Source organism: Streptomyces sp. NPDC003284 (assembly GCF_053589675.1).
This window is the reverse complement of the sequence record NZ_JBSFSI010000008.1, coordinates 108,993-165,401: the sequence shown is the minus strand read 5'-3', so window position 1 is coordinate 165,401 and position 56,409 is coordinate 108,993. Positions and strand designations below refer to the sequence as shown.

The 56,409-nt window shown below is 74.2% G+C and carries 49 protein-coding genes (2 of these 49 running past the window's edge); 16 read left to right on the top strand and 33 right to left on the bottom strand.

Features of this window, described 5'->3' with window-relative positions:
• The 6 genes from ACWDYF_RS19135 to ACWDYF_RS19110 form a co-directional block, all read right to left on the bottom strand.
• Positions 1–849: the 5' portion of a serine/threonine-protein kinase gene (locus ACWDYF_RS19135; protein WP_389469090.1), read on the bottom strand. Its footprint begins 897 nt before the window's first position; only the first 849 of its 1,746 coding nucleotides appear in the window; it begins with the start codon at positions 847–849; the stop codon falls past the left edge of the window.
• Positions 850–917: 68 nt separating this feature from the next.
• Positions 918–2,771: a serine/threonine-protein kinase gene (locus ACWDYF_RS19130; RefSeq protein ID WP_389469087.1), complete on the bottom strand. Its 1,854-nt coding sequence runs from the start codon at positions 2,769–2,771 to the stop codon at positions 918–920.
• A gap of 93 nt (positions 2,772–2,864) precedes the next feature.
• The gene (locus ACWDYF_RS19125; protein WP_389469163.1) at positions 2,865–4,724 is read right to left on the bottom strand and encodes a serine/threonine-protein kinase; all 1,860 of its coding nucleotides are present in this window, start codon (positions 4,722–4,724) and stop codon (positions 2,865–2,867) included.
• 144 nt (positions 4,725–4,868) lie between these two features.
• Positions 4,869–7,934: a protein kinase gene (locus ACWDYF_RS19120; protein WP_389469084.1), complete on the bottom strand. Its 3,066-nt coding sequence runs from the start codon at positions 7,932–7,934 to the stop codon at positions 4,869–4,871.
• Positions 7,935–8,057: 123 nt separating this feature from the next.
• Positions 8,058–10,304, bottom strand: coding sequence for a serine/threonine-protein kinase (locus ACWDYF_RS19115; RefSeq protein ID WP_389469081.1), 2,247 nt, complete (start codon positions 10,302–10,304; stop codon positions 8,058–8,060).
• 232 nt (positions 10,305–10,536) lie between these two features.
• The gene (locus ACWDYF_RS19110; protein ID WP_381736690.1) at positions 10,537–12,243 is read right to left on the bottom strand and encodes a glycerol-3-phosphate dehydrogenase/oxidase; all 1,707 of its coding nucleotides are present in this window, start codon (positions 12,241–12,243) and stop codon (positions 10,537–10,539) included.
• A gap of 302 nt (positions 12,244–12,545) precedes the next feature.
• Here ACWDYF_RS19110 and ACWDYF_RS19105 point away from each other — a divergent pair, with 302 nt between their 5' ends.
• Positions 12,546–13,754, top strand: a complete 1,209-nt coding sequence (locus ACWDYF_RS19105; protein ID WP_064534717.1) for a nucleotide sugar dehydrogenase — start codon at positions 12,546–12,548, stop codon at positions 13,752–13,754.
• 655 nt (positions 13,755–14,409) lie between these two features.
• Here the strand turns inward: ACWDYF_RS19105 and ACWDYF_RS19100 are convergent.
• The 4 genes from ACWDYF_RS19100 to ACWDYF_RS19085 all read right to left on the bottom strand — a co-directional run bounded on the left by ACWDYF_RS19100 (position 14,410) and on the right by ACWDYF_RS19085 (position 19,154).
• Positions 14,410–15,534, bottom strand: coding sequence for a GuaB3 family IMP dehydrogenase-related protein (locus ACWDYF_RS19100; RefSeq protein ID WP_018564871.1), 1,125 nt, complete (start codon positions 15,532–15,534; stop codon positions 14,410–14,412).
• 105 nt (positions 15,535–15,639) lie between these two features.
• Positions 15,640–17,142 (bottom strand): IMP dehydrogenase, encoded by a 1,503-nt coding sequence (gene guaB, locus ACWDYF_RS19095; RefSeq protein WP_026252031.1) that lies wholly within the window; start codon positions 17,140–17,142, stop codon positions 15,640–15,642.
• A 243-nt stretch (positions 17,143–17,385) separates the two neighbouring features.
• Positions 17,386–17,973, bottom strand: a complete 588-nt coding sequence (locus ACWDYF_RS19090) for a sigma-70 family RNA polymerase sigma factor (RefSeq protein ID WP_026252030.1) — start codon at positions 17,971–17,973, stop codon at positions 17,386–17,388.
• Between the two features lie 569 nt (positions 17,974–18,542).
• Positions 18,543–19,154: a response regulator transcription factor gene (locus ACWDYF_RS19085; RefSeq protein WP_003948568.1), complete on the bottom strand. Its 612-nt coding sequence runs from the start codon at positions 19,152–19,154 to the stop codon at positions 18,543–18,545.
• Positions 19,155–19,536: 382 nt separating this feature from the next.
• On the opposite strand from ACWDYF_RS19085, the gene ACWDYF_RS19080 reads away from it, so the two are divergent.
• On the top strand, positions 19,537–19,866 hold the full coding sequence (locus ACWDYF_RS19080; protein WP_018564868.1) for a WhiB family transcriptional regulator: 330 nt from the start codon (positions 19,537–19,539) through the stop codon (positions 19,864–19,866).
• 98 nt (positions 19,867–19,964) lie between these two features.
• On the opposite strand, the gene ACWDYF_RS19075 is transcribed toward ACWDYF_RS19080, so the two are convergent.
• Complete coding sequence (locus ACWDYF_RS19075; RefSeq protein ID WP_389469073.1) at positions 19,965–20,861, bottom strand: LysR family transcriptional regulator; 897 nt, start codon at positions 20,859–20,861, stop codon at positions 19,965–19,967.
• An 80-nt stretch (positions 20,862–20,941) separates the two neighbouring features.
• Between ACWDYF_RS19075 and ACWDYF_RS19070 the strand changes: the two genes are divergently transcribed.
• The 3 genes from ACWDYF_RS19070 (at position 20,942) to ACWDYF_RS19060 (ending at position 23,345) form a co-directional block, all read left to right on the top strand.
• On the top strand, positions 20,942–21,634 hold the full coding sequence (locus ACWDYF_RS19070) for an MOSC domain-containing protein (RefSeq protein WP_389469070.1): 693 nt from the start codon (positions 20,942–20,944) through the stop codon (positions 21,632–21,634).
• A gap of 95 nt (positions 21,635–21,729) precedes the next feature.
• Positions 21,730–22,503: an SDR family NAD(P)-dependent oxidoreductase gene (locus tag ACWDYF_RS19065; RefSeq protein WP_381736692.1), complete on the top strand. Its 774-nt coding sequence runs from the start codon at positions 21,730–21,732 to the stop codon at positions 22,501–22,503.
• A gap of 134 nt (positions 22,504–22,637) precedes the next feature.
• Complete coding sequence (locus ACWDYF_RS19060) at positions 22,638–23,345, top strand: ester cyclase (RefSeq protein ID WP_018564864.1); 708 nt, start codon at positions 22,638–22,640, stop codon at positions 23,343–23,345.
• Positions 23,346–23,393: 48 nt separating this feature from the next.
• Here ACWDYF_RS19060 and ACWDYF_RS19055 read toward each other — a convergent pair whose 3' ends face one another.
• The 3 genes from ACWDYF_RS19055 to ACWDYF_RS19045 form a co-directional block, all read right to left on the bottom strand.
• Positions 23,394–23,615: a hypothetical protein gene (locus tag ACWDYF_RS19055; RefSeq protein ID WP_381736693.1), complete on the bottom strand. Its 222-nt coding sequence runs from the start codon at positions 23,613–23,615 to the stop codon at positions 23,394–23,396.
• 212 nt (positions 23,616–23,827) lie between these two features.
• Entirely contained in the window at positions 23,828–24,034 is a 207-nt protein-coding gene (locus ACWDYF_RS19050; protein ID WP_389469067.1) for a DUF397 domain-containing protein, read from the bottom strand.
• Positions 24,031–24,876 (bottom strand): helix-turn-helix domain-containing protein, encoded by an 846-nt coding sequence (locus ACWDYF_RS19045; protein WP_389469064.1) that lies wholly within the window; start codon positions 24,874–24,876, stop codon positions 24,031–24,033. The genes ACWDYF_RS19050 and ACWDYF_RS19045 overlap by 4 nt, the downstream gene beginning before the upstream one ends.
• 156 nt (positions 24,877–25,032) lie before the next feature.
• On the opposite strand from ACWDYF_RS19045, the gene ACWDYF_RS19040 reads away from it, so the two are divergent.
• Positions 25,033–25,485 (top strand): ATP-binding protein, encoded by a 453-nt coding sequence (locus tag ACWDYF_RS19040; RefSeq protein WP_381736696.1) that lies wholly within the window; start codon positions 25,033–25,035, stop codon positions 25,483–25,485.
• Between the two features lie 118 nt (positions 25,486–25,603).
• Here the strand turns inward: ACWDYF_RS19040 and groL are convergent, their stop codons facing one another.
• From groL to ACWDYF_RS19020, 4 genes are all read right to left on the bottom strand, one after another.
• Positions 25,604–27,229: a chaperonin GroEL gene (gene groL, locus ACWDYF_RS19035; protein WP_018564858.1), complete on the bottom strand. Its 1,626-nt coding sequence runs from the start codon at positions 27,227–27,229 to the stop codon at positions 25,604–25,606.
• Positions 27,230–27,346: 117 nt separating this feature from the next.
• Entirely contained in the window at positions 27,347–27,655 is a 309-nt protein-coding gene (gene groES, locus ACWDYF_RS19030; RefSeq protein WP_009190181.1) for a co-chaperone GroES, read from the bottom strand.
• Positions 27,656–27,917: 262 nt separating this feature from the next.
• Complete coding sequence (locus ACWDYF_RS19025) at positions 27,918–28,751, bottom strand: polysaccharide deacetylase family protein (RefSeq protein ID WP_389469059.1); 834 nt, start codon at positions 28,749–28,751, stop codon at positions 27,918–27,920.
• Positions 28,748–29,689 (bottom strand): polysaccharide deacetylase family protein, encoded by a 942-nt coding sequence (locus ACWDYF_RS19020; protein WP_389469057.1) that lies wholly within the window; start codon positions 29,687–29,689, stop codon positions 28,748–28,750. Before ACWDYF_RS19020 ends, ACWDYF_RS19025 begins: the two co-directional genes overlap by 4 nt.
• Positions 29,690–29,800: 111 nt before the next feature.
• On the opposite strand from ACWDYF_RS19020, the gene ACWDYF_RS19015 reads away from it, so the two are divergent.
• Both ACWDYF_RS19015 and ACWDYF_RS19010 read left to right on the top strand, forming a co-directional pair.
• Positions 29,801–30,976 carry a class I SAM-dependent methyltransferase gene (locus tag ACWDYF_RS19015; RefSeq protein ID WP_451584288.1) on the top strand — a complete coding sequence of 392 codons (1,176 nt, stop codon included), beginning with the start codon at positions 29,801–29,803 and terminating at the stop codon, positions 30,974–30,976.
• 146 nt (positions 30,977–31,122) lie between these two features.
• Positions 31,123–31,551 (top strand): large conductance mechanosensitive channel protein MscL, encoded by a 429-nt coding sequence (locus ACWDYF_RS19010; RefSeq protein ID WP_037887770.1) that lies wholly within the window; start codon positions 31,123–31,125, stop codon positions 31,549–31,551.
• On the opposite strand, the gene ACWDYF_RS19005 is transcribed toward ACWDYF_RS19010, so the two are convergent.
• Complete coding sequence (locus ACWDYF_RS19005) at positions 31,533–33,008, bottom strand: MFS transporter (RefSeq protein ID WP_389469050.1); 1,476 nt, start codon at positions 33,006–33,008, stop codon at positions 31,533–31,535. The genes ACWDYF_RS19010 and ACWDYF_RS19005 overlap by 19 nt on opposite strands.
• 74 nt (positions 33,009–33,082) lie before the next feature.
• On the opposite strand from ACWDYF_RS19005, the gene ACWDYF_RS19000 reads away from it, so the two are divergent.
• On the top strand, positions 33,083–33,772 hold the full coding sequence (locus tag ACWDYF_RS19000; protein WP_389469047.1) for a TetR/AcrR family transcriptional regulator: 690 nt from the start codon (positions 33,083–33,085) through the stop codon (positions 33,770–33,772).
• Positions 33,773–34,251: 479 nt separating this feature from the next.
• On the opposite strand, the gene ACWDYF_RS18995 is transcribed toward ACWDYF_RS19000, so the two are convergent.
• Positions 34,252–35,256: an LCP family protein gene (locus ACWDYF_RS18995; protein ID WP_451584287.1), complete on the bottom strand. Its 1,005-nt coding sequence runs from the start codon at positions 35,254–35,256 to the stop codon at positions 34,252–34,254.
• Positions 35,257–35,522: 266 nt separating this feature from the next.
• The gene (locus ACWDYF_RS18990) at positions 35,523–36,548 is read right to left on the bottom strand and encodes a LacI family DNA-binding transcriptional regulator (protein WP_389469043.1); all 1,026 of its coding nucleotides are present in this window, start codon (positions 36,546–36,548) and stop codon (positions 35,523–35,525) included.
• Between the two features lie 106 nt (positions 36,549–36,654).
• Here ACWDYF_RS18990 and ACWDYF_RS18985 point away from each other — a divergent pair, with 106 nt between their 5' ends.
• From ACWDYF_RS18985 to ACWDYF_RS18970, 4 genes are read left to right on the top strand one after another with little or no spacing between them, the layout of a single operon-like run.
• On the top strand, positions 36,655–37,962 hold the full coding sequence (locus ACWDYF_RS18985) for an ABC transporter substrate-binding protein (RefSeq protein ID WP_389469041.1): 1,308 nt from the start codon (positions 36,655–36,657) through the stop codon (positions 37,960–37,962).
• Positions 37,959–38,852: a carbohydrate ABC transporter permease gene (locus ACWDYF_RS18980; protein ID WP_389469037.1), complete on the top strand. Its 894-nt coding sequence runs from the start codon at positions 37,959–37,961 to the stop codon at positions 38,850–38,852. Before ACWDYF_RS18985 ends, ACWDYF_RS18980 begins: the two co-directional genes overlap by 4 nt.
• A 1-nt stretch (position 38,853) precedes the next feature.
• Positions 38,854–39,753 carry a carbohydrate ABC transporter permease gene (locus ACWDYF_RS18975; protein ID WP_389469034.1) on the top strand — a complete coding sequence of 300 codons (900 nt, stop codon included), beginning with the start codon at positions 38,854–38,856 and terminating at the stop codon, positions 39,751–39,753.
• A gap of 35 nt (positions 39,754–39,788) precedes the next feature.
• Positions 39,789–42,149, top strand: a complete 2,361-nt coding sequence (locus ACWDYF_RS18970) for a beta-xylosidase/alpha-l-arabinosidase (protein ID WP_389469031.1) — start codon at positions 39,789–39,791, stop codon at positions 42,147–42,149.
• A gap of 270 nt (positions 42,150–42,419) precedes the next feature.
• On the opposite strand, the gene ACWDYF_RS18965 is transcribed toward ACWDYF_RS18970, so the two are convergent.
• From ACWDYF_RS18965 to tsaB, 4 genes are read right to left on the bottom strand one after another with little or no spacing between them, the layout of a single operon-like run.
• Positions 42,420–42,686 carry a hypothetical protein gene (locus ACWDYF_RS18965; protein ID WP_389469028.1) on the bottom strand — a complete coding sequence of 89 codons (267 nt, stop codon included), beginning with the start codon at positions 42,684–42,686 and terminating at the stop codon, positions 42,420–42,422.
• Positions 42,683–43,831: a tRNA (adenosine(37)-N6)-threonylcarbamoyltransferase complex transferase subunit TsaD gene (tsaD, locus tag ACWDYF_RS18960; RefSeq protein WP_389469026.1), complete on the bottom strand. Its 1,149-nt coding sequence runs from the start codon at positions 43,829–43,831 to the stop codon at positions 42,683–42,685. Before tsaD ends, ACWDYF_RS18965 begins: the two co-directional genes overlap by 4 nt.
• Positions 43,824–44,297, bottom strand: a complete 474-nt coding sequence (gene rimI / locus ACWDYF_RS18955) for a ribosomal protein S18-alanine N-acetyltransferase (RefSeq protein ID WP_106967204.1) — start codon at positions 44,295–44,297, stop codon at positions 43,824–43,826. Before rimI ends, tsaD begins: the two co-directional genes overlap by 8 nt.
• Positions 44,298–44,341: 44 nt before the next feature.
• A complete protein-coding gene (gene tsaB / locus ACWDYF_RS18950; RefSeq protein ID WP_389469023.1) occupies positions 44,342–44,995 on the bottom strand; it encodes a tRNA (adenosine(37)-N6)-threonylcarbamoyltransferase complex dimerization subunit type 1 TsaB in 654 nt (217 codons plus the stop codon).
• Between the two features lie 379 nt (positions 44,996–45,374).
• On the opposite strand from tsaB, the gene ACWDYF_RS18945 reads away from it, so the two are divergent.
• On the top strand, positions 45,375–45,938 hold the full coding sequence (locus ACWDYF_RS18945) for a hypothetical protein (protein ID WP_381736708.1): 564 nt from the start codon (positions 45,375–45,377) through the stop codon (positions 45,936–45,938).
• A 2-nt stretch (positions 45,939–45,940) separates the two neighbouring features.
• Here the strand turns inward: ACWDYF_RS18945 and ACWDYF_RS18940 are convergent, their stop codons facing one another.
• From ACWDYF_RS18940 to ACWDYF_RS18920, 5 genes are all read right to left on the bottom strand, one after another.
• Positions 45,941–46,123 (bottom strand): hypothetical protein, encoded by a 183-nt coding sequence (locus tag ACWDYF_RS18940; protein ID WP_381736709.1) that lies wholly within the window; start codon positions 46,121–46,123, stop codon positions 45,941–45,943.
• Between the two features lie 155 nt (positions 46,124–46,278).
• The gene (gene tsaE, locus ACWDYF_RS18935) at positions 46,279–46,812 is read right to left on the bottom strand and encodes a tRNA (adenosine(37)-N6)-threonylcarbamoyltransferase complex ATPase subunit type 1 TsaE (protein WP_381736710.1); all 534 of its coding nucleotides are present in this window, start codon (positions 46,810–46,812) and stop codon (positions 46,279–46,281) included.
• Positions 46,784–48,025: an alpha/beta fold hydrolase gene (locus ACWDYF_RS18930; protein ID WP_381736711.1), complete on the bottom strand. Its 1,242-nt coding sequence runs from the start codon at positions 48,023–48,025 to the stop codon at positions 46,784–46,786. The genes tsaE and ACWDYF_RS18930 overlap by 29 nt, the downstream gene beginning before the upstream one ends.
• Before the next feature lie 112 nt (positions 48,026–48,137).
• Positions 48,138–49,334 carry an alanine racemase gene (alr, locus tag ACWDYF_RS18925; RefSeq protein ID WP_389469017.1) on the bottom strand — a complete coding sequence of 399 codons (1,197 nt, stop codon included), beginning with the start codon at positions 49,332–49,334 and terminating at the stop codon, positions 48,138–48,140.
• 78 nt (positions 49,335–49,412) lie between these two features.
• Complete coding sequence (locus ACWDYF_RS18920) at positions 49,413–50,867, bottom strand: NAD(P)H-hydrate dehydratase (RefSeq protein ID WP_389469013.1); 1,455 nt, start codon at positions 50,865–50,867, stop codon at positions 49,413–49,415.
• Between the two features lie 102 nt (positions 50,868–50,969).
• Between ACWDYF_RS18920 and ACWDYF_RS18915 the strand changes: the two genes are divergently transcribed.
• Positions 50,970–52,757: a PP2C family protein-serine/threonine phosphatase gene (locus ACWDYF_RS18915; RefSeq protein WP_389469010.1), complete on the top strand. Its 1,788-nt coding sequence runs from the start codon at positions 50,970–50,972 to the stop codon at positions 52,755–52,757.
• 19 nt (positions 52,758–52,776) lie between these two features.
• Here ACWDYF_RS18915 and ACWDYF_RS18910 read toward each other — a convergent pair whose 3' ends face one another.
• From ACWDYF_RS18910 to glmS, 3 genes are all read right to left on the bottom strand, one after another.
• Positions 52,777–53,148: a holo-ACP synthase gene (locus tag ACWDYF_RS18910; RefSeq protein ID WP_381736715.1), complete on the bottom strand. Its 372-nt coding sequence runs from the start codon at positions 53,146–53,148 to the stop codon at positions 52,777–52,779.
• A gap of 35 nt (positions 53,149–53,183) precedes the next feature.
• A complete protein-coding gene (locus ACWDYF_RS18905; RefSeq protein ID WP_389469007.1) occupies positions 53,184–53,399 on the bottom strand; it encodes a DUF4287 domain-containing protein in 216 nt (71 codons plus the stop codon).
• A gap of 109 nt (positions 53,400–53,508) precedes the next feature.
• Positions 53,509–55,356, bottom strand: coding sequence for a glutamine--fructose-6-phosphate transaminase (isomerizing) (gene glmS / locus ACWDYF_RS18900; protein WP_389469004.1), 1,848 nt, complete (start codon positions 55,354–55,356; stop codon positions 53,509–53,511).
• A gap of 170 nt (positions 55,357–55,526) precedes the next feature.
• On the opposite strand from glmS, the gene coaA reads away from it, so the two are divergent.
• Positions 55,527–56,409: the 5' portion of a type I pantothenate kinase gene (gene coaA, locus ACWDYF_RS18895; RefSeq protein WP_381736718.1), read on the top strand. It continues 86 nt past the right edge of the window; only the first 883 of its 969 coding nucleotides appear in the window; it begins with the start codon at positions 55,527–55,529; its stop codon lies off the right edge, out of view.

Below are 56,409 nucleotides of genomic sequence, written 5' to 3'. Positions count from 1 at the left end.
CCACAGGTCGCTGGCCGGGCCGGGCCGCTGCCCCAGCACGCGCTCCGGCGCGATGTACTCGGGCGAGCCGACGAAGCCGCCGGTGTCGGTCAGACTGGTCTCGCCCTCGATCTGGGCGATGCCGAAGTCGGTGAGCACGGTCCGCCCGTGCCCGCCGAGCAGGATGTTGTCCGGCTTGACGTCCCGGTGCAGGATGCCCGCGGCGTGCGCGGCCTCCAGGGCGCCGAGGACCTCCAGGCCGACCCGGGCCGCCTCGCGCGCGTCCAGGGTGCCCTCCTGGAGGGCGGCGCCGAGCGAGCGGCCCCGGACCAGCTCCATCACGATCCACGGCTGCCCGTCGACGACGGCCACGTCGTGCACGTTGACGACGGCCGGGTGGTCGAGCCGGGCGGCGGCGCGCGCCTCGCGGCGCATCCGCTCGAAGGCGTTGGCCCGTTCCCGCTCGGGCAGGTGATCGGGGACCCGGGGCTCCTTGACGGCGACCTCGCGGTCCACGGTCTCGTCCTTGGCCCGCCACACCGTGCCCATGCCGCCGTGCCCCAGCTTGGCCAGCAGCCGGTAGCGGCCGGCGATCAGACGGCCGGTACCGGGGTCGGGGGCGTGGGCCGGAGCCTGGGCGGGGGCGGTGTGCGGCGGGGCGGGAGCGTGGGCGGCGGCCGGTGGGACCGCGGGGGGCACTTGGGCGGCCGGGGCAGCCGGGGCAGCCGGGGCGGCCGGGGCGGCGTAAGGATTCTGCGGGTGCGGCACCTGCGGCTGCGGATCCGGTGGCCGCAGGACGAAGCTGCTCGTGGATTCATGGGGCTCGTACGGTGCGTACGGCTCGTGCCGGGCTCCCCCGTTGTCGCTCATGGTCCATCCATATCGCGAGGGGCGGCCGGGACTCCAGCGCGGGCGCGGGGCGGTCACAGACCCGTGACCTAGGGTCTGCCCCGTCCGGTGACGAAGGTGTCCACGGCGACGTCGAAGTACTCCCTGGCCTCGCGCACCTTGCCGACCGGCGCCGACAGCCACACGTCGTACATCCGCCCGTCCTGCTCCCAGCACAGGTCGTAGGTGTGCCGGGCGCCCTCCGCCGCGCTGAAGCCGCTCCAGGTGAACTCCCAGAGGGCGGCGGGGTGTCCGTCGTGCGTGGTGGCCGTGACCTGGCCGTCGTGGTAGCCGGGGTTGGCGGACGGGCCGCCGGCGTCGGCGCGGCGCATCACCGCGAGCGGGCCGCCCTGTTCCGGCGCCGCCGCCTTGATGCCGAGGCGGAAGGTCTCGCCCGGCGACAGATAGAAGATCCGCGCGCCCTGCGGCGAGCGCGCGAAGCCGTCCGGTACGGCGACGGTGAAACCGGCCGGGTCCTGCGCCAGGTGGTAGCCCGAGGGCGCGGAGGGGGCGTCGGCGCCCGTGGCGGGCCGGGTCCGCGAGGGGGTGGCGTGCGCACCGGACGAGGGCGTCGGGGAGGTGGTGGCAGTGGCGGAGGCGCTTCCGGTCGCCGGGCCCGCCGAGGCACCCGGCCCGTGTCCCGGCGCCGAACTGGCGGGCGTACCGCCGCCGTCGCGGTCGCCGTCCATCAGCAGCGTCACCGCGGACACCCCCGCCCCGGCCACCGCGGCGACCAGCAGCGCGGCGATCAGCACACCCCGGGTGGAGAGCCGCGCGGGCGGACCGGACGGCGCCCCGCCCACCGGCCCCGCCTGCGGGGGCGGTGTCAGGGCCGGGGTCGGAACCGGCAGCGGCGACGGGAACGCGGGCGGCCCCGCCGGGGACGGCGGCCCGGAGAACCCTGAGGATGCCGAGGACGCCGAGGACGCCGAAGGCCCCTGCGAGCGAGTCCCCCTGGAGCCCCGCAGCGACAGCGAGGGCAAGGAGGGCAGCGACGGACGAGGGGACCGGGACCGCCGGGACGCTTCGCCCTGGTGCGGCGCGGAGGCGTCCGGGGCCTGCCCCGGCGTACGCCCGGAGTCCAGGAAGGCGCGCAGCATCCGCTCGGCCTCGTCCGCCGTCAGCCGCCGCTCGGGATCGCGCTCCAGCAGCCCGCGTACGACAGGCAGGATCGGCTCCGCCTCGGCGGGCGGCCGGATCTCGTCCAGCACGACCGCGTGCATGATCCCGCCCAGCGAGTCGCGCCGGAACGGCGAGGCACCGCTCAGCGCCGTGCACAGCAGCGCGCCCAGCGACCACAGGTCGGACTGCGGACCGGTCCCCGCGCCGGACATCCGCTCGGGCGCGGTGTACTCCGGGGAGCCGACGAAGGCCCCGGTCTCGGTGAGTGTGGGGGCGCCCGCCACCTGGGCGATGCCGAAGTCGGTGAGGACGACCCGGTCGGTGCCGGACTCCACCAGGACGTTCGCGGGTTTGAGGTCGCGGTGCAGGACACCGGCCGCGTGCGCGGTGCCCAGCGCGCCCAGCAGCGCGATGCCGATGCGGGCGGCCTCGGCCGCGTCCACCGGGCCGCCCGCGGCGATCCGGTCGGCGAGCGAACCGCCCTCGATCAGCTCCATGACGATGAACGGCCGCCCGTCCTGCTCCGCGACGTCGTGGACGACGATGACGTGCGGGTGCCGCAGTTGGGCGACCGCGCGCGCCTCGCGCAGCGTACGGTCGCGCAGTTGCCGGGCCTCCTCGGCGGACAGGGTCTCGTCGAACGGGAGTTCCTTGACGGCGACCCGCCGTCCCAGCAGCTGATCGGTCGCCCGCCAGACGACACCCATACCGCCGCGCCCGATCCGCGCCTCCAGGCGGTAACGTCCCGCTACCACACGGAAGTCGTCCCCCTCGGTCCCCATACGCCCCATCATGCCGCATCGGACGCCCGGCTTCCGGGACGCCGACCGGCCAAGAAGGGGATCTGATCTGGCCTTCGTGCCCGGCCTCGGCGGTCAGTCGGTGCCGGGCCGCCAGCTCTGGAGCACCGACTTGAACTGACTGCGGGTGACCGGCCAGCTCGCCTCGGGCGAGGACATGTAGATCGCGTACTCGACGCCCGAACGGGAGAAGTACGTCTCCTCGATGGCGTGCCGCGGGCCCGGGAACGAGGTGTCCTTGGGCAGCGCCGTCCAGGAGTACTCCCACAGCGCGCCCGGACGGTCGCGGAAGGTGTCCTTCTCCAGCATCACCCGCCGGTAGTCCACCAGCCGCCGCAACTGCTCCTCCAGGTCCTTCTGGTGGTCGTACGCGCTGGGGAACTCCGGCGACTCGGTGACGGCGACGCGGATGAAGTGCTTGCCGCCGTCCGGGGTGTAGTCGACCTGGCGCAGGGCCTCGTTGGACACCACCCGCTTCCAGTCGTCGCCGGGCAGGGCGATGCTGAAGCCGTACGGGTCCGTGACCCGCTTCCAGCCTGCCGGGATGCTGTCGGTCGAGGGCTTGGTCCTGTGGGGCGTCGGCGAGGGGGCCGTCGCGGACAACGATGGCAGCGCCGGGCCGGAGCCCTCCGCCTCCGTCCGGCTGCCGGGCCCCCACTCCTGGAGCGCCACGGCGGTGCCGCCGCCGATGACCGCGGCGAGGACCACCACGAGGGCGGCGTTGCGCAGCCGGCGGCCCCTGGACCGCGCCCGCACGTCGCCGCCGCTGCCGCCCGCCGCCGGGGACGCGACGGGGGTCTGCGCGGTCGCCGGGTGGTGGGAGACCGGGGCGGCGCCGGGGACGACGGTGGAGCTCCCGGTCGCGCCGGGCCGGTGACCGGGGTACGTGCCTCCGGCGGGGGTGCCGGTGCTGTCGAACGGCACGCCCGTGCTCCCGTGCGCTCCCGTGCCGCCGTACGCGCCCGTGCCGTGCGATCCGGTGCCCGCGTACGACCCCGCGGTCCCGTGCGGGCCCGGGTCGCCCTGGTGGCCCTGGTGGCCCGTCCCGCCGGTGCCCGCGGTGTGCGGGGACGGCTGGCCGGTGTACTGGGTGGGGATGTACGCCTGCGCGTGGGTGGAGCGCCGCCCCTCGGCGGCCTCCGCGAGCATCCGCTCGGCCGTGGCCGCGTCCGGCCGGGCCGCCGGGTCCTTGCGCAGCAGCGCGGTGATGACGGGCGCGAGCACACCGGCGTGCCGGGTCTCGCGGGGCTCCTCGTCGACGACGGCCTGCATGGTGGTCAGCGGCGAGGTGCGGCGGAACGGCGACAGGCCCTCGACCGCCGTGTACAGCGTGGCGCCCAGCGCCCACAGGTCGGAGGACGGGCCGGGGTCATGGCCGCGCACCCGCTCGGGGGCGAGGTAGTCGACCGAGCCGACGACCTCTCCGGTACGGGTGATGGTGGTGTCGCCCTCGATCTGGGCGATGCCGAAGTCGGTGAGCAGGACCCGGCCGTCCTGGGAGAGCAGGACGTTGCCGGGTTTGACGTCGCGGTGCAGGACACCGGCCGCGTGCGCGGCGCACAGGGCGCGCAGCACCCACAGGCCGACGCGGGCGGCCTCGGCCGGTTCCACCCGGCCGCGCTCCTTGACCGCGTCCGCCAGCGACTGGCCCTCGACCAGCTCCATCACGATCCACGGGCGGCCGTCGTGTTCGAGCACGTCGTGCACGGTGACCACGGCGGAGTGGTTGATCCGCGCCGCCGCGCGCGCCTCGGCCCGGGTACGCGCGAGCAGGACCGCCTGGTCGCTCTCCGCGACGTACAGCGCGGCGGTCAACTCCTTGATCGCCACGGCCCGGTGCAGCACCTCGTCGTGCGCGCGCCAGACCCGGCCCATGCCGCCGCTGCCGATGGCGTCGGCGAGCCGGTAGCGGCCCGCGAGCAGCTGGCCCTGCATCTGATTCACGTTTCCCCGCAATGTTCTTGACAGGCCCAGACTAGGGACCGCCCCTCCGGCAGGGAACCGGTGGGGGTGCCCAGAAACCGCACTGTGACAGTTGTCGCTTCCCACCAGGTGCGGGAACGCGGGGGTGCCGGTGGCTCAGCCGGTGTACCGGTAGGTCGCCGTGGCCTGTTCGTACAGCTTGTCCACCTGGTCCCGCTGGGACTCCGGGCCCCGCACCTGCACCACGTGGTAGCGGCCGTCCAGGAGCAGGGCGAGGTTGCGCACGAAGAGCTGCCGCCCGCCCGCGCTCCAGGTGAACTGCCCCTCGGCCATGGTCCTCCCGCCGACCTGGGTGGTCCGCAGCCCGGAGGAGGTGGCCCAGCTGGAGTCGCGGTAGTCCCGCAACTCGTACTCGTCCTCGCGCTGGTAGACCATCGGGTCGCCGCCGTACCGCTTCGCGGTGTCCCGTCCGGGCACCACGATCAGCTCGAAGTCGCCCCGCGAGTAGACCACCTGGCCCCGGTCGTTGCCCGGGGTGCGGTTCCAGCCGCTCGCGACGGCTATCCGGAACCCGGCGGCGTCCTTGCGCACCGTGAAGCCGCCGGGCACGCCCGCGCCGGTGGTCTGCGTCTCGGTCGAGCCGGAGGACTGCGAGGGGCTGCCGCCGCCGTCCGCCGTGCTCCGGCCGCCGCCGGGGGTGCCGCTCGCGCCGGAGCCGTCCGGGGGCGCGGGGGCCTCGCTCGCCCCGCCCGTCCGGCCGGCGTCCGGCCGCCCGCCGCCGGTGTCCCGGCCGGACTTCGGCAGGAACAGCATGGCGAACGCGACCGCCCCGGCCAGCAGGAGCAGCACCAGCAACAGCAGGATCCGTCCCAGGCTGCGCGGCGAACGGCCCTCCCGGCCACCCCGCTTGTGCCGCCCGTGGTGGGCGGGCAGCCCGGCGCGGCGCCTGCGCACCAGTTCGCCGCGGCGCCGCACGATCGGCAGCCGCCTCGGGTCGGCGGGCGGCGCGGCCACGACATGCGCCCCGGCCTCCGGCTCGGGCGCGGACCGCACCAGCGAACGCAGCCAGCCGCCCAGCTCCTCGAAGTCCAGCCGCTCGGTGGGGTCCTGACGCAGCAGCGACTCGACGACCGGGCGCAGCGCGCCGCACTCCTCGGCGAAGGCGGGCGGCTCCGCGCACACCAGTTGCACCAGTTCGGCGGTCGACTCCTCCGGGTAGGGGGCGTGCCCCTGCACGGCACGGAAGAGCAGCGCGCCCAGCGCCCACAGGTCGGTGGCGGGCCCGATCGGCGCGGCCAGCTGCCAGTTCGCGTGCACGGGCCCGGCCTGTTCGGGCGCCCAGCGCTCGGTCACCGGCCCCACCACGGTCATCCGCGCCTGCCGCGCCCGCTCGGCGGCCAGCGCACTCCCCGGCCCGGTCCCGGCGGGGGCCGGTCGGGCGGGGGACGACCGGTCGGGGGCGGGGCGGTCGCCGGGGTAGGGGGCGCGGGCGGCCGGGACTCCGGCGACGGGCCGGGCACCGAAGTAGGCACCGCCGGAGGGGCCCGGCCCGCCGTACGGGTCGCGGTGACGGTCACGGTCGCCGGTCACCGGAGCGTCCGCTGTCCGGCCGCCCGGGTACGGAGCGCCGGTGCGTCCGTCCTCGACGGCGGGGCCGTCCTCGGGCGGTACGCCGGACGGGCCGCGGCCGGACGGGCCCGGTGCGCCCCGGCCGAGGGCGTACGGCTCCGGACCGCCCGGACCGAGGGCGTACGGGGCCGAGCCGGGCGCGCCGGGGGCGGGCGGCGCGCCGGAGGTGCTCCACCAGGGGTCCGGGGCGCCCGGCGGCGGGAGGGCCGGGCGCCCCTGCGCGCCGCCGTCTCCCGCGTCCCCCAGGTCCCTTGCGTCCCCTGCGTCTTCCGGACCCGCGAAACCCTCGGCGTCCCCGGTGCTCCCTGTGCTCCCGGGGCGCGGGACGCCCCCCGCGGGCGGCGTGTCGTCGGCACCGGCGGCCCCCGGGCGCGGCGTGGCGCGTACTCCGTAGGGGTCGGCGATCTGGCCGGGCGGCGCGGCGCGGTTCTCGCCCTCGGCGGGCGGCCGGGCGCCGGGCAGGGCGGCGCGCGCACCCTGCTGCGCCTCCTGCACCCGGGCCGCCGCCCGCGCGCCCGCGCGGTACGCGGCGATCGCCCCGGCGCGCGCCGCCCGGATGTCGTCCCCGCTCGGCGGCGTGGACCGCACCAGCTCGCCCGCGGCTCCGCCGCTGTCCGGGCCGCCACCGGACAGCGGCAGCGCACCGGCCGCCCGCGCCTCGATCGCGGCCCGCCGGGCGGCTTCGGGGTCGGCGCCGAAGCCGGTACCGGGAGCGGTGTCGGAGGCGGCACCGGGAGCAGCACCGGGAGCGGCCGCGCCCACAGGGCCGCCGTAGCCGCGCTCGTCCCGCGCGTCACGGATCCCGCCGGGCCCCGCGGGGTCGTCGGCCCCGCCCCGCGTGCCGGACTCCCCGCCGCCCGTGCCGAATCCCGCGTACCCGCCGAACCCGCCGTCCTCCTGGGCCCCGTCGCCCTCGCCGTCCGGCGCGGGCACCGGGTCGTAGCCGCACAGCGCCTCCTCGGCGGCGCCGACCGCGAGGCCGGTCAGCATCACCCGGCCGTCGTCGCAGACCAGGACGGTGCGCGCGGTGATGTTGCGGTGCACCCAGCCGTGGCCGTGCAGGACCCGCAGCGCCATGAGGAGATCGGAGGCGACCTCGGCCGCGCGGTAGGGCGTCAGCGGCCGGTCGGCCAGCAGCGCCGACAGCGGCCGGGCGGCGACCAGTTCACTGGCGATCCACAGCGAACCGCCCTCCGCGAACACGTCGAAGACCTGGTCCAGCCGCGGATGGTCGGGGATCCGCGCGGCGGCCTGCGCGGCCTCGATCGCCCGTCGCACCGCCGGATCGGCCGGCCGCCGCGTGGCCCCGGACTCCGCGCGGGAAGCACGCGCCGGGGGCACCGTACGTCCCGGACGCCCGCCGGGCGCCCCGGGTCCCCGGAACACGCCGTCGCGCGCCGTGAACCCCTCGGGCAGCCCGTCCGCGTCGAGCACCTCGGCCTCGACGACCTCGGGCAACGGCACCTGACGGAGCAGCACTTCCTGACCGCTGTAGGTGTCGAAGGCCCGGGTCTCGGTGAGTTCGTACGCGTCGGACGGAGGCAGCGGCAGGCGGTAGCGGTCGGCGAGCACCCGGCCCGCGTAGTCGTCCACGTTGCCTCCCCCGGCCGCACGTCCAGTCAGATGCGTTCGCCACGCGTCCCGTTCCCGGTGATCACGGTCCGCAATCACTCACGATACGTGCCGGAGGCAACCCGCAAGAGGGGAAGCCGGATCTCACTTGGGTGCGAACGTCTTCGTCAGGGTCTGCCAGGTGTCCCGGCGCAGGTCACCGTCCCAGTCGTCGGCCTCGGCCGTGTACATGAGCGCGTACCCGTGCTTGTCGTCGACCACGAACCCGCGGTCCACCGCCCGGTACCCGGTGCCGCCCTCGGTGTAGGTGAACTCCCAGTCGGCGGCGTTCCACCCCCGGTAGCCCACCTTCTCGATGCGGACCTTGTGGTAGCCGGAGCGCACCATGTAGGCCTCCTGGCTCTTCCAGTCGGCCACGGGGTCGTCCTTGGGCGTCGACGTCCAGGCGACCAGCAGCTTCTGCCCGTCCGGGCCGGTGAAGCGGGCGCCGGAGGAACCGGTGGTCTTGTACTTCCAGCCCTCGGGCAGCCCGATGGAGAAGCCCTGTCCCTGGTACGTCGAGACGGCGCCGTCGTCACCGGAACCCTGCCCGGAGCCCGATCCGGAACCCTTGCCGCCGGAGCCGCCCGCCGCGCCCTTGCCACTGCCACCGCTGCTCGCGGCGGGCGAACCGCCCTGCCCCGTCGCGGAGTCGGTCTGCTTGCCGTTCGTGCCGCTTCCGCCGTGGCCGGCCGTGGCGCTCCCGGCCGCCCCCGCGGTGGCCGCCGTGGCGCCGCCGCGGTCGTCCTCGGATCCCTTGCCGTCGCCGCTGAAGGCGATGGTCAGCACGGTCCCGATCACCGCGAGCACGACGACCACCGCGATGATCACCAGCGTGCGCTTCGGCACCACGTCGGTGAGCGGCGCCCTCGGGACCTGACGCGGCGGCAGGTCCAGGTCCGGCGGCGGCACCACGGGCCACCCCGTCCCGGCACGCCCGGCCTGCGCGGCACCCGGGGCGGCGGCCCCGGACCCGGAGGAGGCACCGGCGGCGCCCGCGCCGCCCGTCCCGCCGGAAGCACCCGCCGCACCCGCCGCACCCGGTCGGCTCGCGCCGGGCCGCGCGCCCCCGGCGGCACCGGTCCCCGTGGACGAGGACCGGGCGGACGGGGTCCCGGCGGCGCCGGGAGCGGCCGGACCGGTGCCCGCGGCGGGCGCGCCCACCGTAGCCGCCGTACCCGCCGTGCCTGTCGGCGGCTTGGTGCGGGACGCGGCCGCCGTGGTCGCCGACCCGGCCGCCACCGCCGCCTTGCGCACCGAACGCAGGGCGCCGCGCAGCCGGTCGGCCGCCTCCTCGCCCCGCTTGCCGCCCGCGCCGGAACCGGAACCGGCCGCGGGGCCGGAAGCGGAGCCGGTGCCGGACGCGGCGCCGCCCTTCTTCCCGCCGTTCTTCCTGCCGCCGTCCCTGCCCCCGCGCCGGTCCGGCTGCGCGGGCAGCGGCACCAGCTTGGTGGCCTCCAGCGGCTCCGGCTCCACCGTCCCGCGCTCGGGCGCGTGGACGACAGCGTTGAGCATCGCGCGGGCGGCCACGTCGTCGAGACGCTCGGCCGGGTCCTTGTTGAGGAGGCCGAAGATGACGTCCCGCAGCGGCCCGGCGTGCTTGGGCTCCTCCAGCGGTTCGGTCATCACCGCGGTCAGCGTGGCGATCGCCGAACCCTTGTCGTAGGGCGGCGAACCCTCCACCGCCGCGTACAGCAGGCCGCCGAGCGACCACAGGTCGGCCGCCGGGCCGGGCTTGTGGCCACGGGCCCGCTCCGGGGAGATGTACGAGGGCGCGCCGACGAGCATGCCGGTGGAGGTGATGGACGGGTCGCCCTCGACCTGGGCGATGCCGAAGTCGGTGAGCACGACCCGGCCGTCCTCGGCGATGAGCACGTTGGACGGCTTCACGTCGCGGTGCAGGATGCCCTGGCGGTGCGCGGAGCGCAGCACGTCCAGGACGGCGAGGCCGACCTCGGCGGCCCGCCTCGGCTCCAGCAGGCCGTCCTCGCGGATGACCTCGGCCAGGGACTTGCCCTCGACCAGTTCCATCACGATCCAGGGCCGGTCGTCCTCGTCGACCACGTCGAAGACCGTCACGGCGCTGGTGTTGCGGATCCGCGCGATGGCCTTGGCCTCGCGCAGCGTCCGCGTGATCAGGCGCCGCTTCTCGTCCTCGTCGATGGTCGTCGGGAACCGCAGTTCCTTGACGGCCACCGTCCGGCCCAGGGTCTCGTCCTCGGCGCGCCAGACCGTGCCCATGCCGCCCCGGCCGAGCACGTCTCCCAGCCGGTACCGCCCGGCGAGAAGACGCTCGCTGTTGTCCTGACGAGTGTCCTGACGGGATGCCCCCGCCCGCTCCGCCTCCGACATGCGTCCCCTCATGCAACCGGCCCTGACAGAGGCTCCATTGTCCCTCACGCGACAAGTGCTCGGCGCCCAGGGGCCCCGAGGGGACACCCCGGGCGCGGCGGACCGGCCGCCGAACAGCCCGTGGGGCACGGCGTGATGACGGCCGGTGACGAAACCCGGGCCGGGTGCCCCCTTCTCGCCCGCTTCTCGCCCGCTTCCTCCCCGCTCCTCCCGGACCCGGGCCCGCCCGCCGCTACAGCGGCGCGATGTCCGGAGCGCCCAGCCGGGCCGCGTCGGCGGTCAGGTCGTCGGGCTGGCGCTGCGACTCGCGCTCGGCCTCGACCCGCTTCTCGTAGTGCTCGACCTCGCGGACGATCTGGTCCTCGTCCCAGCCGAGGACCGGCGCCATCAGCTCGGCGGCCTCGCGGGCGCTGCGGGTGCCCCGGTCGAAGGTCTCGATGGATATGCGGGTGCGCCGGGTGAGCACGTCGTCCAGATGGCGGGCGCCCTCGTGGGAGGCGGCGTAGACGACCTCGGCCCGCAGATAGTCGTCGGCGGCCTTGAGCGGCGCGCCGAGCGAGGGGTCCTCGGCGATCAGGTCGAGGACCTCCTGCGCGGCCGCCCCGAACCGGTTCAGCAGGTGCTCGACGCGCACCACGTGGATGCCGGTGTCGGCGGCGATGCGCGCCCGCGCGTTCCACAGCGCCTGGTAGCCCTCGGCACCGAGCAGCGGGGTCTCCTCGGTGACGCAGTCGGCGACCCGCATGTCCAGGCCGTGCACCGCCTCGTCGACGGCGTCCTTGGCCATCACCCGGTAGGTGGTGTACTTGCCGCCCGCGACCACGACGAGGCCGGGCACCGGATGGGCCACGGTGTGCTCGCGCGACAGCTTGCTGGTGGCGTCGGACTCCCCGGCCAGCAGCGGCCGCAGTCCCGCGTAGACGCCTTCCACGTCGTCCCGGCCCAGCGGGACGGCGAGCACGGAGTTGACGTGCTCCAGCAGATAGTCGATGTCGGCGCTGGAGGCGGCCGGGTGCGCCTTGTCCAGGTCCCAGTCGGTGTCCGTGGTGCCGATGATCCAGTGCCGCCCCCAGGGGATGACGAACAGGACGGACTTCTCGGTGCGCAGGATCAGCCCGCTGGTGGAGTTGATGCGGTCCTTGGGCACGACGAGGTGGATGCCCTTGGAGGCGCGGACGTGGAACTGGCCGCGCTCCCCCACCATCGCCTGGGTGTCGTCCGTCCACACCCCGGTGGCGTTGACGATCTGCTTGGCGCGGACCTCGTACTCGCCGCCGCCCTCCACGTCCTGCACCCGCGCGCCGACCACCCGCTCGCCCTCGCGCAGGAACCCGGTCACGCGCGCCCGGTTGGCCGCCAGCGCGCCGTAGGACACGGCGGTGCGCACCAGGGTCGCCACGAAGCGGGCGTCGTCCATCTGGGCGTCGTAGTACTGGAGGGCGCCGACCAGGGCGTCCTTCTTCAGGCAGGGCGCCACCCGCAGGGCGTGACGGCGGCTCAGGTGGCGGTGCACGGGAAGTCCCCGGCCGTGCCCGCGGGCCATCGACATGCCGTCGTAGAGGGCGACGCCCGAGCCCGCGTACAGCCGCTCCCAGCCCTTGTGCTGGAGCGGGTACAGGAACGGCACGGGCTTGACCAGGTGCGGGGCCAGCCGCTCCAGCAGCAGTCCGCGCTCCTTCAGCGCCTCGCGCACCAGGGCGAAGTCGAGCATCTCCAGATAGCGCAGTCCGCCGTGTATGAGCTTGCTGGACCGGCTGGAGGTGCCCGACGCCCAGTCGCGCGCCTCGACGATGCCGGTGGACAGGCCGCGCGTGACCGCGTCCAGGGCCGTGCCCGCTCCCACCACGCCGCCACCCACGACCAGAATGTCCAGCTCACGCTCGGCCATTGCCGCCAGTGACTCGGCGCGCTGCGCCGGCCCCAGTGTCGCTGTCCTCACTGCTGCCTCCCGCTCTCGGTCGAGCCGGCCGCACCCGTCGGGCGAAGCCCCGTCCCACACGTCCCCTGTACCCCGCGCGTCCCCTCCGTGTTCCCCCTGCCCAAATTCTGACCGGGATGCCCGGCTTCAGCCACCAGTCGCCCCCGGCCTGTGGACAACTCCCACCGGTTCACCGAGAAACACGCTGGTCAATCCCGCAAAACGGTCATATTTACTCCTAGTCTGACATTGCTCTCGCTCGTCCTGTCCACAGGACTTGCGCGCCTGCCCCACCTCGGTTATTGGGAAGGACGGCCCACGCCATGCCCGCAGATCTCGCCGTCATCGGACTCGGTCCTCTCGGCCTGCCCCTGGCCCAGGCCGCCGTCGCCGCCGGTGTCCCCACGCTCGGGTACCGCATCGGGGAGGAACCCGGCTCGCTCAGCGCCGCCGAACTGCGCCGGATGCTCTCGGGGGGCTTCCGGCCGGCCACCAACCCGGCCGAGCTGGGCCGCGTCCGCACCGCCGTGATCTGCGCCCCCACCCCGCGCGGCGCCGACGGCGGGTTCGACCTGGGCCAGGTGGAGAGCGCCGCCCGCGCGCTGGCCGGGCAGCTGCGCCCGCACACCACGGTGATCCTGGAGTCACCCGTGCACCCCGGCACCACCGACGCGTTCCTGCGCCCCCTCCTGGAGGAGGGCTCCGGGCTCGCCGCCGGCCGCGACTTCCACCTCGCCTACTCCCCCAGCCGCGTCGACCCAGGCAACCGCGACCTCACCCCGGCCAACACCCCCAAGGTGATCGGCGGCCTCACCCCGGCCTGCACCGAGTCCGCCGCCGCCTTCTACGGCCGCCTCACCGACAAGGTGGTCCGCGCGCGCGGGCTGCGGGAGGCGGAGACCGTCCATCTCCTGGAGACCAACTACCGGCACGTCAACATCGCCCTGGTCAACGAGATGGCCGTGCTCTGCCACGACCTCGGGGTCGATCTGTGGGACGTGGTGCGCTGCGCCGAGACCAAGCCGTTCGGCTTCCAGGCGTTCCGCCCCGGGCCCGGCGTCGGCGGCCCCGGCCTCCCCCAGGACATGTCCGGCCCGGCCGGCCGCGGTCTGCGCATGGTCGAACTCGCCCGGCAGGTCAACAGCCGTATGCCCCGCTACGTCGTCCAGCGCGCCGCCGCCCTCCTGAACGAGCACGGCAAGTCGGCGCGCGGCGCCCGCGTCCTCCTCCTCGGCGTCACCTACAAGCCGGACCTCGCCGACCTCCAGGGCACCCCCGCCGAGGAGATCGCCGTCCGGCTGACCGGCCTCGGCGCCTGCGTCAGCTACCACGACCCGTATGTGCCCTCCTGGAGCGTCCAGGACCGTCCCGTGCCCCGCGCCGACGCCCTGTACGAGGCGGTCGCCGACGCCGACCTGACGATCCTGCTCCAGCACCACCGGACGTACGACCTCCAGGGGCTGTCGGTGAAGGCCCAGCTGCTCCTGGACACCCGCGGGGCGGCACCGCTGGGGGCGGCGCACCGGTTGTGAAAGGGGGCGCGCGGGGGCCCGGCGGCCGGAAGCGGTGGAAGCGGACGGATCCCGCCGCTACCGTATGAGACGGAATCCGCCGCAGCGGGTACTGCGGCAGGCTCCAGGATGGATCACGGAGTGTCCGCCCCTAGGCTGTTTGGGGGCGGCCGCGCCACAGGGTAAAAAGGTGGAGCCCGCCGCAGCGGTCACTGCGGCAGGCTCCAGGATGGATCACGGAGTGTCCGCCCCTAGTCGTCGTGGGGGCGGCCGCTCACCATCCGTAGATTCGCAAGATCCACCTCCTCCGGCACTGCACCAGCCGAAGCCGGATGTGGTCCCAGCGGGTGGGCTTGCGATGACGGCCCACGGGCACGCCCCCTTCCACGATGCCGCCATTGACCCGGTGGACGGCGCGTCGGAAATCGGGCCGGGCCCCGAGGGGCGGGGTCCGGACCATGTCCTTGGAAGGGGGCGACCCGGACAACCGGGCCGTCGATCACGGACATTACCGGCCCGACACGCCCGTCCCCGGCGGTTCCGGCCCGAAAGCAACCGTGCGCCCCCCGCGTACCGAAAGCGCCCCCACCGGTACCTCCGCGGCGCACACGAAGGGGCCCGGTCGCTCGTCCGCACGAGTGACCGGGCCCCTTCCGTGGTACGGGGTCCTGGCGGGTTACCGCTTGTGCTGGGAGTCCGCCACCGTGACCTCGACGCGCTGGAACTCCTTCAGCTCGCTGTAGCCGGTCGTGGCCATGGCGCGGCGCAGGGCGCCGAAGAAGTTCATCGAACCGTCGGGGGTGTGCGAGGGGCCGGTGAGGACCTCCTCGATGGTGCCGACGGTGCCGAGGTCGACCTTCTGGCCGCGCGGCAGCTCCTCGTTGACGGCCTCCATGCCCCAGTGGTGACCGCGGCCGGGCGCGTCGGTGGCGCGCGCCAGCGGGGAGCCCATCATCACCGAGTCGGCGCCGCAGGCGATGGCCTTGGGCAGGTCGCCGGACCAGCCGACACCGCCGTCCGCGATCACGTGCACGTACCGGCCGCCGGACTCGTCCATGTAGTCGCGGCGGGCGGCGGCCACGTCGGCGACCGCGGTGGCCATCGGGACCTGGATGCCGAGCACGTTGCGCGTGGTGTGCGCGGCGCCGCCGCCGAAGCCGACCAGGACGCCGGCCGCGCCGGTGCGCATCAGGTGCAGGGCCGCGGTGTACGTGGCGCAGCCGCCGACGATCACCGGGACGTCCAGCTCGTAGATGAACTGCTTCAGGTTCAGCGGCTCGTGCGAGGACGAGACGTGCTCGGCGGAGACGGTGGTGCCGCGGATCACGAAGATGTCCACGCCCGCGTCCACGACGGCCTTGGAGAACTGGGCGGTGCGCTGCGGGGAGAGCGCCGCCGCGGTCACCACACCGGAGTCGCGCACCTCCTTGATGCGCGCCCCGATCAGCTCCTCCTTGATGGGAGCGGCGTAGATCTCCTGGAGGCGGCGGGTGGCGGCCTCGGCGGGCAGCCCGGTGATCTCGTCCAGCAGCGGCTGCGGGTCCTCGTGCCGGGTCCACAGACCTTCGAGGTTGAGCACGCCCAGGCCGCCCAGCTCACCGATGCGGATCGCGGTGGCCGGGGAGACGACGGAGTCCATGGGGGCGGCCAGGAACGGCAGCTCGAAGCGGTAGGCGTCGATCTGCCAGGCGATCGAGACCTCCTTCGGGTCCCGCGTACGGCGGCTGGGGACGACGGCGATGTCGTCGAAGGCGTACGCCCGGCGGCCGCGCTTGCCGCGCCCGATCTCGATCTCAGTCACGTCTGTGGCCTTTCCCTGATGCGTTGCAGCGTCTTCCAGTATCGCCGACGCCCATGACAAGGGCGGCCCCGGATGCCTCCGGGACCGCCCGTCGGGGCCCTGCCGCTACTTGCTGCTGTAGTTCGGCGCCTCGACCGTCATCTGGATGTCGTGCGGGTGGGACTCCTTCAGACCCGCCGAGGTGATCCGGACGAAGCGGCCCTTGGTCTCCATCTCGCCGATGCCCGCCGCGCCCACGTAGCCCATGGTCTGGCGCAGACCGCCGACGAGCTGGTGCAGCACGTTGGCCAGCGGGCCGCGGTAGGGCACCTGGCCCTCGATGCCCTCGGGCACGAGCTTGTCGTCGGAGGCCACCTCGGCCTGGAAGTAGCGGTCCTTGGAGTACGACCGCGCCTGGCCGCGGGACTGCATGGCGCCGAGCGAGCCCATGCCGCGGTACGACTTGAACTGCTTGCCGTTGATGAACAGCAGCTCGCCGGGCGACTCCTCGCAGCCCGCGAGCAGGCTGCCCAGCATGACCGTGTCGGCGCCGGCGGCGAGCGCCTTGCCGATGTCGCCGGAGTACTGCAGGCCGCCGTCGCCGATCAGCGGGATGCCCGCCGGGCGGGCGGCGAGGGACGCCTCGTAGATCGCGGTGACCTGCGGGACACCGATACCGGCGACCACGCGCGTGGTGCAGATGGAGCCGGGGCCCACGCCGACCTTGATGCCGTCGACACCGGCGTCGATCAGCGCCTGGGCGCCGTCGCGGGTGGCGACGTTGCCGCCGATCACGTCGATGGACACGCTCGACTTGATCTTCGACATCCAGCTCAGCGCGTTGCTGTTGTGGCCGTGCGAGGTGTCGACGACCAGGAAGTCGGCGCCCGCCGCGGCGAGCGCCTGGGCGCGCTCCAGGGCCTCGGGGCTGGCGCCCACCGCCGCGCCGACGAGCAGCCGGCCCTCGGCGTCCTTGGCCGCGTTCGGGTACTGCTCCGCCTTGACGAAGTCCTTGACGGTGATCAGGCCCTTGAGGATGCCCTCGTCGTCGACCAGCGGCAGCTTCTCGATCTTGTGCTTGCGCAGCAGCTGCATGGCGTCGACGCCGGAGATGCCGACCTTGCCGGTGACCAGCGGCATCGGCGTCATGACGTCCCGCACCTGGCGGCCGCGGTCGGTCTCGAAGGCCATGTCGCGGTTGGTGACGATGCCGAGCAGCCGGCCCGCCGGGTCGGTGACGGGCACACCGCTGATGCGGAACTTGGCGCACAGGGCATCCGCGTCGGCGAGCGTCGCCTCCGGGTGCACCGTGATCGGGTCGGTGACCATCCCGGACTCGGACCGCTTGACCAGGTCGACCTGGTTGACCTGGTCCTCGATCGAGAGGTTGCGGTGCAGCACGCCGACGCCGCCCAGCCGGGCCATCGCGATCGCCATGCGGGACTCGGTCACCTTGTCCATCGCCGCCGAGAGCAGCGGGATGTTGACCCGGACGTTGCGGGAGATGCGGGACGAGGTGTCGACCGCGTTCGGGAGCACCTCCGAGGCGCCCGGCAGCAGCAGCACGTCGTCGTAGGTCAGCCCGAGTGTCGCGAATTTACCGGGCACTCCGTCGACGTTTGCAGTCATGACACCTTCCCCAAATGGCCTTGCTCGGTGCGGATGTCCATGCTAACGGGAAGCGGAGGCGTCTCATTCCACGAAGAAAGATCGTTCCGGGCTTCGTGGTTTCCTACGGGAGCGGGCCGGGGCCCGGACCGGCGCCCGGCCGGGCGCGCAGGGGTACGGCAGGAGTCCATGGGCACCCATGGGCGCCCGCGAAAGCCCGGTCACAGCACGGCCGAAGACGGCCGAAGCACGGGCACAGCACGTTCACTGCTCGGCGAGGGCCCGCAGCCTGCTCAGCGCCCGGTGCTGGGCCACCCGGACCGCACCCGGTGACATTCCCAACATCTGTCCGGTCTCCTCGGCGGTCAGGCCGACCGCGATGCGCAGGAGCAGCAGTTCGCGCTGGTTCTCGGGGAGGTTGGCCAGCAGCTTCTTGGCCCACTCGGCGTCGCTGCTGAGCAGGGCGCGCTCCTCCGGGCCGAGCGAGTCGTCCGGGCGCTCGGGCATCTCGTCGGAGGGCACGGCCGTCGAGCCGGGGTGCCGCATCGCCGCGCGCTGGAGGTCGGCGACCTTGTGGGAGGCGATGGCGAAGACGAACGCCTCGAAGGGGCGGCCGGTGTCCCGGTAGCGCGGCAGGGCGAGCAGGACGGCGACGCAGACCTCCTGGGCGAGGTCCTCGACGAAGTGGCGCGCGTCGCCCGGGAGGCGGGACAGCCGCGTACGGCAGTAGCGCAGCGCGAGCGGGTGGACCCGGGCCAGCAGGTCGTGCGTGGCCTGCTCGTCGCCGTCGACGGCGCGGTGCACCAGCGCACCGATCGCCCCTGGGGCAACTGCCGCCTCGTCGTCGCGCATCGGTCCATGGTGCCTTGACGTCGTCTGCTCCGTGGCACCGCCTTCGTGGTTGTGCACCGAAGCGTTATGAGCAGGTGCGCCGGAACCCATCCCCTGCGCCCTCCCATTCCGCTCGACCGACTCGTCCCCGAGGAACTCCACACCTCAAGGATGCGGCATCCGCGGCGAAACGAGCACCGACCGCCCGGCGGGCCGTATCGCCACTGGTACCCGGCGCGCGGTGCGCGACACCGTCCGTGCTCCGTTCCCGCCCGTCCGGACGCGTCGGCTCGGGACGCCCGCGCCCGCGACGGCGTACGGCCGCGGCCGGGACGCGCGGGCGGCGGCGGACCGCCGGTGCCGGACGGATCCGCGGGGCCGCTGCCCGCCCCGCACGCCGGTGACCGGCCCGGACGCCCGCCCCGGCCGGAGGGCCCGGCGGGACGGTCCGGCCCCGGTCCGGCCCCCGGCCCGCAGGACGACGGCCCCGGCGACAGCCCGCCCCCGACGGCCCGCCCCCGACGGCCCACCCGTGCGTACGGCGCGCGGCTGACGACGGCGGACGAGCCTTGACGACAGACCGGCAGGCCCTAGCGGACCAGTCCCCACCGGAAGCCGAGAGCCACCGCGTGCGCGCGGTCGGAGGCGCCGAGCTTCTTGAACAGCCGCCGGGCGTGCGTCTTGACGGTGTCCTCGGAGAGGAACAGCTCACGGCCGATCTCCGCGTTGGAACGGCCGTGGCTCATGCCCTCCAGCACCTGGATCTCCCGCGCGGTGAGCGTGGGCGCGGCGCCCATCTCGGCCGAGCGCAGCCGGCGCGGGGCGAGCCGCCAGGTGGGGTCGGCGAGGGCCTGGGTCACCGTGGCCCGCAGTTCCGCGCGGGAGGCGTCCTTGTGCAGATAGCCGCGGGCACCGGCGGCCACGGCGAGCGCCACGCCGTCCAGGTCCTCCGCCACCGTGAGCATGATGATGCGCGCGCCGGGGTCGGCGGACAGCAGCCGCCGCACGGTCTCGACGCCGCCCAGTCCGGGCATGCGCACGTCCATCAGAATGAGGTCCGAGCGGTCGGCACCCCAGCGGCGGAGGACTTCCTCGCCGTTGGCCGCCGTCGTCACGCGCTCGACGCCGGGCACGGTCGCGACCGCGCGGCGGAGCGCCTCTCGGGCAAGCGGGGAGTCGTCGCAGACGAGGACGGATGTCATGGCCGCCCTCCGCAGCTGATGCGCGTCACCTTGAGCCTCCAGGCTGGTACGAAATCGTCACCTGTGCGGTCGACCGTCTCGGACGCCTGTCCGAGCACTTGTGTTTTCAACCGCCTCCGCACTCTCAACGACGGTCACTCGAAAGAGTTACGGGGCCGTACGCCGTTTTCGGCACTCTACGTGAGGGAGCGGACACAGTGCAGACACAGACGTCATACCCTCAACTTTTCATCACAACGGATGCCCCATTCGGCCCCTTTTCTTCCCGTTTCTAGGTGTCTGGCGCTAGATTCGCAATGAGTCATATTTTCATCTCCTTAGACCGGGGATGTACGGTCGTTGGCACCGTATCCGCCACCGAACGGCTACAAGGGGTCACGCAATGGCAGATTTCTCCCGCCTTCCCGGACCGAATGCGGACCTGTGGGACTGGCAGCTGCTGGCTGCCTGCCGCGGAGTGGACAGCTCGCTCTTCTTCCATCCCGAGGGCGAGCGCGGGGCGGCTCGGAGCGCTCGAGAGAACTCGGCCAAGGAGGTCTGCATGAGGTGCCCGGTCCGCGCGGAGTGCGCGGCACACGCCCTGGCGGTGCGCGAACCGTACGGAGTGTGGGGCGGCCTGACCGAGGATGAGCGCGAAGAGCTGATGGGACGCGCACGCAACCGCCTGGTGACGGCCTCGTCATCGAGCGGCGATGTCGCTTCGAACACCTGAAGGAACGTTTCTTCTTACATCTTCTTCCTGCACCCGTGGACGACGGCACGGGCACGCGCGCACACGCGTGCCCGCCCGCCGGGGTGTCGGCCGCGGTGTCATCCGGCCCCGGCGCGCACCAGTTCGTCCAGCGTGGCCGCCACCGCCGGGACCTGGGCCAGGTCGGGCAGGGTGAGGGCGACGATCTCCCGGCGCACCGCCGGTTCCAGCGCCACCGTGCGCGCCCTCCGGGGCCGTACGGAGTCGATGGCGAGCTGGGGCAGGACGGCCACGCCCAGGCCCGCGCCGACCAGTCCGGCCACGGCCGGGTAGTCGTCCGTGGCGAAGTCGATGCGCGGGGCGAAGCCGGCCTCCGCGCACACCTCGACGAGCTGGCCGCGACAGCGCGGGCAGCCCGCGATCCACGGCTCCCCGGCGAGTTCGGCGATGCCCACGGATCCCGCGCCGGCCAGCGGGTGCCGCTCGGGCACCAGGCCCACGAGCCGGTCGGTCAGCAGCGGCCGTACGACCAGGTCGTCCCATTCCTCCGCGCCCGCGGCACCCTCGTAGCGGAAGGCGAGCGCCACGTCGCAGTCGCCCGCGCGCAGCAGCTCGACCGAGCGGGGCGGTTCGGCCTCCTCCAGGGAGACCCGGGTGCCGGGGTGGGCGGCGCGCAGCGCGGCGAGGGCGGTCGGGACCAGGGTGGAGCTGCCGCTGGGGAAGGAGACCAGGCGGACCCGGCCCGCGCGCAGCCCGGCGATGGCGGCGACCTCCTCCTCGGCCGCGGTGAGCCCGGCGAGGATGCCCCCGGCGTGCCGCACCAGCGCCTCGCCGGCCTCGGTGAGCCGCATCTCGCGGCCGGTGCGCACCAGCAGCGGGGTGCCGACCGAGCCCTCCAGGGCCTTCATCTGCTGGCTGACGGCGGGCTGGGTGCAGCCCAGTTCGCGGGCCGCGGCGGAGAAGGATCCGCTGGCGGCGACGGCGCGCAGGACGCGCAGATGGCGGGCCTCGATCACCCTTCGAGCATAAGGCAACCTTGGGCATACCGTCGAAAAACGCGTCGACACTTTGACCGTGGGTCGCTTACCGTCGGGGCATGAAGCTTCTCTCCGTCAATCTGGGCCGCGCCGTGTCCGTGCCGTACACGGATCAGCCGGCCGGGGTCACCGGCATCGACAAGCGTCCGGTGGAGCACGCGGTGCGGGTGGCCGCGCCCGGCCCCAAGGGCGTCGGCGGGAGCGGACTGGCCGGGGACACGGTGTGCGACACGCGGCACCACGGCGGCGACGACCAGGCCGTGTACGCGATGGCGCGCGAGGACCTGGACGACTGGGAGCGCGAGCTGGGCCGGGCGCTGCCGGACGGGTCGTTCGGCGAGAACCTGACGACCGCGGGCCTGGACGTGTCGGGCGCGCTGATCGGGGAGCGCTGGCGCATCGGCGCGCCGGACGGCCCCTCGGTGCTGCTGGAGGTCACCTCCGGGCGCATCCCGTGCCGGACCTTCCAGGGCCATCTGGGCGAGAAGGGCTGGGTGCGCAGGTTCACGCGGAAGGGCGCGCCGGGCGCCTATCTGCGGGTGCTCGAACCCGGTGAGATCCGGTGCGGCGACCCCGTGCGGATCGTGCACCGCCCGGACCACGACGTGACCGTGGCGCTCCAGTTCCGGGCGAGCACCACCGAGCGCGCCCTGCTGCCGCGGCTCCTGGCGGCCGGTGCGGCGCTGCACCCGGAGTCCCTCGCCTCGGCGCGCCGGTACGCGGAGAAGTACACCGCGGACACGGCGGGCTGACGGCCCCGTCCGGCGCGGGCACACCGCTCGCCCACCGATCGGCGGGCCCTGTGCAGAGATCGGGGACGCGCGCCCCGGACCACTAACCTTTCGCCATGACAACGGCTCTGATTACGGGATCGACCGCGGGCATCGGCGCCGCGTTCGCGCGGCGGCTGGCGGCGGACGGGCACAACCTCGTCCTGGTGGCGCGGGACACCGCGCGGCTGACGGAGCAGGCGACCGAGCTGCACGACCGGCACGGCATCGAGGCCGAGGTGCTGCCCGCCGACCTGGCGTCCGACGAGGGCATCGAGACGGTCGCGGCCCGGCTGGGCGACCGGAAGAACCCGGTCGACCTGCTGGTCAACAACGCCGGCTTCGGCAACAAGGGCCGCTATCTCGACGTGCCGATGGCCGACGAGCTGAGGATGCTCAAGGTGCACATCGAGGCGGTGCTGCGGCTGACGTCGGCGGCGACCGCGGCGATGCGCGAGCGCGGCCGGGGCGGCGTGGTGAACGTGGCCTCGGTGGCGGCGTTCGTGCCGCGCGGCACCTACGGGGCGTCCAAGGCGTGGGTCGTGCAGTTCACCCAGGGCGCGGCGCGGGACCTGGCCGGCAGCGGCGTACGGCTGATGGTGCTGTGCCCCGGCTTCGTGCGCACCGAGTTCCACGAGCGGGCCGGCATGGGCACCGACAACATCCCCGGCTGGATGTGGCTGGACGCGGACAAGCTGGTCGCGGCGGCCCTGGCGGATCTGGCCCGCGGCCGGACCGTCTCGATCCCCGACCCCCGCTACAAGGCGCTGATGGGCCTGGTCAAGATCACCCCGCGCGGTCTGCTGGGCGGGATGACCTCGAAGACGGGCCGCAAGTACGGCCCGCAGTGAGGACGCCCCGTACGCGGACCGTCCGGGCGGCCCGACCGGTCCGCGCGCGGACGTGACGGCGCCGCCCCGGCGGGAACCCGGTGGGTAGAAGCCCCGGGCGCGACCGGGCCGGGCGGCCGGAAGGCGGCGGCGTCATGACCTTCGTACAGCTCATCGAGTGCAGGACGAGCCGGTGGGACGAGCTGGACCGGCTGCTGGACACCTGGGCCGAGCGGACCGGCGGACAGCGGTCCGCCACGCACGCGCTGGTCGGCAGGGACCGCTCGGACGGCGCCCACGTGGTGGAACTGGTGGAGTTCCCCTCGTACGAGGAGGCGATGCGCACCTCGAACCTGCCGGAGACGGACGAGGTCTTCCGCCGCATGGTCGCGCTCTGCGACGAGCTGCCCGTCTTCACCGACCTGGAGGTCGTACGGGACGAGCAGTTCTCCGAGTCGGCGGTGCGCCGGTTCTTCGGCACGCTGACGGCCGCCGGTGAGCTGTCCCCGCTCAACGACCTGGTCGACGAGGACTGCCACAGCCACGATCCGGTCAATCCGCAGGACACCATCGGTCTGGACGCGATCCGGCGCGAGTGCCGGATGTGGCGTGACGCCTTCGACGCCGTCTTCACCGTCGAGGACGTCCTCACCCAGGGCGAGCGCGCCTGCGCCCGCTGGCGGTGGGACGCCGTCCACCGCGGGGAGTTCCTGGGCATCGCGCCCACGGGCCGCCGGGTCGCCATGACCGGCACGACCGTCTTCCGCCGCGGCCCGCACGGCACCTTCGCCGAACTCTGGTGGCAGCGCGACCATCTGGGCCTGATGCAGCAGTTGGGCGCGCTGGACGAGCTGGAGCACTGACGCCCGGACGGGGCGGCCGGCCCCCGGTGCCCGGCCGCCCCGGGAGCGTCAGTGGACGTAGAGGTTGTACCAGCCCTGCCCGCCGGGGCTGCACACGAACAGCGGCCCCCACAGGAGCACGCCCGCCTTGCCGGCCTCGTCGCAGGCGGCGGCGCTCGGATAGGCGCCCTGGAAGTGCCAGGCGCTGGCCTGGGCGGAGGCGGTGGCGGTGAGGGGAAGGGCGACCGCTGCGGCGAGGGTCGCGGCAGCCAGGGCGATGCGTCTTTTCACGAACAACTCCTCATCTGCGAAGGCATGGTGACATGCAGTCGGTTTTCAGCAGAGATGGCGTGATGCGTTCGCAGCCTAGCCATGTCCGCGCACATAGGTCCAGACCAATGCGCACGGGAATTCGATCGCCGCGACGGCCGCACGACGTCGGATGCCCGGCCCCCTCGAAGGGGACCGGGCATCCGACGCGAATCCTTGCGCCTGCGCCTACGTCAACCGCGCGCCGTCATCCCCACGAACGCGGCCCACTGGCCGGAACCCACGGACAGAAACGCTTCCTCGGGCCACTTGGAGTCACGGACCAGCACGACGGCACCGGCGTCCGCGACCTCGACACAGTCACCGCCGTTCCCCGCGCTGTAGCTGCTCTTGAACCATCGCAGTCTCGCGACGGCAGGCGTGGGGCTGCCCTTCTTCATAGCTCTCCCAACAGCTTCTCGATGAAGGCCAGCGACTCGCGTGGAGTCAGCGCCTGTGCTCGGAGAACTCCGTACGTAGCTTCGAGCGGGTTGACCTTCTTCGCCTCTGTGTACAGGGCGCTCGCGTCCTGTACTTCCATGTAGGCCATCCTGCGCTGATTCTTCGAGTGGATCAATGTGAAGGGCCCCGCGAGACCGGCATGCTCGTCCCGGCCCATCGGCATGATCTGCATCTCGACGTTCCGCTGGTGACCGTAGAGCAACAGCTGTTCGAGCTGCCCACGCAGGATTCCCGGGCCGCCCAGAGGCCGCCGCAGCACATGCTCGTCGATGACGAAGCTCAGAAGAGGGGCGGGCCGTCGGCCGAACAGTTGCTGCCGCTCCATGCGCGCTGCCACGCCCTGCTCGATGTCCCCCTCGTCCAGCAACGGCCGCCACATCCGGAAGACCGCCCGCGCGTACTCCTCCGTCTGCAACAGGCCCTTGACCACGTGGTTGATATAGGCGTGCAGTTCCACAGCCTCGGCCTCGAGCTGCACGTACCGGCGGAAGAACGACGGATACCTGGCCTTCGCCACCTCTCCCTTCATGGCGACCAGCACCCCTCCCGCGTCCAACGCCCGGTCCAGCGCGTCGATCAGGTCCGGCTTGGGGATGCGGCGCCCCTGCTCGACGGCGGCGATCTGGGCCTCGCCGTAGCCCACCAGATCCCCCAGCCGCGCCTGGGTGAGCGCGCGGGTCTCGCGCAGCAGCTTGATCTGGCGGCCGAAGCAGCGCAGGAAGTTCCCGCCGGGTTCCTCGGCTTCCTCCGTGCCCGTGCCCGAGTCCGCGCCGGTGTCCATCCGCTCGCCCCCTTCGGCTGCTGTGCGTAGCCGAAGGGTAGGACTTGCCCACGTCAACGGGGTGGGGAACAGGAGAAGTTGACTCCAGGGAGTGAAGGTCTTCCGTCACGAGCTTTCCTCACCCAGCATGCCCGTTCCCGCACTCCGGAGCACCCCGTGCCGGAATCCGCACCGACGGTCCGCGCCCTCCGTTTCACCGCCACACCCCGTGGTGCCCGGCTGGCCCGGCGGCTCGCCTCTCAGCAGATGGACGCCTGGGGCTGGCCGTACGGCACACCGGTGCACGACACCGTCGAGCTGATCGTCGCCGAGCTGGCCGCCAACGCCGTCACTCACGGCCGGGTGCAGGGCCGGGACGCCGAGCTGCGTCTGTCCCGGCGGGACGGCGAGGACCGGGTCAGGATCGAGGTGGACGACACCCGGGGCGAGCGGCTGCCCGTCGTACGGGAGGCGTGCACGGACGGGGACCCGGCGGCTGAGGCGGACGGCGGGCGGGGACTGGTCCTGGTCGCGGCCCTCGCCAAGGAGTGGGGTGTGGCCCCCCGCCCTGGCGCGCCGGGCAAGAGCGTGTGGGCCGTCGTGGCCGCCGCAGCCGTCGGGGGGCGGTGACCGGCGGTTCGGGCGGCACGCCTCCCCCGCATCCGGACGGGGAGAATCCGGCAAGCCACAGAGACGACGGCGCCCAGCCCCCCGCAGGGGACTGGGCGCCGTCGGTCCAGCGGAGCGATCAGTGGGAGTGGCCGTGGCCGTGGCCCGCTGCGGCCGGCTCTTCCTCTTCCTTCTTCTCGACGACCAGGGTCTCGGTCGTCAGCAGGAGGGAGGCGATGGAGGCGGCGTTCTCCAGGGCGGAGCGGGTGACCTTGACCGGGTCGATGACGCCGGCCTTGACCAGGTCGCCGTACTCGCCGGTGGCGGCGTTGTAACCGCTGCCCTTCTCCAGCTCGGCGACCTTGGAGACGATGACGTAGCCCTCCAGGCCGGCGTTCTCCGCGATCCAGCGCAGCGGCTCGACGGCGGCGCGGCGGACGACCGAGACACCGGTGGCCTCGTCGCCGGTCTTGTCGAGGTTGCCCTCCAGGACCTTCACGGCGTGCACCAGGGCGGAGCCACCACCGGAGACGATGCCCTCCTCGACCGCGGCGCGGGTCGCGGAGATGGCGTCCTCCAGACGGTGCTTCTTCTCCTTCAGCTCCACCTCGGTGGCGGCGCCGACCTTGATCACGCACACGCCGCCGGCCAGCTTCGCGAGGCGCTCCTGGAGCTTCTCGCGGTCCCAGTCGGAGTCGGTGGACTCGATCTCGGCCTTGATCTGCGCGATGCGGCCCTCGACCTCGTCCTTCTTGCCGGCACCGTCGACGATGGTGGTGTCGTCCTTGGTGACGGTGATGCGGCGGGCGGAGCCGAGCACGTCGAGACCGACCTGGTCGAGCTTGAGGCCGACCTCCTCGGAGATGACGGTGGCGCCGGTGAGGACAGCCATGTCCTGGAGCATCGCCTTGCGGCGGTCGCCGAAGCCGGGAGCCTTCACCGCGACGGCGTTGAAGGTGCCGCGGATCTTGTTGACCACCAGGGTCGACAGGGCCTCGCCCTCGACGTCCTCGGCGATGATCAGCAGCGGCTTGGAGGCGTTCGTCTGGATGATCTTCTCCAGCAGCGGGAGCAGGTCCGCGATGGAGGAGATCTTGCCCTGGTTGATCAGGATGTACGGGTCGTCGAGGACGGCCTCCATACGCTCCTGGTCGGTGACGAAGTACGGGGACAGGTAGCCCTTGTCGAAGGCCATGCCCTCGGTGAAGTCCAGCTCCAGACCGAAGGTGTTGGACTCCTCGACGGTGATGACACCGTCCTTGCCGACCTTGTCCATCGCCTCGGCGATCAGCTCGCCGACCTGCTGGTCCTGGGCGGACAGCGCGGCCACGGCGGCGATGTCGGACTTCTCGTCGATCGGGCGGGCCGAGGCGAGCAGGTCGTCCGAGACGGCCTTGACCGCGGCGTCGATGCCCTTCTTCAGCAGCGCCGGGGAGGCACCGGCCGCGACGTTCTTCAGGCCCTCGCGCACGAGCGCCTGGGCGAGCACGGTGGCGGTGGTGGTGCCGTCACCCGCGATGTCGTTGGTCTTGGTCGCCACCTCCTTCACCAGCTGGGCACCGAGGTTCTCGTACGGGTCCTCGATCTCGACCTCGCGGGCGATGGTGACGCCGTCGTTGGTGATGGTCGGGGCGCCGAACTTCTTGTCGATGACGACGTTGCGGCCCTTGGGGCCGATCGTCACCTTCACCGTGTCGGCAAGCTTGTTGACGCCGCGCTCGAGGGCGCGACGGGCGTCCTCGTCGAACTTCAGGATCTTCGCCATGGCAGCGGGAGCCCTCTCGGAAATCTTGGGTGAAGAACACACTGCGCCCCGGGCGCCCGGCTTCTCATCGATCGCGGGGGCCAGGGGCGCAGTTCACAGCAGGAGTGCTGAGGTGACTTACTTCTCGATGATCGCGAGGACGTCGCGAGCCGAGAGAACGAGGTACTCCTCGTTGTTGTACTTCACCTCGGTGCCGCCGTACTTGCTGTAGAGCACGACGTCGCCGACCTTGACGTCGAGCGGAAGACGGTTGCCGTCCTCGAAGCGGCCCGGGCCCACGGCGAGGACGACGCCCTCCTGGGGCTTCTCCTTCGCGGTGTCCGGGATGACCAGGCCAGAGGCCGTGGTCTGCTCGGCGTCGAGCGGCTGGACCACGATGCGGTCCTCGAGCGGCTTGATGGCAACCTTGGAGCTGGCGGTCGTCACGATCCGACCTCCCCCTTCGGAGATCTCACGGGGTTAACTGTCTGAGGTGGCGACCAGGTCGATCCGTCGTCGCGGGTGCCGGACCTGCCCGTCGCGTTGTTGGCACTCTCCGGTGGGGAGTGCCAGAGCCGAGACTATGACCGCGATTAGCACTCGGTCAAGCGGAGTGCCAATTGCCTCGTGGCGCGTCGGTCCGGGACACCCCCCGGAAGGGGCCTCCGTCCCCAGGTGGCCGCAGGTGGCCGCGGGCCGTCACAGGGGATCACAGGTAGTCCTGGAGCCTCGCCACCGTCAGCCGGTCCCGCTGGATCTCGCGCAGCAGACGGGTGGTGCGCTCGCGCAGGGTCGGCCCGTCGAGGTCGTCGTCGTCCGAGGTGACCAGCAGGATGTCGCCGGGGCGCAGGGCGTGCCGCCCGTGGGTGAAGCGGAGGCCGGTCTCCGTCAGCGAGGCGCGCCACAGGACGATCGCGGACACCCCGCAGTCGGCGGCGGCGCGCCGGGTGGTGGCGTCGTAGGAGCCGTAGGGCGGCCGGAACAGCCGGGAGCGGACGCCGAAGCGGGCGTGCAGCTTGTCCCGCTGGCCGCAGATCTCGGCGCGCTGGCCGGTGCGGGGCAGACCGCGCAGGGCGGGGTGCTCCAGGGTGTGGTTCTCCAGTGCCGCACCGGCCGACCGCAGGCGCGCGAAGTGGCCGTAGCCGGGTCCGGCGATGCTGTCGGTGAGGAACATGCTGACGGGCAGGCGCAGTTCGCGGACCATGTCGACGAAGCGCGCGTCGCGCTCGGCGCCGTCGTCGTAGGTGAGGAAGACGACCCGGTCGGGAGTGTCGACGTGGTCGACCACCGGCGGCGGCCCGGCGGGGCGGGCGGTGGCGGGCGTCGGCCGGGCGGGCGGGCGCGGCGGCGCGGGCAGCGGGGCCGTGAGGCCCCAGCGGCGGTACGGCTGCCGGTCGGAGGCCGCGTCCGGCGAGGCGACCCGCTGCGCGGCCTTGCGGCCCAGGCGCTGGATCGGGTCGACGGACGAGGCGCAGCCGGTCAGCAGCAGCACGGCCGCGAGCAGGCCCGCGGCCGTGCGCCGCGGCCGGGGCCGCGGTCTCACAGGTAGTCCTCCAGCCGGGCCACCGCGTACCCCTCGGCCGTCGCGTAGTTCAGGAAGCGGCGCATGTCGTCGGCCATGGTGCCGTCCCACTCGTCGCGGCCGCGGAAGTGGGTGAGCACGATGTCGCCGGGGCGCAGCCGCTTGTCGTCCTCGCGGAACTCCCAGTGGTCGACGTAGACCTCCTCGTTCCAGATCGGCGCGTAGCGGATGCCGCAGGACTTGGCGGCGCGCAGGGTGTCCTGGTTGTAGTTGCCGTAGGGCGGGCGGAGCATCCGGGGGCGCTTGCCGAACTGCTTCTGCATGATGTCCTGCATGTCGCAGATCTCGTGCTTCTGCTCGTCGTAGGACAGGCCCGGCAGGTACGGGTGGTGCAGGGTGTGGTTGTTGAGGGTGTTGCCCTGCGCCTGCGCCTTGCGGAAGTAGCCGTAGTCGTCCTGGACGAGGTAGTTGCTGAGGAAGGCCGTGTAGGGGACCTTCAGCTCGCTCATCATGCGCAGGAAGGCGGGGTCCTTCTCGGCGCCGTCGTCGATGGTGAGGAAGAGGATCTTGTCCTTGGTGGGGACGGTGGTGAAGACCGGGGGCAGGTCCCAGTCCTCCTGGTGGTCCACCTCGAAGCCGGCGCGGGCGTGGATCTTCGGCTTGACGGCCGGGGGCGGCGGGGGCAGCAGCGGGGCCTGGCTCAGGCCCCAGCGCTTGGCGGCGGCGGTGCGGGCCGCGGCGGAGGTCGCGAGCCGGGAGGCGTAGGAGTCGAGGGCGCGGGCGGGGGGCGCCTGGAGGCGCTGCTGGCCGGGGGCGGGCCGTACCGCCGTGCTGTCCTGCCCGGCGCAGCCGGAGACGAGGGCGGCGGCGGCGAGGGCGCCGAGTCCGGCGTGCAGGGCCGCCTTGCGCCGCAGGGCACCCCGGAGACGCTTTTTGTCATTTTGTACTACTACGGTCATGGCGCCGGATCCTCGCAGCCCGCCGCCCCTGAGCCGCGGCGACACCGCGGCCGGCCGCGCACCGTCCACCGACTGGCCGACAATGAACCGGTGACCGACCCACTCGCCCCGCTGAACTCCTTCGCCGCGCTGCTCACCGACGAGGGCCGCGCCCTCCTGGAGGAGGTGCGCGGCACCGCGCCCGCCGACGAACTCGCCGTCGCCACCCGGCTGCGCCGCGACCACCCCGCCGCCCTGGTGTCGGCCGCGCTCGGACAGGCCCGGCTGCGGCAGCGGGCGGCCGCGAAGTTCGGCGCCGACGACGCGGACCGGATGTTCTTCACCCCGAACGGGGTCGAGCAGTCCACCCGGGCGAGCGTGGCCGCCCACCGCGCGGCGCGGCTCGCGGAGCTGGGCGTGACCTCGCTCGCGGATCTGTGCTGCGGCATCGGCGGCGACGCGATCGCCCTGGCCCGCGCCGGGATCCGGGTCCTCGCCGTGGACCGGGACCCGGTGACGGCGGCGGTGGCCCGCGCGAACGCCGAGGCGCTGGGGCTCGCCGGGCTGATCGAGGTCCGCGAGGCGGATGTGACGGAGGTCGACACGTCCGCGTACGACGCCGTGTTCGTCGATCCCGCGCGGCGCGGCGGCCGGGGCCGGATCTTCGACCCGGAGAGCTACTCGCCCTCGCTCTCCTGGGCCGTCCGGGCGGCGCTGAAGGCCCCGCACGCCGCGCTGAAGGTCGCGCCCGGCATCCCGCACGAGGCGGTGCCGCCGCAGGCCGAGGCCGAGTGGATCTCCGACGGCGGGGACGTCAAGGAGGCGGTGCTGTGGTTCGGCACCGAGCCGGGCCTGGTCCGCGCGACCCTGCTGCCCGGACCGCACACGCTGCGCGGCCGGGGCCTGCCCGACCCGCCGGTGCGGCCGGTGGGCCGCTACCTGTACGAGCCGGACGGCGCCGTCATCCGCTCCCACCTGGTCGCCGAGGCCGCCGCCGGACTCGACGGCGGCCTGATCGACGAGACCATCGCCTACGTCACCTCCGACGCGCTGCGGCCCACCCCGTACGCCACCGCGTACGAGATCACCGACCGGCTGCCCTTCAACGTCAAGAAGCTGAAGGCGCTGCTGCGCGAGCGCGAGGTGGGCGCGCTGACCGTGAAGAAGCGCGGCTCGGCCGTCGAACCGGAGGAGCTGCGCCGCAAGGCGCTGCCCAGGCCGTGCGGCCGGAACACGGCGACCGTCTTCCTCACCCGGGTGGCGGGCGCCCCCACGATGCTTCTCGGCCATCCGGCGGACCGCCCCTGACGCACCGGCACCCGGCGGGCGCCCCGCTCCCCCGATCGGCGGCGCCCGGGGTGCGGGCGCCGCCCGCGCGCCCGGAGACTGGTCGCGGCGGGCGGCACGGCGGGTGCCGCCGGTGCGCGCGGTCCGCCGGGAAGCGAGGACCAACCATGCTGCGGGGTTTCAAGAACTTCCTGATGCGCGGCGATGTCGTGGTCGTGGCCATCGGCCTGATCGTGGCGCTGGCCTTCAGCACGCTGATCAAGGCGTTCACCGACTTCGTGATCAACCCGATCATCGCCCGCGCGCAGGGCAACTCCTCGCCCGGCCTCGGCTGGCAGCTCGGCCGTACCGGCAACAAGGCGACCTATCTGGACCTCGGCGCGTTCATCTCGGCGCTGATCTACTTCATCATCTTCATGGCGGTCGTGTACTTCCTGATCGTCGTCCCGTACAAGCACGTCCAGGCCCGCCGGGGCGTCAAGGTCTTCGGCGACCCGGGGCCCGCCAAGACGTGCCCGGCGTGCCTGTCGGAGGATCTGCCCGGGGCCGCCACCAAGTGCCGCTACTGCGGTACGGATCAGCCCGCGGCCGCCTGAGCGGGCGCCGTGTCGGCGGCGGGCGCCGCGCCGTCCCCGGCCCGGCCGCCGCGCCCGTACAGCACCGCCGCCGCCAGCGCCCCCGCCGCGAGCAGCCCGGCCGCCGTCCAGTACGCCGCCGAGAAGCCGTGCACCAGGGCGGCGCCGTCCGGCGCCGCCCCCGAGGCGTGCGCGGCGACCGTGCCGAGGACGGCGAGCCCCACCGCGCCGCCGACCTGCCGTGAGCTGTTGAGCAGCCCGGAGGCCATGCCCGCCTCCCCGGCGGCGACGGACCCGGTGGCCGCGGTGCCCAGCGGCACGAAGCACAGCCCGATGCCCACGCTGGCCACGGCCGACGGGCCGAGCACCGAGCCCGTGAAGCCGCCGTCCACCGCGGCCGCCGCCGCGAACCAGGCGAGCCCGGCCGCGCCCAGCAGGCCGCCCGCCGTCAGCAGCACCCGGGGCCCGTAGCGGCCGATGGTGCGGGCCGCCAGCGCCGAACCCACGACCACGCCCGCGCAGAACGGCAGGAAGGCGGAGCCGGTGGCGGTCGGGCCGTAGCCGAGGACCTGCTGGAGGTAGAGCGAGGTGAAGTAGAAGGCGGCGAACTGGCCCGCCGACATCAGCAGCCCGAAGACGTTCGCCGCCAGTACCGGCCCGGTGCCGAGCAGCCCGAGGCGCAGCAGCGGGGCGGCCGTGCGCGCCTCGGTCACCACGAACGCGGCGAGCAGCACCGCCGCCGCGCCCAGCACGGCGGCCGTGCGCCAGGACGCCCAGCCGTACGTCTCGGTCCTGACCAGGCCGAGGACGAGCAGCACGGTCCCGGCCGTGACCAGCAGGGCGCCGGTGAGGTCGAGGCGGGGGCGCGGGGCCTGCCGTGCGGCGGCGGGCGTGTCGGCGGGTACGGCGCGGCCGGTGACCGCCAGGACGGCCACCACGAAGGGCACGTTGACCAGCATCACCGCGCGCCAGCCGAACCAGTCGGTGAGCAGTCCGCCGGCCAGCACGCCCACCGCGCCGCCGACCGCGCCCGCGGCGCCCCACAGGCCGAGGGCGCGGGAGCGGGCGGGGCCCGGCGGGCAGCTCACGGTGAGCAGGGCGAGGCCGACCGGGGCCAGCGCGGCGGCGCCCACGCCCTGCGCCGCGCGGGCGGCGATCAGCGCGCCGGGCGACTGGGCGAGCCCGCCGGCCAGGCTCGCCGCGCCGAAGACGACGAAGCCGGCCACGAGCACCCGGCGCCGCCCCACCACGTCGGCGAGCCGCCCGCCGAACATCAGCAGGCCGCCGAAGGTCAGGGCGTAGGCGTTGACGACCCAGGTCAGCGAGCCGGGGTCGAAGTGCAGGCCGCGCCCCATGCCGGGCAGCGCGACATTGACGACGGACATGTCGAGGGAGACCAGGAACTGCACGGTGAGCAGCACCGGCAGCAGCCAGGGCGAGGCCGCGGAAGGGGTGTGGCGCGTCTGGGAGTTCACCATGCCGACGACGTTACTATACGCGTATAAAAAAGCGCGATCCCCGAGGTCCGGGGCCGGGCGGGGAGAATGCGGGGGTGGCGGAGAACCAGGCGCGCGAGCGCACAGCGAAACGGGCGGCGGGGCGGCCGCGGCGGATCGAGGCCGGGCAGATCGTGGCGGCGGCCCGGCGGATCCTCCAGGAGGAGGGCGTCGAGGCGGTGTCCATGCGCCGGGTCGCCAAGGAGGTCGGCGCGACCCCGATGGCGCTGTACCACCATGTGCGCGACAAGCGGGAACTGCTGATGCTCACCGTCTCCGGCCTGGCCGCCACGGTGCCGCGCCCCGAACTCCCCACCGCGCCGCGCGACCGCGTCCTGGCCACCGCCCTGCACATGCACGCGCTGCTCAGCGGCATGCCCTGGGTCGTGGACGTGCTGAGCCTCGGGGACATCACGGACAAGAACGCCCTGTGGATGCCCGAGGAGATCATCGACTCCGCGATGGCCTGCGGCCTGACGCAGGAACAGGCCGTGTTCGCCTACCGCACCCTGTGGTACGTCGTCCACGGCGACCTGGTCTTCCGCCGCGCCGCCGCCCGGCGCGGCGCCGACCCGGACCGGCCGGACCTGTTCCCCACCCTCCTGACCCCCGAGGACGCCGACCGCTACCCGCGGCTGACCGCCCTGTCCGAGCGCTGGGAGGACCTGGCCACCGCGGACTACGACGTGGCGGGCCAGCTCGCGGCGGTGGTGGACGGGCTGCTGGCACAGGCCCGACGGGACTGAACCGGGCGCGGGACGCGGGACGCTCACCGCGAGACATGGAGTGTGCGGGGCCCGGGTGCGGGCCGTCCCGCATCCGGCTCAGGCGGCTCAGGCGGCTCAGGCGGCCCAGGGCCGAACGCGGGCCGTCCCGCGCCGGACGCGGGGCCGCTCAGCGCCGGACACAGCCGCTCTCCGCCAGGCCGGACCGTACAACACCGGGCTCAGCCCGCTGCTGGCCGAGCGCCAGCCGCTCCGGGCCGGGCCGGGCCGGTGGATGCGGCTCAGGCCGGTTGGCGCCAGACGAGGGCCGTGCCCCACCGGACGCGGGGCCGCTCAGCGCCGGTCACGGCCACCCGCGCCAGGCGCAGGCCGTACGGCACCGAGCCCAGCCCACTCCGCACCGGGCCCAGCCCACTGCGCGCCGGGCGCGGGCCACTCCGGAGCGGGTCCGGGCCGCTCGGGGCCAGGTGCGGGCCGAGTCCGCGCCCTGCGCCGTCGTCTCAGCGCAGCGCAGCCCACAGTTCGCCGGCCGCCGGTTCCTTCGCCACCACCCGGTTGTGGTCGGAGGGGGCCTGTACCACCGGCATCATCACGGTGCGGACCTTGCCGTCGGGCAGGTCCTTCAGGCTCTGGCCGAGTCGCATCAGTTCGGGGAGCGAGTCCAGGCCGGTGTCCGTGGTGAGGCTGCCGGTGACCGCGTCCGCGACGCGGTAGAGGCGGGCCGGGTCGGTGAGCAGGCCGGTGCTGGAGACCTCCTTCAGCAGCGCGGTCACCAACTGCTGCTGGAGCCCTATGCGGCCCAGGTCGCTGCCGTCGCCGATGCCGTGCCGGGTGCGGGCCAGGGCGAGGGCCCGGGTGCCGTCGAGCCGGTGGGTGCCCGCCTTCAGATGCAGATGGCTCTGGTCGTCGTCGATGTCCTGGTCCGTGGTGACGGTGACCCCGCCGAGGGCGTCGACCAGCTTCGCGAAGCCGGTGAAGTCCAGCTCCAGGTAGTGGTCCATGCGGACGCCGGTCATGGCCTCCACCGTCTTGACCGCGCACACCGGACCGCCCACCTCGTAGGCGGTGTTGAACATCGCCTGGTACGCCGGTGCCGTGGACCCGCCCGAGGCCAGCGGGCAGGACGGCCGGGTCACCAGGGTGTCGCGCGGGATGCTCACCACGGTGGCCGAGCCGCGGCCCGCGTCGATGTGCACCACCATCGCCGTGTCGGACCGGGCACCCTCGCTGTCGCCGCCGCCCAGCGCCCGGTTGGCGCCGCTGCGCGAGTCGGAGCCGAGGACGAGCAGGTTGAGAGCGCCGCTCGGCAGGGGCGGCGCGGTGGCCGGGGAGCCGGACGCGGCCGGTTCCGCGGGACCGGCGGCCGGGCGCGCCGGACGGTCGTCGCCGAGGGCGCCGTCGATGTCGACGCCCGTGATGTTCTGGTTCAGATGCCAGTAGGCCCAGCCCGCGGTGGCCGTGCCCAGCACCACGACCCCGGCCAGCACCAGCGCGGCGGCCCGCAGGCGCCGCCTCCCCCTGCGTCCCCCGGTGCCCTCCGTCGTGTGCCCCGTCTCCGGAGCGGGCTCCGCCGCGTTCCCCGCCGTGTGTCCCCTCACAGGCAGGAACGTACGTCCGAATTATGAGCGAGATGTCAGGAAGTCGTCACCACGACGTCTTTCTCGGGAAAATCTCATCTTCAACCACTCTCCTCCCCGACTCCCCGCTCCCCGCTCCTCGCCGCCCTCTTCTCCTCGCCACCCACTTCGAAAGTTTCGGAGAGGGGCGCGGCTCACCCCGCCGGTGCCGCCGTGCTGCTGCGCACCACCAGGCTGGTCGCCAGCTCCACCCGGGTGGCCGCCGCCTCCCCCTCCCGCCCGAGGTCCAGCACCAGCCGCGCCGCCGCCTCCGCCATCTCCGTCAGCGGCTGCCGTACGGTCGTCAGCGGCGGACCCACCCAGCGGGCCACCGGAAGGTCGTCGAAGCCGACCACGCTCAGGTCCTCCGGGACGCGCAGGCCCAGCTCGCGCGCCGCCTCGTACAGGCCGAGCGCCTGGAGGTCGTTGCCCGCGAAGACGGCGGTCGGCCGGTCGGCGCGGCGCAGCAGGTCCAGGCCGAGGCTGTGGCCGGCCTCGTGGTGGAAGTCGCCGGTGAGGATCAGCGAGGGGTCCACGGGCACGCCCGCCGTCTCCAGCGCGGCCCGGTAGCCGTCCAGGCGGGCCCGGCTGCACATCATCCGGGACGGGCCGCTGAGCGCGCCGATACGGGTGTGGCCCAGCTCGACCAGATGCCGGGTGGCGGCCAGACCGCCCTGCCAGTTGGTCGCGCCGATCGAGGGCACGTCGGCGCCCGGGTCACCGGCCGGGTCCATCACCACGAACGGGATGGAACGGCTGGCCAGCAGCGCCCGCTGGGACCCGTCGAGACCGGACAGGACCAGCACCACGCCGTGCGGGCGACGGGCGGCGACCTGGTCGGCCCAGGTCCGCCCCGGGGTGAGCCGGCCCGCGCTCTCGGAGAGCACCACGCTCAGGCCGGCGTCGCGCGCCACGTTCTCCACGCCCCGGATGACCTCCATCGCCCAGGCGCTCTCCAGCTCGTGGAAGACGACGTCGATCAGCGGGGAGCGGGTGGCCTCGGCGCGCCTGCGCCGGTAGCCGTGGGCGCGCAGCAGCTCCTCGACCCGGCTGCGGGTGGCCGCGGCGACATCGGCACGCCCGTTGAGGACCTTCGAAACAGTCGGAGCCGACACCCCGGCCTCGCGGGCGATCTCGGCGAGGGTGGCGGTACGGGCTTCCACGGGCTTGGTCGGCTTCATGGCCGGGATCGTATCTCTGCGCGACCCCTTGACGAACCCAGGTACGCGCCTTACGTTCCCGGAACATTCGATGCTTCAACAGAAACATTCGAGAGGTTCCGTCACCATGGAGTCCTACAGCAGACGCTGGTTGCTCGGCGCCGGCGCCACCACCCTGGTCTCGGCCGCCGGGCTCACGGCCTGCGGTTCCGGCGGCTCGGGCGGCTCGGGCGGCGCCCTCACGGCGCTGGTGTACGGCGACGACGAGGCGAAGATCCAGGCCGCGGCGGTCGACCGGTTCAACGCCTCGGCCGCCGCCCGGCGGACCAGGGGCAGGATCGAGCTCCAGAAGGTGCCCGGCTCGGAGTACCCGGCCAAGCTGCGCACCGCGATGGGCTCGCCGGGCGCCCCCGACCTCTTCTTCAACTGGGGCGGCGGCTCCGTCAAGGCGTACAAGGACGCCGGACAGCTCGTCGACCTCACCGACGCCATCGCCGCCGACCCGGTGCTCAAGAACGGCTTCCTGCCCTCGGTGCTGGCCGCGGGCGCGCTCGGCGGACGCGACTACGGCATCCCGATGCGCGGCATGCAGCCGGTCATCCTCTTCTACAACAAGTCGCTGTTCGCCGAGCACCGGTTGCGACCGCCCACCACCTGGGACCAGCTGCTCGACAACAACGCCAGGCTGAAGAAGGCCGGGATCACCCCCTTCGCGCTCGGCGGCTCCGACATCTGGCCCGAGCTGATGTGGCTGGAGTACCTGGTCGACCGCATCGGCGGCCCCGAGGTCTTCGACCGGGTCAAGAACGGCGACCCGGCCGGCTGGGGCGACCCGGCCGTCCTCAAGGCCGCCGAGACCGTCAGGCAGCTCATCGACGACGGCGCGTTCGGCACCGGCTTCAGCTCGGTGGCGTACACCAACGGCGGCGCGCCCGCCCTCTTCGCCAGGGGCAGGGCCGCGATGCACCTGATGGGCTCCTGGGAGTACTCCACCCAGCTCGGCAAGTTCCCCGGCTTCGCCCGGAAGGACCTGGGCTGGTGCGCGTTCCCGAGGTACGAGGGCGGCGCCGGTGACATCCGCAACGTGGTCGGCAACCCCACCAACTACTGGTCCGTGAACGCCCGTACGTCCGACAAGGACACCGTGCTCGCCTTCCTGCGGGACTGCGCCTCCGAGACCTACGCCAAGGCCCTGGTCGCGGGCGGCAGCATCCCCGCCACGTCCGGCGCGGCGAAGCTGCTGGCCGCCGCCCCCAACCCGGAGTTCGCCGCGTTCCAGTACCAAATGGTGCAGCAGGCACCGGCGTTCACGCTGAGCTGGGACCAGGCCGTCGACCCGGCCGTGCAGACGCCGATGCTCACGGAGATCGACAAGCTGTTCGTGGGCAAGTCCTCGCCGAGCCGGTTCGTCTCCGCGCTCCAGGGACTGAAGTGAGGACCGGGACGAGGACCGAGGCGGGCGCGCCGCGCCGCGGGCGCGGGGCGGGGCGGCCGCACGCCGTCTGGGCGCTGCCCGCCGTCCTGTTCTTCACGTTCTTCGCCGTGGTCCCCATGGCGCTGGCCTTCGGTCTGTCCTTCACCCGCTGGAACGGCCTCGGCGACCCCGAGCCGGTGGGCCTGGCCAACTGGAGCAAGCTGCTGCACGACCCGCGCCTGACCCAGTCCCTCACGGTGACCGTCGCGCTGACCGCCGCCAGCTGGGCCTTCCAGACCGTGGTCTCGCTGCTGCTCGGGGTGTGGGCGGCGGGCCGCCAGCGCAACCGCGCGATCCTCTCCGCGGTCTTCTTCGTGCCGTTCCTGCTCTCCTCGACGGCGATCTCGCTGCTCTTCCACGCCCTGCTCGACCCGAACTTCGGCATCGCGCACGGGGACACACTGGGCTCCACCTCCGGCGCGTTCCTCGCGCTGGTCTTCGTCGGCGGCTGGCAGTTCATCCCCTTCCACACCCTGATCTACCAGGGCGGCGCCCGGCAGATCCCGGACGTCCTGCACCAGGCGGCGGCCATCGACGGCGCCGGGCGGCTGCGCCGGTTCCGCTCCATCACCCTGCCGCAGCTGCGCCACACGGCAACCACGTCCGGTGTGCTGATGGTCGTCGGCTCGCTGACGTACTTCGAGACCGTGCTGATCCTCACCCAGGGCGGTCCGGGCACCGACACCGCGATCCTGCCGTACCTGATGTACGAGGCGGGCTTCAAGAACTACGACTTCGGCTACGCCGGTGCCCTCGCCTCCTTCCTCGTCGTGGCCGCCACCGCGCTCTCGTTCGCGCTGGTCCGGCTGACCGGTTTCGGCGCCATGCGCAGCACCCGCGAGGGGATGTGACATGACCCCACCCGACACGCTGCGCCGCCCGCGCCCCGTACGGACCCCCGGCGGGCCGCCGCCCGCCGCCGGGCGCCGCCGCCGGATCCGGCGCGCCAACCCGGTCGCGGGCGTCGCCTCCGTGCTGTGGCTGGCCGTGGTCCTCGTCCCGGTCTACGCGATGATCTCGGCCTCGCTGACCCGCCAGGACGAGGCCCTCGGCCACCACGCGCTCCGGCCGCCCGCCCACCCCACGCTCCGCAACTACGACACCGTCCTGCACAGCGGCTTCGGCCACTTCCTGGCCAACACCGTCCTGGTGGCCGCCGCCGTCGTGGCGATCGTCCTCGTGCTGTGCGTCCCGCTGTCCTACGCGGCCGTGCGCTCCCGCTCCTTCTGGTCGGGCGCGTCCTTCCGGCTGTTCCTGCTGGGCGTGGCCATCCCCGCGCAGGCGGTGGTCGTCCCGCTCTATCTGATGATCGCCAAGCTGCACCTCTACGACAGCCTGCTCGCGGTGATCCTGCCGACCGCCGCCTTCGCCATGCCCGTCTCGGTGCTGGTCCTCACCGGCACCCTGCGGGACATCTTCGAGGAGCTGTACGAGGCGATGGCGCTGGACGGCGCGACCACCGCCCGCATGCTGTTCCGGCTCGTCCTCCCGCTGGCCAGGGGCGGCATCGGCACGGTCGTCGTCTACGCCTCCCTCCAGGCGTGGAACGGCTTCCTCTTCCCGCTGATCTTCACCCAGTCCGACGGCCCGCGGGTGCTGACCCTCGGCCTGTTCACCTACGTCAGCGAGTTCGGCGTGGACATCCCCGCGCTGCTCGCCTCGGTCGTCCTCTCCGGCATCCCGGTCCTCGCCGTCTACCTGGTGGCGCGGCGCGCCCTCGTCGGCGGCCTGATGGGGGTGGGCGGCAAGTGAACCCGTCCGCCGCCGGTGCCTCCCACAGGAGTTCCATGACCCCCCGTTCCGGTTCCCGTCCCCGTCCCTGTCCCCGTCCCTGGCAGGACCCCGCCCGGCCCGCCGCCGCCCGCGTCGAGGACCTCCTGTCCCGGATGACCCTGGAGGAGAGGACGGCCCAGCTGTACGGCGTGTGGGTGGGGGCCTCGGCGGACGGCGCCGGGGTCGCCCCGCTCCAGCAGCACATGGACGCCGGGCCCGACTGGGAGGCGCTGATCACCCGGGGCCTCGGCCAGCTCACCCGGTCCTTCGGCACCGCGCCGGTGGAGCCCGCCGCCGGGGCCCGCGCCCTGGCCCGCGCCCAGCGCGCGATCGCCGGGGCCGGACGGTTCGGCGTCCCGGCCGTCGCCCACGAGGAGTGCCTGGCCGGTGTCACCGCCTGGGGCGCGACCGCCTACCCGGTCCCGCTGGCCTGGGGTGCCGCCTTCGACCCGCCCCTGGTGGCGGAGATGGCCGCGCGCATCGGCCGGGACCTGCGCTCGCTCGGTGTCCACCAGGGCCTCGCGCCCGTCCTGGACGTGGTCCGCGACCCGCGCTGGGGCCGGGTCGAGGAGACCATCGGCGAGGACCCGTACCTGGTCGCCACCCTCGGCACCGCCTACGTACGCGGCCTGGAGTCGGCGGGCGTCGTCGCCACGCTCAAGCACTTCGCCGGGTACGCCTCCTCCACGGGCGCCCGCAACCTCGCCCCGGTCCGGGCGGGCGGCCGCGAGTTCGCCGACGTCACGCTGGTGCCGTTCGAGATGGCGCTGTGCGAGGGCGGCGCCCGCTCGGTGATGGCCGCCTACACCGAGACCGACGGCGTCCCCTCCTCCGCCGACCCCGCCCTGCTCACCGGACTGCTGCGCGAGCGCTGGGGGTTCACCGGCACGGTCGTCGCCGACTACTTCGGCGTCGACTTCCTCCAGACCCTGCACAAGGTGTCCGGCGGGCCCGCGGAGTCGGCGCACCTGGCGCTGGCGGCCGGGATCGACGTCGAGCTGCCGACCGTCAAGTGCTACGGCGACGAGCTGGCCGCCGCCGTGCGCGCGGGCACCGTACCGCAGGAGCTGGTGGACCGGGCCGCCCGCCGCGTGCTGCTCCAGAAGTGCGAACTGGGCCTGCTGGACGCCGGGTGGGACCCGGGGCCGCCCGCCGGACCCGTCGACCTGGACCCGCCGGAGAACCGCGCGGTGGCCCGCCGCCTGGCCGAGGAGTCGGTGGTGCTCCTCGACAACCCCGGCGGTCTGCTGCCCCTGCCCCCCGCCGCCCGGATCGCGGTCGTCGGCCCGCGCGCGGACGACGCCCTGGCGATGCTCGGCTGCTACTCCTTCCCCTCCCACGTCGGCGCCCAGCACCCCGAGGTGCCGCTGGGCATCGCGATCCCCACCCTGCTGGAGGCGCTGCGCGGCGAACTGCCCAGCGCCCGGGTGACGTTCACCGAGGGCTGCGACGTAGTGGACCCGGACACCGCCGGTTTCGCGGCGGCGGTGGCCCGCGCGGCGGAGGCCGAGGTGTGCGTGGCCGTGCTGGGCGACCGGTCGGGCCTGTTCGGGCGCGGCACCTCGGGCGAGGGCTGCGACGTGGCGGACCTCGCGCTGCCCGGCCCGCAGGGCGAGCTGCTGGACGCGCTGGTCGCCACGGGGGTGCCCGTCGTCCTGGTGCTGCTCACCGGCCGCCCCTACGCGCTGGGCCGCTGGGCGGGCCGGCTGGGCGCCGTCGTGCAGGCGTTCTTCCCCGGCGAGGAGGGCGGCCCCGCGGTGGCGGGCGTGCTGTCGGGGCGGGTCAACCCGTCCGGCCGCCTCCCGGTGAGCGTGCCGCGCGGTCCCGGCGGCCAGCCCTGGACCTATCTCCAGCCGCCGCTGGGCCTGGCCGACGAGGTGAGCAGCCTGGACCCGACCCCGCTGTACCCGTTCGGGCACGGCCGCTCGTACACGACGTTCGCCTGGACGGCGGACCGCGACCGCGGCGGCGACGGCGACGGCGAGGTGGCGGCGATCGGCACGGACGGCGGGTGCGACCTGTCGGTGACCGTCCGCAACACGGGCGGCCGGGCGGGCGCCGAGGTGGTCCAGCTCTATCTGCACGACCCGGTGGCCTCGGTGACCCGGCCCGATGTCCGCCTGATCGGCTACCAGCGGCTGGAGCTGGCCCCCGGCGAGGCCCGCCGGGTCACGTTCGCCTTCCACGCGGACCTGGCGGCCTTCACCGGCCGCACCGGCCGCCGGATCGTCGAACCGGGCGCGCTGGAGCTGCGGTGGGCCGCCTCCAGCGCGGACGTGCGGCACACGGTCCGGCTGACCCTGACGGGTCCGGTGCGGGAGGCGGGCCCGGACCGGCGGCTGCGCTGCGAGGCGCGGGTGACGGCGGTGGAGTGAGCGGCGGGGTCCGGCCGGTGCGCGGTGTCCCGGCCGGACCCGTACGGCACACGGCGTCGCCCCTGCCTCCGGGCGGCGACAGCACAAGACCCCGCCCCGGACGAACCGGGACGGGGTCTGATCGAGCGCTGGGCCGGCCTTGCACCTGCATCTCCCCGCAGGAAGCGGGGCGTCTTTCCTTGGACCACCAACGCACTGCTCGCGGGCCGTTTTCCGGCCGCTTGCTGTGTGATGATCATAGCGCAGACGCGGGGCGGTACGCCAACTCGCCTACCGGGGCCCGTCCTCGACCTGCTCGAAGCGCCAGCGGTGGACGGCCCTGGTCACCAACCCCGGTGCGGGCTCGGGCAGTTCCGGGAGATCGGCGCCGAGACCGGCGGCGTCCCACCAGGTGATGACGAGCACCCGGCCCTGCGGGGCGCGGAACGTCTCGCGGCGCTGCGGCTCCCGAGGGAGCGTCTGGCGCCGGGCCCAGTCGAGGAGTTCGCCGCCCCGGCCCTCGGCCGCGCGGGCCTCCCACATCAGCGCGACGGTCACGAGTACAGGTTCTCCTTGCTGACCTCGTGCACATGGTCGTGGCTGTGGCTGTGGCTGTGCCCATGCCCATGGCCGTGGGCGTGCGGCTGGGACGTGCCCGGCACGTGCGGGTCGGTCACCGGCAGCGAGGAGTCCGCGGACAGGTCCCAGTCGGAGGCCGCGCGGTTGCGGGCGACCATCTCGGCGCCGAGCGCCGCCACCATCGCGCCGTTGTCCGTGCACAGCTTGGGGCGGGGCACGCGCAGCCGGATCCCGGCCGCCTCGCAGCGCTCCTGGGCGAGGGCGCGCAGCCGGGAGTTGGCAGCCACCCCGCCGCCGATCATCAGATGGTCCACGCCCGCGTCCTTGCAGGCGCGCACGGCCTTGCGGGTGAGGACGTCCACGACCGCTTCCTGGAAGGACGCCGCCACGTCCCGCACCGGCACCTCCTCACCGGCCGCCCGCCGGGCCTCGATCCAGCGGGCCACCGCCGTCTTCAGACCGGAGAAGGAGAAGTCGTAGGCGGCGTCGCGCGGACCGGTCAGACCGCGCGGGAAGGCGATGGCCGCGGGGTCGCCCTCGCGCGCGTAGCGGTCGATGACCGGGCCGCCCGGGAAGCCGAGGTTCAGCACGCGGGCGACCTTGTCGAACGCCTCGCCCGCCGCGTCGTCGATCGTCGCGCCCAGCGGCCGCACGTCGGAGGTGATGTCGGTGGCCAGCAGCAGCGAGGAGTGGCCGCCGGAGACCAGCAGCGCCATGGTCGGCTCGGGCAGCGGGCCGTGCTCCAGCTGGTCCACGCAGATGTGCGAGGCGAGGTGGTTGACGCCGTACAGCGGCTTGCCGAGCGCGTAGGCGTACGCCTTCGCCGCCGACACGCCCACCAGCAGCGCACCGGCCAGCCCCGGCCCCGCGGTGACCGCGATGCCGTCCAGGTCCCTGGCGCTCACCCCGGCCTCCTTCAGCGCCCGGTCGATGGTGGGCACCATCGCCTCCAGGTGGGCGCGGGAGGCGACCTCGGGCACGACACCGCCGAAGCGGGCGTGCTCGTCGACGCTGGAGGCGACGGCGTCCGCCAGCAGGGTGGTGCCGCGGACGACGCCGACACCGGTCTCGTCGCAGGAGGTCTCGATACCGAGGACGAGAGGCTCGTCGCGCAGGTCAGCCATGGATCTCGGTTCCTTGTACGGAGGCGGAGGGGTCGGACAGGCGCATCACCAGGGCGTCCACGTTCCCCGGCTGGTAGTAGCCCCTGCGGACCCCGATGGGGGCGAAGCCGAAGCGCTCGTAGAGCTTCTGCGCGCGGATGTTGTCCACGCGGCACTCCAGCATCACCTCGGTGCACTCGAAGGCGGTCGCGGCCCGCAGCAGCTCGGTCAGCAGCCGGGCGCCGAGCCCGCTGCCCCAGAGGGCGCGGGCGACCGCGATGGTCTGCACGTCGCCCTGGCCGCCGGAGGCGACCAGCCCCGCGTAGCCGACGATGCGGCCCTCCGCCTCGGCCACCAGATAGCGCCGGGTGGCCTCCGGGCCGCGCGAGTGCGCCAGCTCGGACCAGAACATGCCCCGTGACCAGGCGTCCTCGGGGAAGAGTTCCTTCTCCAGCTCCAGCACCGGGTCGATGTCCCACCAGCGCATCTCGCGCAGCGGGTGCCCGGCGGCCCGGTTCGTCGTCGCTCCGGTCACTTCGGGGTGACCACCTTGTAGTTCTTGGGCACCTGCGCGTCCGGCCTGCGCAGGTACAGCGGGCGGGGGGCGGGCAGCTCCTCACCGGCGGCCAGCTTCTCGGCGGCCAGCGAGGCGAGGGCGGCGGCCGACACATGCTCGGGCTCGTGCACCTTCGGGAAGGTGTCCGGGTAGAGCAGCGCGCCCGCGCCGACCGCGGGCAGCCCCGCGACCCGCTCGGCGATGTCGGCGGGCCGGTCGACGGCCGGGTCGGTCAGCCGGGTGCGCGAGTCGGCGTAGCGCGCCCAGTAGACCTCCTTGCGGCGGGCGTCGGTGGCCACCACGAAGGGGCCGGGGACGTCGGCGGCGTAGGCGAGCCCGTCGAGCGTGCACACGCCGTGCACGGGGACGCCGAGCGCGAGCCCGAAGGTGTCGGCGGTCATCAGGCCGACGCGCAGTCCGGTGTAGGGGCCGGGGCCGATGCCCGCCACGACGCCCGTGACGGCGTCCAGCGTGACACCGGCCTGGGTCAGGACCCGGTCGACGGCCGGAAGCAGCAGCTCTCCGTGCCGACGCGCGTCCACCTGACCGGACGAGGCGATGACGGCCGTCCCGTCGTGCAGGGCGACGGTGACGGCGGGGGTGGCGGTATCCAGAGCGAGCAAGAGCACGCGAACAGCCTACGGCGCCGGGGGGTGGTGGGGGACGCGGCGGGCGGACGGGGCCTGGAGGGGGCGGGGTGCGGGGGTCCTGGAGGCAGGGCGGCGAGGCGGTGCCGGGCCCTGTGGCGGGACCGGGCCGGTGCCCGTGGCAGGCCACGACGCCGGACCGGCGCGCAAGGCCCACAGCAGACCCGGGCGCGGGCCGGACGAGGGGCGGACCCGGGCGTGGACCGGGCGGCGGACCGGCGGGGAGACCGGGGAGACACCGAGCCAGCAAAGGGCCGACACGGCCCCCGGTGGCGGGCCGGGCGCCCCGGAGGTGGACATTGCGGCTGCTACCGTCGCAAGACGGCGAGTGGTGCAGCAACCGACACAAAGGTGGGCGACCGTGGCAAGGAGCAGCTCGGGATGCGTGGCCGGGCTCACCGCCGCCGCCGTCGTCACGGTCGGGTTCCTCGCCTACCGGGCACAGGCGAACGTGCCGCCGGACCTGTCCGGCCGGCCGGGCGCCTCGGCCACGGCCGCGGCGAGCGCCAGCAAGGCGCCCCGCGACCGGCGCCATCCGGCGGCCCTGCCGGCCGGGTCCGGCACGGGCGAGCGGGTCGTGTACTCGGTGGACGACGACCGGGTCTGGCTGGTCGGCGCGGGCGGCCGGGTGGAGAACAGCTTCAAGGTCGTCCCGGGCACCGTGGACCCGGCACCGGGCACCTACGCGGTCACCTCGCGCTCGAAGGCGGTCACCGGCACGGACGGTGTCCCCGTCGAGCACGTCGTGCGGTTCGCGAGTGTCAACGGGGTCGTGATCGGCTTCAGCGCGGCCGTGGACAGCACGCCGCCCGAGGTGGACACGTCCGGTTCCGTGCAGACGGGCGGCATCCGCGAGTCGCGGCCGGACGGCGGGACGATGTGGATGTTCGCGACGATCGGCCAGAAGATCGTCGTCATCCGATAGGGCTACGCCGCGCGCCGCTGCTCCTCCACCGGACGGGGGACCGAGCGCCCCTCGGCGGGCTCCGGGGCGCGCGGCGGACGCGAGACGGCCTCGGCCGCGGCGCAGGAGGCCAGCAGGTCGCGCATGCTCACCCCGGTGACCGGCTGGGCCGGATACGGGCGGGGCGGGTTCTCGGCAGCCGGCATGGACGCCTCCTAGGGCCGGGGGCGGGCGTAGTTAGGTAGACCTAACCACGAGCTGGCTACCATGTGACCACGCCCGGGAGCCCCGACGCAAGGCTTGCCGACAGCCTGTCGGAACGAAGGACGGAACGGAGGACTCCCCCGGCCCCCGGCGGCCGCTACGCGGTGAGGACGCTCAGATCCGCGGCCGACCAGCGCGGGCCGATCCCGGTCACCGTCAGCCGACGCGTCTCGTCGTCCGCCTCCCCGGCCCCGGAAGCCGTCCCGGTCGAGCGGTGAATGGCGATCTGGAGGCGGTCCTCGGTCAGCTCCTCGACCTTGCCCTCGCCCCACTCGACGACGATCACCGAGTCCGGCAGCGAGACGTCCAGATCGAGGTCCTCCATCTCGTCGAGCCCGCCGCCCAGGCGGTACGCGTCGACATGGACGAGCGGCGGCCCGTCGCCGAGCGACGGATGCACCCGGGCGATCACGAAGGTCGGGGAGGTGACGGCGCCGCGCACGCCCAGGCCCTCGCCCAGTCCGCGGGTCAGCGTGGTCTTGCCCGCGCCCAGCTCCCCGCTGAGCATCACGAGGTCGCCCGCGCGCAGCAGACCGGCGAGCCGGCGGCCCAGCTCCCGCGTCTGCTCGGCGGCGGTGAGGGTGAGCTCGACGGACACGGCGTCAGCCGCGCTGTGCGGTGCTGCTGGCATTGCTGGCCTTTCCATGTTCACCCACGGTAGCGCCTGCCGGGACCGCGCCCGCCCGGGTCAGCAGGTCGGCGAGCCGGTCGGTGACGACCTCCGGGTGCTCCAGCATCACCAGGTGCCCGGCGTCCGGCACCAGCACCAGCTCGGCGTCGGGCAGCAGATCCGCGATGGCCTCGCTGTGCTCGCTGGGCGTGACCAGGTCCTGCACCCCGGCCAGCACGAGCACCGGCTGCCGGGCGAAGAGGGCCAGCGCCTCGGTCTTGTCGTGGTCGGTGAAGGCCGGGTAGAACTCGGCGACCACGTCGATGGGGGTGCTCTCGATCATCCGCTCGGCGAACCGGGCGACGGCCGGGTCGATGTCCCGCCCGGCGAAGGAGTACCGCTTGATGACCCCGGCGAACAGGTCGGCGGTGGCCCGCCGCCCCCGCTCCACCAGCTCCGCGCGCTGCCCGAGCGCCTTGAGCACCCCGGGCAGCACCCGCCGCACCGCGTTGACCCCGGCCGGCGGCAGCCCGAAGTCGACCTCGCCGAGGCGCCCCGAGGAGGTGCCCACGAAGGCGGTGGCGACGACCCGGTCCCTGATCAGCTCCGGGTACTGGGCGGCCAGGGCCATCACGGTCATCCCGCCCATGGAGTGCCCGACCAGCACGACCGGGCCCTCGGGCGCGGCGGCGTCGAGGACGGCCTTCAGATCGCGGCCCAGCTGGTCGATGGTGAGCGGCACGCCGTCCCGGCTCTGGGCCACGCCCCGCCCGGACCGGCCGTGGCTGCGCTGGTCCCAGTACACGGACCTGACCACCCCGCGCAGCGCGGCCCGCTGGAAGTGCCAGCAGTCCTGCCCGAGGCAGTAGCCGTGGCTGAAGACGACGGTCACGGGCGCGGGGTCCTTCAGCCCGAAGAGCCGGCGGCGGCGCGGGGAGAGCGCCTCGGCGGCCGGGTCGAGGTCGTCGGCCTCGTCGGTCTCGTAGTACAGCTCGGTGCCGTCGTCGGCGTACGCCCGTCCCGGGGTGCCGCGCAGCGAGCCGTACGGCCCCGCCGAGTCCAGGGCGAGCCGGGCCTTCCTGCGCATGTTCCGGCCCACGGTCATCCGTTCGACGGCGACGGTGGCGGCGGCGCCCGCCGCCACCACGCCTATCGCGGCGCCCGCGATCCCGGTCGCCCTGCGCCAGCCGCCGAACGCCCCCGAGGCGCCGGCAGCCGCACTGCTCTCGCTCACGTACCGCTCCTCCGTGTGACGGTCCGGCCTGTGCCGTGCCGTGTCCTGCTCGTCCGGGGCGCCTGGCCGGGGTGTCCTCGGGCGCCCCGGCCGGACCGCGCCCCTTCGGCCGTTACTCCCGCTCGCCCGCCGCCCCCCGGGGACGGGTCTCGTGGAGATGGACGCGGGGGACGCGTGTTCCGATGCGTGTGACGATCTCGTACGCGATGGTTCCGGCGGCCTGCGCCCAGTCCTCGGCGGTGGGCTCGCCCCGGTCGCCCGGCCCGAACAGCACGGCCTCGGACCCGGTCTCCGGTTCGTCGCCGCCCAGGTCGACGACGAACTGGTCCATGGCGATACGGCCCGCGACCGTGCGCCACTTGCCGCCGATCAGCACCGGCCCGGTGCCGGAGGCGTGGCGCGGGACGCCGTCCGCGTAGCCGACGGGGACCAGGCCGAGGGTGGTCTCGCCCGGGGTGACGTAGTGGTGCCCGTAGCTGACGCCGTGGCCGCCGGGCACGTGCTTCACCAGGGCGAGGGAGGCGGACAGGGTCATCACCGGGCGCAGCCCGAAGTCGGCCGGGGTGCCCAGTTCGGGGCTGGGCGAGAGGCCGTAGACGGCGACGCCCGTGCGGACCAGGTCGAAGTGGGTCTCGGGCAGGGTGAGCGTGGCGGGCGAGTTGGCGATGTGCCGCACCTCGGGGCGCACGCCGCGCGCCTCGGCGTACGCGGTCATCTCGTGGAACCGGTCGAGCTGCGCGGTGATCGAGGGGTGCCCCGGCTCGTCGGCGCAGGCGAAGTGGGACCACAGTCCGGTGATCCGGACCAGGCCCTCGGCCTCGGCGCGCAGGGCCTCGGCGACGAGCGCGGGCCAGTCGGCGGGCTGGCAGCCGTTGCGGCCGAGCCCGGTGTCGGCCTTCAGCTGCACCCGGGCGGGCCGTCCGGCGGCGCGCGCGGCCTCCCGCACCTCCGCCATGGCCCACAGCCCGCTCACCGACACGTCCACGTCGGCCTCGATCGCCTCCCGCCACGGGCCGCCCGGCGTCCACAGCCAGCACATCACCCGGACCTGCTCGGGCGAGAGCCCGGCCGCGCGCAGCGCCAGCGCCTCCTCGGGCGTGGCGGTGCCGAGCCAGGTGGCACCGGCGGCGACGGCCGCGCGGGCGCACGGCACGGCGCCGTGGCCGTACGCGTCGGACTTGACCACGGCCATCAGGGCGGCGCCGGGCGCCCGCTCGCGCAGGGCCCGCACGTTGGCCCGCAGAGCGGCCAGATCGATCTCGGCGCGGGCGCGCAACGGGGCCGTCCGCGGGTGTGCTGTCTCGTTCATCGCGCCCCCAGTCTCTCAGAGGGCGTCCGGGGCGGCGGGAGGTCCCGCGGCCCCGGGTCCGGGCCGCGGGCGGCCACCTCAGCCCCGTGCGTCCGGTACGTCCCGTACGTCCCGCCACGCGTCCGGGATCGCGGCCGCCACGTCGTGGGCACCGACGGGGGCGCCGGCCGAGGCGAAGCGTCCGGCGAGGCCGTGCAGATAGGCGCCCACGCTGCCCGCGTCCAGGGGGGAGAGCCCGGCCGCCAGCAGGGAGCCCGCGAGACCGGACAGCACATCGCCGCTCCCCGCCGTGGCGAGGTACGGGGTGCCGGTCGGGTTGACCCGGACCGGACCGCCGTCCGGACCGGCGACGAGCGTGGTCGAGCCCTTCAGCAGCACCGTCGCCCGGTAGGCGGCGGCCAGCTCCCGCACGGCGGACAGCCGGGCCGCCTCGACCTCCTCGCGCGCCACCCCCAGCAGGGCGGCGGCCTCGCCCGCGTGCGGGGTCATCAGGGTGGGCGCCCCGCGGTCCCGTACGGCGGCGCGGCCGGCCAGCCGCAGCCCGTCCGCGTCCAGCAGCACGGGCACGGGTGACGCCAGCACCTCGGCCACCGTCGCCGCGTCGTCCCCGGCTCCCGGGCCCACCACCCATGCCTGCACCCGGCCCGCCTCGCGCGGCCCCCGGTCGGACACCAGGGTCTCCGGGAACCGGGCGATCACCGCCTGCCCGGCGGGACCGACGTACCGTACGGCGCCCGCCCCGCCGCGCAGCGCGCCCGACACCGCGAGCACCGCCGCGCCCGGATAGCGGGCCGAGCCCGCGGCGACCCCGACCACGCCCCGCCGGTACTTGTCGCTCTCGGCGGCCGGGCGCGGCAGCAGCGCGGCCACGTCGGCGTGCTGGAGCGCCTCCAGCTCGGGGCCGGCGGGCAGTTCGGCGCCCAGGCCGATGTCGACGAGCCGGACCGTACCGGCGTACTCGCGGGCCGGGTCGACCAGCAGCCCCGGCTTGTGCGTGCCGAAGGTGACGGTCAGGTCGGCGCGGACGGCCGCCCCGCGCACCTCGCCGCTGTCCGCCTCGACCCCGCTGGGCAGGTCGACGGCGACCACGGCGGCACGGGCGCGGGCCGCCTGCTCGGCGAGCGGTACGGCCTCGGGGCGCAGCCCGCCCCTGCCGCCGATGCCCACGATCCCGTCGACGACCAGGTCGGCCCCGTCGACCGCGGCCGGTCCCGCGTCCGCGCGGGTGACCGTGCCGCCCGCGCGCCGCAGGGCCGCGAGTCCGTCCGGGTGGGTGCGGCCGGGGGCGAGTTCGACGGCGGTGACCCCGGCGCCGCGGCGGGCCAGCCGGGCGCCCGCGTACAGCGCGTCGCCGCCGTTGTCGCCGCTGCCCACCAGCAGCACCACCCGGCGGCCGTACACCCGCCCGAGCAGGTCCGCGCAGGCGGCGGCGAGCCCGGCGGCGGCGCGCTGCATGAGCGCCCCCTCGGGAAGCCGCGCCATGAGGGCGCGCTCGGCTGTCCTGACCGTCTCGACGCTGTAGGCGATACGCATGTCGTCGAGTCTGCCCCGCATACGTGCGGTGCCGCACGGGAACCCGGGGGTCCCGGTGACGAGCGACGCGGCGGGGACGGGACCCCGGAGGGAGGCGGGCGCATGGCCGAGGACCCGGCGGGTTCCGGCGCCTCGCCCCCATGGGCGGCGCCCGGTGACGACGCGGCGCGCCTCCGGCGCCTCCAGGCCCTGGAGCTGCTCCTGACCGAGCAGCGCTTCCGGATCGGCCGGCATGTGAGCGCGTGCGGGGGCGCCGGGCCGGACCGGGGCGGCACCGGCAGGCACACGCTCCCCCACCCGGCCGCCGCGCCCGTGGGCCGGGACGTGCAGAGCCTGCTCGACGCGCTGCCGGTCCCGGTCACGGTGATCCGCCCGCTGCCCGGCGCGCGGGCCCCGCGCGACCGGTTCCTGTACGTGGCACAGAACCGGGCCGCCCGCGAGTACGGCGCCCGGGTCCTGCCGCCGGGCGGGCTGGCGGCGTGGTCCGGCCCGGTACCGCTGTTCGAGCGCTTCCCCACGCTGGCCGGTACCGCCGTGCCCCGGCTGCTCGACGCGGCGCACCGCACCGGTGAGCCGCAGGGCCCGGAGGCCGCCGAGTGGCCGCTGCCCGGCCCCGACGGGCTCACCGTCCGGGTGAGCAGCGAGGTGCGGGTGACCCCCTCGGGCGATCTGCTGCTGCTCAGCTGGGAACGCGGCCGCGAGTCCCTGATGGCGCAGGAGGCGCAGCGCCTGGTGGGGGTCTGCTGGGCCGAGTGGAGCCTGGGCGACGGCGCCGTCGAGGTGTCCTCCGGGTTCGGGCACGTCCTCGGGGCGGCCGACGGCGAGCCGCCGCCCGGCCTGCTGGAGCTGGGGCGGCGGGTGACACCGCAGAGCCTGGACGCGCTGTACCGGGCGGTCCACGACATCCTGCTGAGCGCGCCGGTGGCGGAGTGCGACCTGCATCTGACCGGCCCCGACGACCGGATCGTCCATCTCGTCGCCGAGCCGGTGCGGCTCGCCTCGGGCCCGGTGTGGGCGGTGCGCGCGGTGCTGCACGACGCCACCTCCGACCGGCGCAGCCACGCGCTGGCCGAGCGGGCGACCCGGGAGGCCCAGGCCCAGCGGGAACGCGCGGACACCGTCGCCGAGGTGGCCGAACGGCTCCGCGACGCCGTCCTGCCCGGCTTCCCGGCGGAGCTGGCCCGGCACGGTGTGGAGGCGGTGGCCGTCTACCGGCCCGAGGCGCGCGCCGCCCGGGTCGGCGGCGACTGGTACAAGACCCGCGTACTGCCCTCGGGCAAGCTGCTCGTCGCGCTCGGCGACGCCCGCGGCCACGGCCTGGCCGCCGTCACGCTGATGGCGAAGCTGCGGTACGCGCTGGCCGGTCTCGCCTACACCGGCGAGCTGGTGGAACGGCTCACCGGCTGGCTCAACGCGGTCGCCTGCGACGACGGCGAGGAGTCCACCGCCACGGCGGTCATCGCCCGCTACCACCCCGACCGCCGGCTGCTGCGCTGGACCTGCGCGGGCCACCCGGCGCCGGTCCTGGTCCGCGACGGCGAGCCCCGGCTGCTCGATCCGCCGCCGGGCGGCCCCGGCATGCCGCTGGGCGTGCTGCCGGAGGAGACGTACACGGCGGCGGAGACGCCGCTGCGCCCCGGGGACGTGGTGCTGCTCTACTCGGACGGTCTGATCGAGCGCCGCGGCTCCGACCTCGACCAGGACTCCGCGCGGCTGCTGCGGGCCGTCGCGCGGGGCGCGGCGGGCGGCGTCCCGCCGGGGCGCGACGCGCTCGGCACCTTCGTACGGGACCTGGTCGACGGCCTCACCGGCCCGCACGCGGAGGACGACGCGACGGTGCTGGCGTTCCGCGTGGTGGGCCCGGACGCGCGGGAGGGGAAGGGAGGCTGACGCGCCGTCGCGGCGGCGGCTACCCCTCCGCGACGACGACGGCGGAGGCCACGCCCGCGTCATGGCTGAGCGAGAGGTGCCAGGACCGTACGCCGAGTTCGGCGGCGCGCGCCGCCACCGAGCCCTTCACCCGCAGCCGGGGCCGCCCGCTGTCCTCGACGTACACCTCCGCGTCCGTCCACAGCAGCCCGCCCGGGGCGCCGAGCGCCTTGGCCACGGCCTCCTTGGCGGCGAAGCGGGCGGCGAGCGAGGCCATGCCCCGGCGCTCGCCGCTGGGCAGCAGCAGCTCCCGTTCCACGAAGAGGCGGGCGACCAGTCCGGGCGTCCGCTCCAGCGACGCCGCGAACCGGTCGATCTCGGCCACGTCGATACCGACCCCGATGATGCTCATGGAGGGACCCTACGGGGCTTCGCCCCGCCGCCGCCCTACCTGCCGCTGTCCTCGGCCAGGGTGTGCGCCACCAGGGCGTTGGCGTGGCCGTGGCCGAGGCCGTGCTCGGTCTTGAGCCAGGCGACCAGTTCCATGTGCCGGGCCAGCGGCGAGGAGCGGATCAGTTCCTTCCACTCGGCGACCGGCCGGCCGTACTTCTTCTCGATGGAGGGGAAGTAGCTGGCGGGGCCCTTGACGGGTGCGGCGGTCATGGCGGGGTCCTTTCGTCGGTCGGTACGACTGTCCCCCATAGGACTGACAACGGCGCCGGAACTCATCGCCGCGCCCTGCCTTCCCGGCCGTGTGCCCGCCCCATTCCCGCTACTCCACGGTCACGGACTTCGCCAGATTGCGGGGCTGGTCCACCTCGTTGCCCCGGGCGGTGGCCAGTTCGCAGGCGAAGACCTGGAGGGGCACCGTGGCGACCAGCGGCTGGAGCAGGGTGGGCGTGGCCGGGATGCGGATGAGGTGGTCGGCGTAGGGGACGACCGCCTCGTCGCCCTCCTCGGCGATCACGATGGTCCGGGCGCCCCGGGCGCGGATCTCCTGGATGTTGGAGACGATCTTGCCGTGCAGCAGGGACCGGCCGCGCGGCGAGGGGACGACCACGACGACCGGCAGGTCCTCGTCGATGAGGGCGATCGGCCCGTGCTTCAGCTCACCGGCCGCGAAGCCCTCGGCGTGCATGTACGCGAGTTCCTTGAGCTTGAGCGCGCCCTCCAGGGCGACCGGGTACCCGACGTGCCGCCCGAGGAAGAGCACGGTGTTCTTCTCCGCCAGCGAGCGGGCGAGTTCCCGCACCGGCTCCATGGTCTCCAGGACGCGTTCGACGGCGCCGCCGATGCGCGAGAGGTCGCGGATGACGGCACGGATCTCGTCGCCCCACTGGGTGCCGCGCACCTGGCCGAGATAGAGGGCGACCAGATAGCAGGCGACCAGCTGGGTGAGGAACGCCTTGGTGGAGGCGACGGCGACCTCGGGCCCGGCGTGGGTGTAGAGCACCGCGTCCGACTCGCGCGGGATGGTGGAGCCGTTGGTGTTGCAGATGGCGAGCACCCGGGCGCCCTGCTCGCGGGCGTGCCGCAGCGCCATCAGGGTGTCCATGGTCTCCCCGGACTGGGAGATGGCCACGACCAGGGTCCGGGCGTCGAGGATGGGGTCCCGGTAGCGGAACTCGCTGGCCAGCTCGACCTCGCAGGGGATGCGGGTCCAGTGCTCGATGGCGTACTTGGCGATCAGGCCCGCGTGGAAGGCCGTACCGCAGGCGACGATGACGACCTTGTCCGTCTCGCGCAGCTCGGCGGCGTCGATGCGCACCTCGTCCAGGGTCAGCGAGCCGGCCGCGTCGATCCGGCCGAGCAGGGTGTCGGCGACCGCCTTGGGCTGCTCGGCGATCTCCTTGAGCATGAAGTAGTCGTAGCCGCCCTTCTCGGCGGCGGCCGCGTCCCAGTCGACGTTGTAGGAGCGGACCTCGGCGGGCCGTCCGTCGAACCCGGTGACGGTCACGCCGTCCCGGCGCAGTTCGACGACCTGGTCCTGGCCGAGTTCGATCGCGGAGCGGGTGTGCGTGATGAACGCGGCGACATCGGAGGCGAGGAACGCCTCGCCCTCCCCGACCCCCACGACCAGCGGCGAGTTGCGGCGGGCCCCGACGACCACACCGGGCGCGTCGGCGTGCACGGCCACCAGCGTGAACGCCCCTTCGAGCCGTCGGCACACCTGCCGCATGGCCTCGGCGAGATCGGCGCACGAGGAGAACGCCTCGGCGAGCAGATGCGCGACGACCTCGGTGTCCGTCTCGGAGGCCAGGCCGTGCCCGCGCTCGGCGAGTTCGGCGCGCAGCGGCGCGAAGTTCTCGATGATCCCGTTGTGCACGACGGCGACGCGCCCGGCGTTGTCGAGGTGCGGGTGCGCGTTGGCGTCGGTGGGCCCGCCGTGGGTCGCCCACCGGGTGTGCCCGATGCCGGTGGACCCGGTCGGCAGCGGCCGCTCCACCAGCTCCTTCTCCAGATTGACCAGCTTCCCGGCCCGTTTGGCCGCCGCGAGCCCGCCGTCCGCGAGCACCGCCACCCCCGCCGAGTCGTACCCCCGGTACTCCAGCCGCCGCAGCCCCGCCATCACCACGTCGAGCGCCGACTGCGCACCCACATATCCCACGATTCCGCACATGCCTCCGCACCTTACGACCCGTCACCCTGCGAAACCGGCCGCCGCCTGCCCGAATTCGGAAATTCCCACGGGGGTACGAACCGCGCGCGGCCGCCGCCACGTGACCGACCCCACCCCCCGCCGCGTTCGAACTCCGTTAACAATGGACTGTGATCTCTCCGGTGCCCTCGATGCCGCGGAGCGCCCACCGGTCAAGGCCGGAGGCGACTCCCTATGTCGACCTCACTCGTGACGAGTGGAGCGCGCTGCGTGACAAGACGCCGCTGCCGCTCACCGCCGAGGAGGTGGAGCGGGTGCGCGGGCTCGGGGACGTCATCGACCTGGACGAGGTGCGGGACGTGTACCTGCCGCTGTCCCGGCTGCTCAACCTCTACGTCGGCGCGACCGACGGGCTGCGCGGCGCGCTGAACACGTTCCTCGGCGAGCAGGGCTCGCAGTCCGGGACGCCGTTCGTCATAGGGGTGGCGGGATCGGTCGCGGTCGGCAAGTCGACGGTGGCCCGGCTGCTCCAGGCGCTGCTGTCGCGCTGGCCCGAGCACCCCCGGGTGGAGCGGGTGACCACGGACGGGTTCCTGCTGCCGACCCGGGAGCTCCAGGCGCGCGGCCTGATGTCCCACAAGGGGTTCCCGGAGTCGTACGACCGCCGGGCGCTCACCCGGTTCGTCGCCGATGTGAAGGCGGGCAAGGCGGAGGTGACCGCGCCCGTCTACTCGCACCTGATCTACGACATCGTGCCCGGCGAGAAGCTGACCGTCCGCCGCCCGGACATCCTGATCGTGGAGGGCCTGAACGTCCTCCAGCCCGCGCTGCCGGGGCAGGACGGCCGCACCCGGGTCGGGCTCGCCGACTACTTCGACTTCAGCGTCTACGTCGACGCGCGCACCGAGGACATCGAGCGCTGGTACCTGAACCGGTTCCGCAAGCTGCGCGACACCGCCTTCCAGGACCCCTCCTCGTACTTCCGCAGGTACACCCAGGTGTCCGAGGACGAGGCCCTCGACTACGCCCGCACCATGTGGCGGACCATCAACCGGCCGAACCTGGTGGAGAACA

Coding starts and splice junctions, on each gene's coding strand:
- ACWDYF_RS19130 (WP_389469087.1), bottom strand. CDS start 2,771: ATGGGGACCGAGGGGGACGACTTCCGTGTGGTAGCGGGACGTTACCGC.
- ACWDYF_RS19125 (WP_389469163.1), bottom strand. CDS start 4,724: ATGCAGGGCCAGCTGCTCGCGGGCCGCTACCGGCTCGCCGACGCCATC.
- ACWDYF_RS19115 (WP_389469081.1), bottom strand. CDS start 10,304: ATGTCGGAGGCGGAGCGGGCGGGGGCATCCCGTCAGGACACTCGTCAG.
- ACWDYF_RS19105 (WP_064534717.1), top strand. CDS start 12,546: ATGCCCGCAGATCTCGCCGTCATCGGACTCGGTCCTCTCGGCCTGCCC.
- guaB (WP_026252031.1), bottom strand. CDS start 17,142: ATGACTGCAAACGTCGACGGAGTGCCCGGTAAATTCGCGACACTCGGG.
- ACWDYF_RS19090 (WP_026252030.1), bottom strand. CDS start 17,973: ATGCGCGACGACGAGGCGGCAGTTGCCCCAGGGGCGATCGGTGCGCTG.
- ACWDYF_RS19085 (WP_003948568.1), bottom strand. CDS start 19,154: ATGACATCCGTCCTCGTCTGCGACGACTCCCCGCTTGCCCGAGAGGCG.
- ACWDYF_RS19080 (WP_018564868.1), top strand. CDS start 19,537: ATGGCAGATTTCTCCCGCCTTCCCGGACCGAATGCGGACCTGTGGGAC.
- ACWDYF_RS19070 (WP_389469070.1), top strand. CDS start 20,942: ATGAAGCTTCTCTCCGTCAATCTGGGCCGCGCCGTGTCCGTGCCGTAC.
- ACWDYF_RS19065 (WP_381736692.1), top strand. CDS start 21,730: ATGACAACGGCTCTGATTACGGGATCGACCGCGGGCATCGGCGCCGCG.
- ACWDYF_RS19060 (WP_018564864.1), top strand. CDS start 22,638: ATGACCTTCGTACAGCTCATCGAGTGCAGGACGAGCCGGTGGGACGAG.
- ACWDYF_RS19050 (WP_389469067.1), bottom strand. CDS start 24,034: ATGAAGAAGGGCAGCCCCACGCCTGCCGTCGCGAGACTGCGATGGTTC.
- ACWDYF_RS19045 (WP_389469064.1), bottom strand. CDS start 24,876: ATGGACACCGGCGCGGACTCGGGCACGGGCACGGAGGAAGCCGAGGAA.
- groL (WP_018564858.1), bottom strand. CDS start 27,229: ATGGCGAAGATCCTGAAGTTCGACGAGGACGCCCGTCGCGCCCTCGAG.
- ACWDYF_RS19020 (WP_389469057.1), bottom strand. CDS start 29,689: ATGACCGTAGTAGTACAAAATGACAAAAAGCGTCTCCGGGGTGCCCTG.
- ACWDYF_RS19010 (WP_037887770.1), top strand. CDS start 31,123: ATGCTGCGGGGTTTCAAGAACTTCCTGATGCGCGGCGATGTCGTGGTC.
- ACWDYF_RS19005 (WP_389469050.1), bottom strand. CDS start 33,008: ATGGTGAACTCCCAGACGCGCCACACCCCTTCCGCGGCCTCGCCCTGG.
- ACWDYF_RS18990 (WP_389469043.1), bottom strand. CDS start 36,548: ATGAAGCCGACCAAGCCCGTGGAAGCCCGTACCGCCACCCTCGCCGAG.
- ACWDYF_RS18985 (WP_389469041.1), top strand. CDS start 36,655: ATGGAGTCCTACAGCAGACGCTGGTTGCTCGGCGCCGGCGCCACCACC.
- ACWDYF_RS18975 (WP_389469034.1), top strand. CDS start 38,854: ATGACCCCACCCGACACGCTGCGCCGCCCGCGCCCCGTACGGACCCCC.
- ACWDYF_RS18970 (WP_389469031.1), top strand. CDS start 39,789: ATGACCCCCCGTTCCGGTTCCCGTCCCCGTCCCTGTCCCCGTCCCTGG.
- tsaD (WP_389469026.1), bottom strand. CDS start 43,831: ATGGCTGACCTGCGCGACGAGCCTCTCGTCCTCGGTATCGAGACCTCC.
- rimI (WP_106967204.1), bottom strand. CDS start 44,297: ATGCGCTGGTGGGACATCGACCCGGTGCTGGAGCTGGAGAAGGAACTC.
- ACWDYF_RS18940 (WP_381736709.1), bottom strand. CDS start 46,123: ATGCCGGCTGCCGAGAACCCGCCCCGCCCGTATCCGGCCCAGCCGGTC.
- tsaE (WP_381736710.1), bottom strand. CDS start 46,812: ATGCCAGCAGCACCGCACAGCGCGGCTGACGCCGTGTCCGTCGAGCTC.
- alr (WP_389469017.1), bottom strand. CDS start 49,334: ATGAACGAGACAGCACACCCGCGGACGGCCCCGTTGCGCGCCCGCGCC.
- ACWDYF_RS18920 (WP_389469013.1), bottom strand. CDS start 50,867: ATGCGTATCGCCTACAGCGTCGAGACGGTCAGGACAGCCGAGCGCGCC.
- ACWDYF_RS18915 (WP_389469010.1), top strand. CDS start 50,970: ATGGCCGAGGACCCGGCGGGTTCCGGCGCCTCGCCCCCATGGGCGGCG.
- ACWDYF_RS18910 (WP_381736715.1), bottom strand. CDS start 53,148: ATGAGCATCATCGGGGTCGGTATCGACGTGGCCGAGATCGACCGGTTC.
- ACWDYF_RS18905 (WP_389469007.1), bottom strand. CDS start 53,399: ATGACCGCCGCACCCGTCAAGGGCCCCGCCAGCTACTTCCCCTCCATC.
- glmS (WP_389469004.1), bottom strand. CDS start 55,356: ATGTGCGGAATCGTGGGATATGTGGGTGCGCAGTCGGCGCTCGACGTG.